This window comes from Streptomyces sp. LS-MS-L19, assembly GCF_058382285.1.
Window position 1 is genome coordinate 4,831,308 of the sequence record NZ_JBYCLL010000001.1, and the last position, 57,032, is coordinate 4,888,339.

Sequence of the window (57,032 nt, forward strand, 5' to 3'; positions counted from 1 at the left end):
TCGGAAGGGCCCTTCTGCCCGCTCGCTATGGCGTCATCTGTCATGCCCCCAGCGATTCCCATACTGGGGGCGTGACACACGTCACAACTTGGCTGAGAAGTGCCCCTCTAGAAGAGGCCCTTGTAGCCCTGCCAGCCGCTCGCGATCTTCGTACGGCCCCCGAACGACCCCTTGCCGTTGCCGTTGTTGCGGTACAGGTTGCCGGCGGTGTCCCGGGAGACGAGGTCGTTCCTGCCGTCACCGGTGATGTCCCCGACGCCGACGACCACGTTGTAGGAGGTCCCCCAGTTCGAGAAGACCTTCACGCGCTCCTTGACCTGCCCGGCGCCGGTGCCGTCGTAGCGCCACAGCGTCCCCGCCCGGTCCTGCACCAGAACGTCCCCGAAGCCGTCGCCGTTGAGGTCACCGGCGCCGACGATCTTCTTGTACGTCCCCCAGCTGCGGATCTTCACGCCCGGCTTGAGCCTGCTCGCACCGTCGTTGGCGAACAGGTAGACGTCACCGGTGGAGGCCTTGCGGGCCAGCAGGTCGACCCGGCCGTCGCCGGTCAGGTCACCGGGAGCGGTCAGCACGTTGTACGCGTTCCAGCCCGTGCCGAGCGAGGTGTGGCTGCTCGCCGGGGCGTACGACGCCTCCCCGCACTTGCCCGCGTAGCGGCGCAGCTCGCCGTTCGGCATCCGGACCAGCATCTCGGCGCAGCGGTCCTTGCCCATGTCGCCGAAGGGCACGGCGACGGTCCCGGCCGGCCAGCCCGAGCCGTTCTGCTTCCAGTCGAACTTGCCGCCGCCGTTGGTGTACTGGAGGCTCAGCGTGCCCGAGGAGTTGACGGTGACCAGCTCGCCGTAGGCGTACCCGCCCTGGTCGTGGTGGCCCTGACGGCCGCCGGTCAGCGCGAACTTGCCGCTGGTGGTGTACGTGCCCACGCCGTCCGCCGCCTTCGCGGTCAGCGTCCAGCTCTTCTGGCCGTTGTACGCGTAGGCCCCCGACTCCGTCCTGCCGTCCCACTCCAGGTCGATCGCCGTACCGCTGCCCTTGAGGGTGCGGTCGGTGCGGCCCTGGGCGTCCTTCACCGTGAAGGTCCAGTCCGCGGGCTTGTTGAGCTGCCAGGTGCTCATCCAGGCCATGTTGCCGCCGTTGCGGCCCGAGGCGTCGAAGTAGGGGTTGTCCAGGTCGGACTCGATCTTCCCGAGCGACTGGGCGGGCACCCCGCTCGGCACGGTCCGGATGGTGTGGTCGGCGTCGACGTAGGCGATACCGCCGCCGAACTTGTCCACCGACCAGGTCAGGCGCCGCTGGTCGGCGGTGTTCCCGGCCGGCAGGTCGGCGATCGCGCGCGCGGCGGCGGCCGTACCGGAGTGGTAGTCCGTCAGCATCAGCCTGCCGGCGCTCCGGTCGTGCCGGACGAGGTAGCCGTCGCCGACGAGCGCGGGGCCCGAGGGCACCGTGATGTTCTTCTTCGCCGTACGGTCGTACACGCCCGCCGCGCCCGTCGGCCCGCAGTTCCAGTAGATCCAGCGGCCGATGACCTGGAGCTCCTTGACCGTGCAGGGGGCTCCGGTGGAGACGGTCGCGACCGTCTTCTTCCCCTCCAGGTCGTACTGGGTGACGACGCCGTTGCCGGCGCCCGGCGTCCACAGCGCCGAGCCCCACACGGAGGCGGCGGTGACCGAGCGGGTCAGGCGGACGTCCTCGTCGCGGTACTCGTTCACGGCGTCGACGTACTGCTTGCCGGTGGAGGCCGCGTCGTAGACGAAGTAGCGGCCGGTGGCGTCCACGAACCGGCCGCCGGTGACGGCGGGTTCCGTTCCGTGGTAGCTGGTCGGAGTTCCCCAGATCTGGGCGCGCTCCTTCCCGTACTCGTCGACCTGGAAGTAGCCGACGCTCTGCGTACCGGTCGACCGCAGCGGCACGCAGTCACCCGCGTCGCACGCCACCCGCTGGAGGTGGGTGCCGTCCGCGAAGATGCCCGCGAACCCGCGGGTTTCCTGCGCCAGCACCGTGGAGCCGTCCGGCGAGAGCTGCCGGCCGACGACGTACTGCTCGCCGTTCGGCCGGTACTCGACGCTGGTCAGATAACCGGCCGCGTAGTCGATGCCCCACACGCCGTCCGTGGCGATCGGCGTCGGGGTGGTGTCCGCGGCGGCCGGGCCCGCGGTCGTCAGGGTGCCGGCGCTCAGAGCGGCCAGCGAGGCAAGAGTGAGTGCGATCCGGGCACGCCGGGTCAAGGGTCCCTCCCCAGGGAAGTGAGAAAAGGCGCGGTGGCAGGCCGTGTTTCCCCCTCGGCCACACTCCACAGCGCGATCTCCGGATGTTAACAACTGCCCCACAGACTCCGGTAGTCGATTGCGCATGCGAAAAGGGCCCGTACGACCGAAGTCGTACGGGCCCTTCTCAGTTCACGCGGTGTCAGCCGTTGCGCTTCCAGCGCGGCTTGTCGTCACGGCGGCCGAAGGAACCGGTGCCGGTGCCGCGGTGGTCGTCACGGCGGCCGTAGGGGCGTTCGTGGCTCGGGCGGTCGTGGCCGCCGGCGCGGAAGCCCGGGCGGTCGCCCTGACGGTCACGGTTGAACGGACGGTCGCTGCCACGGTGGCCGCCCCGCTCGTCCCGGCGCTCGAAGGAACGGCCGGCCGGACGGTCGTTGTCACGGCGGAAACCGCCACGGTCGTTGTCCCGACGGTCGTTGTCCCGGCGGAAGCCACCACGGTCGTCACGGCGCTCGAAGGAACGGCCACCGCGGTCGTCGCGACGGTCGTCACGGCGGAAGCCACCACGGTCGTTGTCCCGACGGTCGCGGTTGAAGCCGCCACGGTCGTCACGACGCTCGAAGGAACGCCCACCGCGGTCGTCGCGACGGAAGCCGCCGCGCTCGCCGTCCCGACGGTCGTCGCGACGGAAGCCACCACGGTCGTCACGGCGCTCGAACGAACGACCACCACGGTCGTCCCGACGCTCGTAGTTGCCCCGCTCGTCACGGCGCTGACGCGGCTGCTCGTACGCGGGACGCTCGGCGGGCTGCTCGTCGGCCACGGCCTCGGCGCGGGCCTCCGCCTCCTGGGTCACGACCGCCTCGGCGGCCGCGGCGACCGCGGTCTCCGGGTCCTCGCCCCGCTCACGGGCGGCGCGGGCGACCAGGCGGTCGGCCTCCTCGCGCAGCTCCGTCGCGCGGCGCTGCGCCCGCTCCAGCTCCTTGGTGAGCTGGGCGACCTCGCGCTCGGCCTGCTGAGCCGCGTTGGCCGCGGACTCGGACTGGACCTCGGTCATCGAACGGGCGCCGGTGATCTCGGCGACCTCGGGCTCGAAGGCCGTACCGGAGTTGATGATGTGACGCCCGGCGTCGACGCCCGCGTCCTCCATCAGCCGGAAGATCTGCCGGCGCTGGTGCGGGAGGGAGAGGGAGACGACCGTGCCGGTACGGCCCGCGCGAGCGGTACGGCCCGCACGGTGCAGGTAGTCCTTGTGGTCGCCGGCCGGGTCCACGTTCAGGACCAGGTCGATGCCGTCGACGTGGATACCGCGGGCGGCGACGTCGGTCGCGACGAGCGCGTTGACGTAGCCGTCCTTGAAGTCGGCCAGCGTGCGGGTGCGCGCGCCCTGGGTCATGCCGCCGTGCAGCGCGTCGGCCTTCACGCCCGCCTCGCGCAGCTGCTCCGCGATGCGGTCCGCGCCCAGCTGGGTGCGGACGAAGATGATGGTGCGGCCCTTGCGGGAGGCGATGGCCGCGGTAACCGGCGCCTTGTCCTTGGGCTTCACGATCAGAATGTGGTGCGACATGGTCGTGACGTTGCCCTGGGCGCTGTCGACCTCGTGCGTGACCGGGTTGCTCAGGTAGCGCTTGACCAGGGTGGAGATCTCGTTCTCCATCGTGGCCGAGAACAGCATCCGCTGGCCGCCGGCCGGGACCTGGTCGAGCAGCTCGGTGACCTCGGGCAGGAAGCCCAGGTCGGACATCTGGTCGGCCTCGTCGAGGACGGCGACCTCGACGTTCTCCAGGGAGCAGGCGCCGCGGTTGATGATGTCGCGCAGCCGGCCCGGGGTGGCGACGAGGATGTCGACGCCGCGCTCCAGGGCGTAGATCTGGTTGCCCATCGACGTACCGCCGCAGACGACCTTCATCTTGAGGCCGAGGACGTCGCCGTAGGGCTGGAGGGCGTCCGCGACCTGCATCGCGAGCTCACGGGTCGGGGTGAGGATGACGGCGCGCGGCTTGTGCTTCTCGGTGCGGCCGCCGGCGAGACGCGCCAGGGTCGGCAGACCGAAGGAGAGGGTCTTGCCGGAGCCGGTGCGGCCACGGCCGAGGATGTCCTTGCCGGCCAGGGCGTCCGGGATGGTCGCGGCCTGGATCGGGAAGGGGGTGGTCACGCCGTTCTGCGCGAGCTTGCGCACGACGCCCTCGGGGAGACCGAGGTCCGCGAAGGTGACCTCGGGAGCTTCCACGGCGCTTTCGGTGCCCTCGTTCTCGGGCACGACGACGTGATCAGTACTGGAAATGGACATGCGTATGCGAAACCTTCCGGAGTCTCGTCGGCACGCGCCCGTCAACTCCGTGATTCGCAATACGACCGCCTCTATGCGGTCAGCCACGGCAAGGGAGAGAACGCGCCACACGGCGCTCTTCTGTCTTGGCGCCGGGCAAATGATCAAACGATCTATAACCATACGCACCCGTCACCCCCCAAGGCAAACCGAACTCCTCGTATGTATCCGAGGTCACTCGGGCGCCTTCACCGTCACACCGGCGACCCGGCCGTCGGCGCCGGTTCGCGCTGGCTCAACTGCGGTCCCGTCTCCGGCTGCGCGGACGACGACGGCTCCGCGGGCGGCGGTGACGGCGTGGGGGAGGCGGGCGGCTCGCTCGACGCCGGCGGTTCCGGGTCGGAGGTGCGCGTGGGCACCGGGTCGGCCTTCGTCGCCGACGGCGCCGGCTTCACCGAGACCCCCGGCTTCGCCCCCGCGGAGGCGGACGCACTCGCCGAGGCGGACGCCGACGGGGACGCCGACTCCTCGCCGTGCTTGCCCTTGCGCTTCCCGTGCTTGCCGTCCGCGGCCGCCCCGCCGAGCCCCACGGACCCGCCGGAGTCCACCGAGCCCCCGCCGGACCCGGAGCCGCCCCGCTCACCGGCGGAGTGCGACGGCTTCGCGCTGCCGCCTCCGTCGTCCCCGCCCACGCTCATGCAGCCCGCTGCGGCGGCGACGGCCATGACCGTGGCGGCCAGACGGACGGGTACGTACAAGGGGCGCACGAGCAGCCACCTCCGAGGGCGGTCGTCAAGGAGTCAACCTGCCCAACTCCCGCCGCCCACAAGAGGACACGCGAACCGGCTATCCGTACCCGAGTGCATGCAGCCGCGCGTCGTCGATCCCGAAGTGGTGGGCGATCTCGTGCACCACCGTCACCTCGGTCTCCGCGACCACGTCGTCCCGCGACTCGCACATCCTGAGCGTGGGCCCCCGGTAGATCGTGATGCGGTCCGGCAGCACCCCGGCGTACCACTCGCCCCGGTCGGTCAGCGGAGTGCCCTCGTACAGCCCGAGCAGCTCGGGATCGTCCGCCGGCGGTTCGTCCTCGACGAACACCGCGACGTTGTCCATCAGCCGCGTCAACTCCGGCGGAATCCGGTCCAGCGCCTCGGCGACCAGTTCCTCGAACTCCTCGCGCGTCATCTCCAGCACAACCCCATTCTCCGGTACGACCCCGCCGTACGAGAGTCATGAGCACGCCCGCATATCCACGCGCGGACTTGGGCATACGGGACCAATGGCCCGCGTCCCCGCCGCCGCCCGGAAGATCCTGTCCGCCCTTCAGAAGTCACCGCACACCCTCACCCGGCACTACGCCGGGCGCCGCTCCCACCCGTCCGTCGAACTGGTCCATCCGGCTCATCCCTGGACCCGAGCCCTCGGTCTCGTCGCCGTCGTCCTCATGGGCGCCTGGCTCGGCCTGCTGATCGTCGGCAACGTACGGGTGCCCGTCGGGCCCATGAACACGACGATGACCCTGCGCCCGTCCCTGTCCGGCGGCACGAAGATCAACGTGTCCCCTCTCGGCGCCCTCCAGCTGAACAGCCACCACGCGCCGGTCCGCCTCGACGTCAACGTCGACCAGCTCGACCCGGAGCGCTCCCAGGCCCTCGTCGACCACCCCGAACGGCTCTCCGGCCTCCAGGACGAGGTCGCCTCGGACGTCGAGCACGGCACCCTCGACCTCGCGGTCCGCTCCTGCGTAGCCGTGGTGTCGGGGGCCACCGCCCTCGGCCTCGCCGTCTACCGCCGCCCCCGCCGCGCCCTCGCCGCCGGCGGCCTCGCCCTCACCCTCCTGGCGGCCTCGGGCGGCACCGCGTACGCCACCTGGAACCCGGAGTCCGTCCTGGAGCCCAAGTTCTCGGGGCTGCTCTCCTCCGCCCCGTCCCTGGTCGGCAACGCCCGCAACATCGTCACCGAATTCGACGTCTACCAGAAGGAGTTGGCCCGCCTGGTGACCAACGTGACGAAGCTCTACGACGTCACGTCCACGCTCCCCGCCTACCAGCCGGACCCCACCACCATCCGGGTCCTGCACGTCTCCGACATCCACCTCAACCCGGCGAGCTGGAAGATCATCGCCTCGCTGGTGGAGCAGTACAAGGTCAACGTGATCGTCGACTCCGGCGACACCATGGATCACGGTACGGCGGCGGAGAACGGCTTCCTCGACCCGATCCCGGACCTCGGGGCGCCGTACGTCTGGGTGCGCGGCAACCACGACTCCCTCACCACCCAGCGTTATATGGAGGGCCTCAAGCGGGTCCACGTCCTCGACAACGGCAAGGCGGAGACCATCGCCGGGCTGCGCTTCGCCGGCATGGGCGACCCCCAGTTCACCCCCGACCGCTCCACCAACCCGGGGGCCGACGAGTCCCAGGAGGCGGCGGGCGCCCGCCTGGCCGCGGCCCTGCGCGCGCAGCGGGCCGCCGGGACCCCGGTCGACATCGCGATCGCGCACGAGCCCTCGGCCGCCCGCGAGGTCGACGGCGAGGTCCCGATGATCCTGTCCGGCCACCTCCACCACCAGGAGATGGAGGTCATGAAGAAGGGCACCCGACTGCGCGTCGAGGGATCGACGGGCGGCAGCGGTCTGCGGGCCGTCGAGGGCAAGTACCCCGACCCCATCGAGGCCTCGATCCTCTACCTGGACCGCGACACCCGCCGCCTCCAGGCCTGGGACGAGATCAAGCTCGGCGGCCTCGGCCTCACGACGGCGGAGGTCAGCCGGCACCTCCCGGACACCAATCAGCCGGGGGCCACGCCCTCCCCCACGGGCTCGCCCACCGGCTCCCCCTCGGCATCGCCCAGCGGCAGCCCTTAAACCGTTTTGGCGATACCTCCCGGCATCCCATATGCTTCTCACGTCCCCGACGCGCTGAGAAGCGCCCAGGCGGGCCGATAGCCCTCATCGTCTAGCGGCCTAGGACGCCGCCCTTTCAAGGCGGTAGCACGGGTTCGAATCCCGTTGGGGGCACGCAATACCGTGTGCGACACTGTTCGTGCACAACGCTTGGTCCTGTGGAGCAGTTTGGAGTGCTCGCCACCCTGTCAAGGTGGAGGCCGCGGGTTCAAATCCCGTCAGGACCGCTGAGGTTTCGCGAGAAGCCTCTCGGCTGGGTAGCTCAGTTGGTACGAGCGACCGCCTGAAAAGCGGTAGGTCGCCGGTTCGACCCCGGCCCCAGCCACAGCACAGACCCCGATCTCCGGATCGGGGTCTTGTTGTATCTGCCGTGGCCGAGGGCGCAAGGGGCGGGGACGATGAAGCAGGACGACGGTCTGGAGCTGGCCCGGGCGCGGTACGGGCTGTTCGCCGTACTGGCCAGCAATCTCGCGATCGCCGGGGTGGCGGTCGTCGGGGTCTGGCGGCTCGACGGCGACAAGGCGGTGATCGTCGGCGTCCTCACCGCCGCCTTCACCGCGGTCAGCAGCATGACCACCGCCTATCTGGGCATCAAGGCCGTCTCCAACACCGCGCGGTCCATCGCCCTGGGCGAGAAGCGGGAGACCGCACCGGCCGCACCGGCCTCGGAGCCCGCCGCACCGGCCTCTCCTCCGGCCCCGCAGCTCCCCTGATCGCGGGTTCCGCCGCCCGGGACAAAACCGTTCGCCACCAATTTCCCGGGGATGAGATCCTGGATCGCGTATGTCTACGCACCCTGCCCCCGCCCCCGGCACCCCCGGCTTCGGGGATCTCGCCGCCCGCCTGACCGAGCTGACCCTGCGTGACGCGCAACGGCTCGGGCGCAGGCTCGAAGGCGCGCGCCGGATCCGCAAGCCGGAGGCGCGCACCGCCGTGCTGGCCGAGATCGAGGCCGAGGTCGGCAAGGGCGAGGAACGGGTGCACGCGCGCCGTGCCCGGGTGCCCGCCGTGACCTACCCCGAGCAGCTCCCGGTCAGCCAGAAGAAGGACGAGATCGCGGCCGCCATCCGTGATCACCAGGTCGTGATCGTGGCCGGTGAGACCGGGTCCGGCAAGACCACCCAGATCCCGAAGATCTGCCTGGAGCTCGGCCGGGGCGTCAAGGGCATGATCGGCCACACCCAGCCCCGCCGGATCGCCGCCCGCACGGTCGCCGAGCGGGTCGCCGAGGAGCTGGACACCCCGCTCGGCGAGGCCGTCGGCTGGAAGGTGCGGTTCACCGACCAGGTGAACCAGGACGCGACCTTCGTGAAGCTGATGACGGACGGCATCCTGCTCGCCGAGATCCAGACCGACCGCGAGCTGCGCGCCTACGACACGATCATCATCGACGAGGCCCACGAGCGGTCCCTCAACATCGACTTCCTGCTGGGGTACCTGGCCCAGCTGCTGCCGAGGCGTCCCGACCTGAAGGTCGTCATCACCTCGGCGACCATCGACCCCGAGCGGTTCTCCCGGCACTTCGGGGACGCCCCGATCGTCGAGGTCAGCGGCCGGACGTACCCGGTGGAGGTCCGCTACCGGCCCCTCCTCGAAGAGGACTCGGAGGACTCCGACCGCGACCAGATCACCGCGATCTGCGACGCCGTGGAGGAGCTCCAGGGCGAGGGCAAGGGCGACATCCTGGTCTTCCTGTCAGGTGAGCGGGAGATCAGGGACACGGCTGACGCCCTGGTGAAGAAGAACTACCGCTTCACGGAGGTGCTGCCGTTGTACGCCCGGCTCTCGCACGCCGAGCAGCACCGCGTCTTCCAGCCGCACACCGGGCGCAGGATCGTTCTGGCGACCAACGTGGCCGAGACCTCCCTCACCGTCCCGGGCATCAAGTACGTCATCGACCCCGGCTTCGCCCGCATCAGCCGCTACAGCCACCGCACCAAGGTCCAGCGGCTGCCGATCGAGGCGATCTCGCAGGCCAGCGCCAACCAGCGCAAGGGCCGCTGCGGCCGTACCTCGGACGGCATCTGCATCCGGCTGTACAGCGAGGAGGACTTCGAGGCCCGCCCGGAGTTCACGGACGCGGAGATCCTGCGGACCAACCTCGCCTCCGTCATCCTCCAGATGACCGCGGCCGGCCTCGGCGACATCGAGAAGTTCCCCTTCATCGACCCGCCGGACCACCGCAACATCCGCGACGGCGTCCAACTCCTCCAGGAACTGGGCGCGTTGGACCCCTCCGAGAAGGACGTACGCAAGCGGCTCACCCAGACCGGCCGCAAGCTCGCCCAGCTGCCGGTCGACCCGCGCCTGGCCCGCATGGTCCTGGAGGCCGACAAGAACGGCTGTGTCCGCGAGGTCATGGTCATAGCCGCCGCGCTGTCCATCCAGGACCCGCGCGAGCGCCCGGCCGACAAGCAGACCCAGGCCGACCAGCAGCACGCCCGCTTCAAGGACGAGACCAGCGACTTCCTCGCGTATCTGAACCTGTGGCGGTACGTCCGCGAGCAGCAGAAGGAGCGGGGTTCGTCGTCCTTCCGCCGGATGTGCAAGCAGGAGTACCTGAACTTCCTGCGCATCCGCGAGTGGCAGGACATCTACACCCAACTGCGCACGGTCGCCAAGCAGATGGGCATCCACCTCAACGAGGAGGACGCGGCCGACCAGTCCGTCCACGTCTCCCTCCTCGCCGGCCTCCTCTCCCACATCGGGATGAAGGACGTGAAGGACGGCAACAAGAACGAGTACCTGGGCGCCCGCAACGCCAAGTTCGCGATCTTCCCGGGCTCGTCCCTCTTCAAGAAGCAGCCGCGGTTCGTCATGTCGGCCGAGCTGGTGGAGACCTCGCGGCTGTGGGCCCGCGTCAACGCCAAGATCGAGCCCGAGTGGGTCGAGCCGCTGGCCGAGCACCTGCTGAAGCGGACGTACTCCGAACCGCACTGGGAGAAGGACCAGGCCGCGGTGATGGCGTACGAGAAGGTCACGCTGTACGGCGTGCCGATCGTCGCCCAGCGGAAGGTGAACTACGGCCGGATCGACCCGGAGTCGTCCCGCGAGCTTTTCATCCGCAACGCCCTGGTCGAGGGCGACTGGCGCACGCACCACAAGTTCTTCGCCGACAACCGCAAGCTGCTGAGCGAGGTCGAGGAGCTCGAACACCGGGCCCGGCGACGGGACATCGTGGTCGACGACGACACCCTCTTCGACTTCTACGACCAGCGGGTGCCCGAACACGTGGTCTCCGGCGCCCACTTCGACTCCTGGTGGAAGCGCAAGCGGCACGAGGAGCCCGAGTTCCTGGACTTCGAGCGGGAAATGCTCATCCGGGAGTCGGCGGAGGCGGTCACCAAGGCCGACTATCCGGACTCCTGGCGGCAAGGGCCCTTGAAGTTCCGGGTGACGTACCAGTTCGAGCCGGGCGCGGACGCGGACGGTGTGACGGTCCACATCCCGCTCCAGGTCCTGAACCAGGTGAAGGACGAGGGCTTCGACTGGCAGATCCCGGGCCTGCGCGAGGAGTTGGTGACGGAGCTGATCCGTTCCCTCCCCAAGCCGATCCGCCGCAACTACGTGCCGGCGCCGAACTTCGCGAAGCGTTTCCTGGACACGGCGGTGCCGCTCCAGGAACCTCTCACGGTCACGATGGCCCGCGAGCTGAAGCGCATGGTCGGAGTCCCCTTCGAGGCCGACGACTTCGACCAGTCGCGGATCCCGGACCACCTGCGCATCACGTTCCGGATCGTCGACGAACGGCGGCGGAAGCTGGCCGAGGACAAGGACCTGGAGTCCCTGCGCCTCAAGCTGAGGCCGAAGGCACGCCAGGCCCTCTCCCAGGCGGCGGCCGCGACCGCGTCCCGCGAGGGCGGCGAGTCGCTGGAGCGCAAGGGCCTGACGGACTGGACGATCGGCTCCCTCACCCGGGTCTTCGAGACTCGCCGCGCCGGGCAGCCGGTGAAGGCGTACCCGGCGCTGGTGGACGACGGCGACACCGTCTCCGTCCGCCTCTTCGACACCGAGGCCGAGCAGGCCGAGGCGATGTGGAAGGGCACGCGGCGGCTGATCGTGCGCAACATCCCGGTGAGCCCGGCGAAGTTCGCGTCCGAGAAGCTGACGAACCCCCAGAAGCTCGCCCTGTCCGCGAACCCGCACGGCTCCATCCAGGCCCTGTTCGACGACTGCGCGACCGCGGCGGCGGACAAGCTGATCGGGGACTTCGGGGGGCCGGCGTGGGACGAGGAGTCCTACCGGAAGCTCTACGACAAGGTGCGCGCGGAGATCGTCGACACCACGGTCCGTACGGTGGGCCAGGTGCAGCAGGTGCTCGCCGCCTGGCAGGCGTGTGAGCGGCGCCTGAAGGCCGTCCGGAGCCCGGCGCTGCTGGCGAACCTGGCGGACGTGCGGAAGCAGTTGGACGCGCTGGTGAAGCCGGGGTTCGTGACGGAGACGGGGCTGCGGCGCCTGCCCGACCTGATGCGCTACCTGGTCGCGGCGGACCGGCGCCTCCAGCAGATGCCGACGAACGTCCAGCGGGACACGACCCGTATGGAGAAGGTCCACGAGATGCAGGACGAGTACGCCTGGCTCCTGGAACAGCTCCCGCAGGGCCGGCCCGTGCCCCAGCAGGTCCGGGACGTCCGCTGGATGATCGAGGAGCTGAGGGTCAGCTACTTCGCCCACGCGCTGGGCACGGCGTACCCGATCTCCGACAAGCGGATCGTGAAGACGATCGACCAGTTGGCACCGTGATCACGCGGCCACTGTGAGTGAGTTCGACCAGGACCCGCCCGCTCCTGTACAGTCCTTCTCGCAGCGCAACGCACCAATAAGCGCCGCGAAACATGGTCCTGTGGAGCAGTTTGGAGTGCTCGCCACCCTGTCAAGGTGGAGGCCGCGGGTTCAAATCCCGTCAGGACCGCAGTAGGAAGTCAGGCCCGCATCCCGGGAACGGGGCGCGGGCCTTCTTCGTATCTGGATGCCGGTCCAGGCACCCCAGCCCGTCCGGCGTTTGAGGACGAGGCCCCTTCAGGGCCGAAGCGGGGGGCTGGGGGCGGCAGCCCCCAGGACGGCCACCGCGGCGCCGGGTGCGGCGCAGGCGGCGTTCAGGGCAAGCGCGGCGCCCCCGCGGAGCGCCACGCCATCTTGACGGCGCCCTCAGACCCCGGTACCCAGAAACCAGGCCCCCGTTCCCAACGGAGCCCGGAGGTGGCGTATGGCGGCATCGGTCAGGCACGAGACGCGGGCCCTGCTCCGCGCGCACCTGTCGGCCGCCTCGTCGTATCGACATCTGACCCGGCACTGCCCGATCTGCCACCGCCTCCTGCGCCTGGCGATGGACTCCCCACCCCGAGCCGGAGCCGTCGCACCCCCGGAGGCACCGGCGGAGGACGAGACCCCCTCCCCGGCATGACCTCCTCTAGCGCACAAGCCCCAACGGCAACAAGGACTCTGGCATGTGACGGGAGTCACCGCATGAGTTTTTGAAACCGTGGAACTTACCCCTCCCCTACAACAGGTCAATTTAATATGTGCAATTGCACTACTGATCCGACCTGTCCAGGCCCCCTCCGCACAGGAGATCCGACACCCCTCCCCAGACTCCGACAAGCCCACTCACAGGGCCGCCGACCCCCCACAGCGCGGGCACAAAAAAGATCGCGCTGGACTCGGCGGAGTCCAGCGCGATCGACGACGAGGTTGAGAATGGGCCCTGTTGGGGCAGGACCCGCGTCGCTTGGAGCTGAGGTTCGGACGCCGCAGCCAGCTGGGGGGCAGGCCGGTTTGTCCGGTTATTGAGTTGTTCAGGCCTCGCTGCGCTGCTGCGGAATGCCCGCGAGCAGAGCGCGGACCTCGGCCTCGCGGTAACGGCGGTGCCCGCCGAGCGTACGGATCGACGTGAGCTTGCCGGCCTTCGCCCACCGCGTGACCGTCTTCGGGTCCACGCGGAACATCGTGGCGACCTCAGCCGGGGTCAGCAGCGGCTCGGCATCAGGGGTGCGAGCGGTCATGAGCGGCCTCCTCGGGAGAACCGAACCTTCTCGGTTCTTTCCTCTAAATTCTGCACCTTGACCCGCGTTGCCCGAAATGGCGGACGCGAGTCGAGTCGGTTATAGGACGAACGGCTTGTCCTCGGCACTACAACTACACCATCTGTCCAGCCGCGTAGGCCAAACCTATGGATTTGCCCCCCAGACGTTCATCGGCGACGGAAGCCGATGGACCATGCCATAGCGGACAGTCACGCCACTGTGACGATCAGTCACAGAGCGATCAGGAGTCACCAGACCCCCCAAAGCGGAACCTCCCCCGGGCCCCTTGTCCTATTTTGGCATGAGGAGGGGCAAGAGGCGCAAGAGCCGGATACGTGCGGTCCGTCACGCTTGCCCCTTGTGATGGGACATCAGCGAAACCTCGTGACACCTTGAGCGAGGACGAAACCCCAAAACGGGCGTCACGTCAAACGTCAGTTCGCCGAGCGCCGGTCCCTGACGCCCCGCCAGCGCTCCACGAGCCGCCCGTAGGCCTCGCCCGCGGCGGCCCCGTCACCGTGCCGCAGCGCCTCGATGCCCTCGGCCACATCGGCCGCCGAGTGGTCGTCCTCCAGCTCGCCCGCCGGCAGCACGTGCACCAGCCCGCCGTAGTCGAGCTCGACCAGCGAGCGCGGGTGGAACTCCTCCAGCCAGCGCCCCACGTCGATCAGGCCGTCGATGAGCGGTCCCTCGTCGACGGCGTCCTTGAGCGCCCGCAACGCCCGCGCCACGCGCCGCCGGGCCTGCACCATGGGCGTGCGGTAGCGCAGCATGGGCGGGACCTCGCCGGACCCCTTGTCGAACCGCCGCTCCTCGTCCGAGACGAGCACGAACCAGTTCAGCGGCACCTGCCAGGTCGCCGTACGGATCCACGGCCGGGCGTCCGGGTTGCGGGCGAGCCAGCGCTCGTAGTCCTGGGCGGTCTGGTGCCGTACGACCTCGGGCAGCACCGCGTCCAGGACCGGCCCCGGCAGCTCCTCGCCGAGCTCCTCCAGGGCCAGCCAGCCGCGCAGCCGGGTGCGCCAGGGGCACACACAGACCACGCCGTCCACCTCGAGCACGAAGGCGTCGCTGCTCTCGTGCACCGGCACCGGGACCGGCGGGGTGGGCAGCAGGTCGGCCAGCGAGCGGCGCAGTTCGTCCTGGTACGACGGACGGTCCCGGCGGCGGGCGTAGCGGGTCCAGTGGGTGCGCTCGGGTTCGGGGAAGGCGGCCAGCGGTTCGTACACGCGCAGATAGGTCGCGTACGGGACGATCACCGAGGACACCTTGGGCACGCCTGCTCTCTCCCCCGCCGCCTGCCGGGAAAACCTGCGAAACCCGCACACAAACGTGCGGGAAAACTATGCAAATCGTCGCACGCCGGCAGGTCACGGGAAGGTGATCCTGAGCACTGCACGCTCTCGGGGCGTCACACGCTCTAATCTCGTGCTCACAGGCCCCGCCACCCGTACGGGAAGCCTGCGCCAGATCGCCGACCCTTACCCAGGAGTCACCACAGTGACCGACGTAACCGGCGCCGCTGCTGATGTGCTGCACACCCTGTTTCACTCGGACCAGGGCGGCCATGAGCAGGTCGTGCTCTGCCAGGACCGCAGGAGCGGCCTCAAGGCCGTCATCGCCCTCCACTCCACCGCGCTGGGCCCCGCACTCGGCGGGACCCGCTTCTACCCGTACGCCACCGAGGCGGAGGCCGTCGCCGACGCGCTGAACCTCGCGCGCGGGATGTCGTACAAGAACGCCATGGCCGGGCTCGACCACGGCGGCGGCAAGGCCGTGATCATCGGGGACCCGGAGCGCGACAAGAGCGAGGAACTACTCCTCGCCTACGGCCGCTTCGTCGCCTCCCTCGGCGGCCGGTACGTCACCGCCTGCGACGTCGGCACCTATGTCGCCGACATGGACGTCGTCGCCCGGGAATGCCGCTGGACGACCGGCCGCTCCCCCGAGAACGGCGGCGCCGGCGACTCCTCCGTCCTCACCGCCTTCGGCGTCTACCAGGGCATGCGGGCCAGCGCCGCGCACCTGTGGGGCGACCCGTCGCTGCGCGGCCGCAAGGTCGGCATCGCGGGCGTCGGCAAGGTCGGGCACCACCTCGTCGAGCACCTGCGCCGCGAGGGCGCCGAGGTCGTGATCACGGACGTGCGCGAGGAGGCCGTGGGGCGGATCCTCGCGGCGCACCCGAAGGGCGTGACCGCCGTCGCCGACACCGCGACCCTCATCCGCGCCGAGGGCCTCGACATCTACGCCCCCTGCGCGCTCGGGGGCGCCCTCAACGACGACACCGTGCCCGCGCTGACCGCGCGGATCGTCTGCGGCGCCGCCAACAACCAGCTCGAGCACCCGGGTGTCGAGAAGGACCTCGCCGACCGCGGGATCCTCTACGCGCCGGACTACGTGGTGAACGCCGGCGGGGTCATCCAGGTCGCCGACGAACTGCACGGGTTCGACTTCGAGCGCTGCAAGGCGAAGGCGGCGAAGATCTACGACACGACGCTGGCCATATTCGCACGTGCGAAGGAAGACGGGATTCCGCCGGCCGCGGCGGCCGACCGGATCGCCGAGCAGCGCATGCATGAGGCGGCCGTGAAGCGGTCGTGAACCGGGCGCACTGATGTTTGACCGGTACCCGTCGGCGCACACTTAGAGAGAACTCTCACGTTCGTCGGCGGGTCGGCCGCGAAGAAGTGGTTAAAATCGCGGTTGACCAGCGGGGACGGGGCTCCCCGCGGGTGCCGGTGCAGGGCCCGTGCTGCGGGCGACGTACCGTATGGGCGTGGGCTCAGGTACCGTGGAAGCCCTACGGACCGGTCTCTCTGTGGAGAGTCCGTTCCAGATCATGAACGCGTGTCAAGACTCTGGGGCCACCGAGCCCCGTATCCGAGGGGGTCGAGCCATGGGGCGCGGCCGGGCAAAGGCCAAGCAGACGAAGGTCGCCCGCCAGCTGAAGTACAGCAGCGGCGGGACTGACCTGTCGCGTCTGGCCAATGAGCTGGGCGCTTCGACTTCGAGCCAGCCGCCGAATGGCGAGCCGTTCGAGGACGACGACGAGGAAGACGACCCGTACGCCCAGTACGCGGATCTCTACAACGACGACGAGGACGAGGACGACGAGTCCGGTCCCACGTCCCAACACCGCCGCGGCGCTTGACGCTCTAGCTGTGCTTGACCCGGTCCGAGTGGTCCACACCACCGGACCGGGTTTTGCGCTGCCCGTCAGGCGCTGTAGTCACCCACCAGCTCCGCACCGGTCTCCTTGTCGCCCCGGTCCGTGATCTCACCCGCGATCCAGGACTCGACCCCGCGGTCGGCCAGGGTCGCCAGCGCCACGTCCGCCGACTCCTCGGGGACGATCGCGATCATGCCGACGCCCATGTTCAGGGTCTTCTCCAGCTCCGGGCGCTCGACCTGACCCGTCCTGCCGACCAGGTCGAAGATCGGGTCCGGGGTCCAGGTGGTGCGGTCCACGATCGCGTGCAGGTCGTCGGGGATCACGCGGGCCAGGTTGGCGGCGAGACCACCACCGGTGACGTGCGAGAAGGCGTGCACCTCGGCCGTGCGGATCAGGGCCAGGCAGTCCAGCGAGTAGATCTTGGTGGGCTCCAGGAGCTCCTCGCCGAGGGTGCGGCCCAGCTCGTCGATCCGGGCGTCCAGGGCGAGGCCCGCCTCGTTCAGCAGCACATGCCGGACAAGCGAGTACCCGTTCGAGTGAAGACCCGAGGCCGCCATGGCGATGACCGCGTCACCCTTACGGATGCGATCCGCGCCCAGCAGCCGGTCGGCCTCCACGACGCCCGTACCGGCCCCGGCGACGTCGAAGTCGTCCGGACCCAGCAGACCGGGGTGCTCGGCCGTCTCGCCGCCCACCAGGGCGCACCCGGCGAGCACACAGCCCTCCGCGATGCCCTTGACGATCGCGGCGACCCGCTCGGGGTGGACCTTGCCGACGCAGATGTAGTCGGTCATGAACAGCGGCTCGGCACCGCACACCACGATGTCGTCCATGACCATCGCGACCAGGTCGTGGCCGATGGTGTCGTAGACGCCCAGCTGGCGCGCGATGTCCACCTTGGTGCCGACGCCGTCGGTGGCGGAGGCGAGCAGGGGACGCTCGTAGCGCTTGAGGGCGGAGGCGTCGAAGAGGCCGGCGAAACCGCCGAGGCCGCCGAGGACCTCGGGGCGCTGGGTCTTCTTCACCCACTCCTTCATGAGCTCTACGGCGCGGTCGCCCGCCTCGATGTCGACGCCCGCGGCTGCGTAGCTGGCACCAGTTGTCTCAGACATGGCTATGAGAACTTTCGTGTCGTACGGCAGGTGTGACGGGCTGCCTACGGGCGACGGATCGCGTCGGCCGCGGCCGTGGCGGCGGGCCCCGCGGCCAGCTCGGTCTCCAGGAGCTGCTTGCCGAGCAGCTCGGGGTCCGGGAGCTCCATCGGGTACTCGCCGTCGAAGCAGGCGCGGCAGAGGTTCGGCTTGGCGATGGTGGTCGCCTCGATCATGCCGTCGATGGAGATGTAGGCGAGGGAGTCGGCGCCCAGGCTGGTGCCGATCTCGTCGATCGTCATGCCGTTGGCGATGAGCTCCGCGCGGGTGGCGAAGTCGATGCCGAAGAAGCAGGGCCACTTCACGGGCGGCGAGGAGATCCGGATGTGGACCTCGGCGGCGCCCGCCTCGCGGAGCATGCGGACCAGGGCGCGCTGGGTGTTGCCGCGCACGATCGAGTCGTCGACGACGACCAGCCGCTTGCCCTTGATGACTTCCTTCAGCGGGTTCAGCTTCAGGCGGATGCCGAGCTGGCGAATGGTCTGCGAGGGCTGGATGAACGTACGGCCCACATAGGCGTTCTTCACCAGGCCCGCGCCGAAGGGGATGCCGGACGCCTCCGCGTACCCGATCGCGGCCGGGGTGCCCGACTCCGGGGTCGCTATGACGAGGTCGGCCTCGACGGGCGCTTCCTTCGCGAGCTTGCGGCCCATCTCCACGCGGGAGAGGTACACGTTCCGGCCGGCGATGTCGGTGTCGGGGCGCGCCAGATAGACGTACTCGAAGACACAGCCCTTGGGCTTCGCTTCCGCGAATCGGGAGGTGCGCAGACCGTTCTCGTCGATGGCGACGAACTCGCCCGGCTCGATCTCGCGGACGTAGGACGCGCCGCAGATGTCGAGGGCGGCGGACTCGGAGGCGACGACCCAGCCGCGCTCCAGGCGGCCGAGGACCAGCGGGCGGATGCCCTGCGGGTCGCGGGCGGCGTAGAGGGTGTGCTCGTCCATGAAGACGAGCGAGAACGCGCCGCGCACCTTCGGGAGGACGGAGTGGGCCGCCTCCTCGATGGTCAGCGGCTTGCCGTCCTCGTCCTCCTGGGCGGCGAGCAGGGCCGTCAGGAGGTCGGTGTCGTTGGTGGCCGCGACGCGCGGGGTGCGGCCGCCCTCCTTCTTCGGGAGGTCGGCGACCATCTCGGCGAGCTGCGCCGTGTTGACCAGGTTGCCGTTGTGGCCGAGCGCGATGGAACCGTGCGCGGTGGCGCGGAACGTCGGCTGGGCGTTCTCCCACACGGAGGCCCCGGTGGTCGAGTAGCGGGCGTGACCGACCGCGATGTGACCCTGGAGCGAACCGAGAGAGGTCTCGTCGAAGACCTGGGAAACGAGGCCCATGTCCTTGAAGACGAGGATCTGGGAGCCGTTGCTGACCGCGATTCCCGCGGATTCCTGGCCCCGATGCTGGAGGGCGTAGAGCCCGAAGTAAGTGAGCTTGGCGACCTCTTCACCGGGAGCCCAGACCCCGAAGACGCCGCAGGCGTCCTGAGGACCTTTCTCGCCGGGGAGCAGATCATGACTGAGTCGACCGTCACCACGTGGCACGGCTCCGAGTGTAGGCGAGATCGACCACTGGTCCGAATTCGCGGAGAGTGGGCTTTCTTACTCCGCGCGGGCCGTGACGCTGCCGGCGGAGGGGTTCGTGATCTTCAGTGAATCCCGTTCCTGCTGGTAGGAGACCTTGCCGGAGAGGATTTCGGCGAGGTGGCGCTCGGTCTTCATCACCGGGCCCGAGCACATCATGCGCGTGGTCGAGAGGCGGCCGAAGGCGATGGTGCCGTCCTTGACGACGGCCTCGCCGTGGAAGGTGTTGCAGCCGAGGCTGCCGGTGACGGTGTCGTTCTTGGTGAGGGTGAGATGGGCGTTCTCGCCGAGGGACCAGCGGGTGCCCTTCACGGCGGGGGCCTTCTTCTCGCGGAAGGTGATGCTGTCGCCGCCGGGGGTGGTCAGGGTCAGGGTGCTGACGCCGTCCCGTTCCGAGACCTTGGCCTTGTGGGTGCCCTCGAAGACCTCGACGAACCGGGCCTCGAACTCGCCGAGCGGGTCGGGGCAGCCGATCAGCGTCTGGACCAGGTCGGTGATCCGCACGGTGTCGCCGCTGATCTCGGCGTCGGCACCGATGGTGTTGCAGCCGACCGAGCCGCCGGACTCGCCGCCGTCGTCGTCGTGGGAGGCGTCGGCGTCGGGCTTGAAGACGATGCGGGCCGTCTTGCGAGCGTCCTTCGTGGGGAGGACGTAGTCCTTGCCGTCGACGGTGACCTTCCGCGGCACCCAGGAGGTGTCGGCGATGGTCGAGACGTCCTCGGCCGGGCTCCCCACCGACTCGGTGCCGCAGGCGGCCAGGACGGTGCTCCCGGCCAGGGCTGCGGCGGCGTACTTGGTGTATGTCGTCCGCTTCATGACTCTTGGACGCAGGAGGCGGGAGAAGGGTTCAGCGCGGCACCTGGCGGCTGTCAGCCCATCAGCGGAAGCAGCCCGCCCAGGTCCGCCCGCTCCCCGCTCGCGCTGACCTTCGCCTCGTCGAGGGCGTCCTTCCAGGTCAGCCGCCCGGTGGCGAGCCGGAGCCAGGTCAGCGGGTCGGTCTCGACGACGTTCGGCGGGGTGCCCCGGGTGTGCTTGGGCCCCTCGACGCACTGCACGACGGCGTACGGCGGCACCCGCACTTCGGTCGAACCGCCGGGCGCCTTCGCGGCGAGGGCGTCGGCGAGGAGCCGGGTGCAGGCGGCGAGGGCCTGTCGGTCGTACGGGATCTCCAGGCCGGGGACGGCCGCGTTCAGGTCGTCGGTGTGGACGACGAGCTCGACGGTCCGGGTGACCAGGTAGTCGTCGAGGGGCAGCGCACCGGCGTTGGTCTCCAGGAGCCGGCTGCCGGGGTGCGCGTCCAGCCGCCCGGTCAGGGTCCGCTCGACGTCGGTGAGGTAGGCGTCGAGGTCGGGGTGCTGTGCGGCGAGGCCGCGGGTGAAGTCGTCGATGGCCGCGGAGCTGGCGGCGGTGGCGAAGGGCCAGTCGAGCAGCACGGCGTCCTGCCGCGGGGGCGCGGGCCGGTCCAGGGCCCGGTGCACGGCGGTCACCGCCATCCCGATGTGCGCGACCAACTCCCGCACGGTCCACTCGCCCAGCCGCGTGGGGAGCGCCAGTTGCTCGGCACTCAGGGTGCGGACGGCCTCCTGCACGTTACCGAGCTGGGCCTGCACGGCCTTGCGGATCTTGACGGAGTCGTACGCGCGTGCGCGCTTCCTGGCCGGGGGCATGACAGAGAGCCTAGACGGCCCCGGACACGGGCAGGCCCCGCTCGTCGGGTGACGGGCGGGGCCTGCTCAGTCGTACGACCGACTACTTCAGCAGCGCCGGGATCGTCTCCTCGTGCGCCGTGCGCAGTTCCTCCAGGGACAGCTCGAACTCGCCCTGGAGCTCGACGGAGTCGCCGTCCACGACGCCGATGCGGGTGACGGGCAGGCCGCGCGCACCGCACATGTCGTTGAAGCGGAGCTCCTCGGAGCGGGGGACCGCCACCACGGCACGGCCCGCCGACTCGGAGAAGAGGAGCGTGAACGCGTCCAGCCCGTCCGGTACGACCAGACGCGCGCCCTTGCCGCCGAGCAGCGCCGACTCCACGACCGCCTGGATGAGGCCGCCGTCGGAGAGGTCGTGCGCGGAGTCGATCATGCCGTCGCGGGAGGCCGAGATCAGGATCTCCGCCAACAGGCGCTCGCGCTCCAGGTCGACCTTCGGGGGCAGACCGCCGAGGTGGTCGTGGACGACCTGGGACCAGGCCGAGCCGCCGAACTCCTCGCGGGTGTCGCCGAGGAGGTAGAGCAGCTGGCCCTCCTCCTGGAAGGCGACCGGGGTGCGGCGGGCCACGTCGTCGATGACGCCGAGCACGGCCACGACCGGGGTCGGGTGGATCGCCGCCTCGCCCGTCTGGTTGTAGAGCGAGACGTTGCCGCCGGTCACCGGGGTGCCGAGCTGCTGGCAGGCGTCGGCGAGGCCGCGGATGGCCTCCGCGAACTGCCACATCACCGCCGGGTCCTCGGGCGAGCCGAAGTTCAGGCAGTCCGACACCGCGAGCGGCTTGGCACCCGTGGTGGCGACATTGCGGTACGCCTCCGAGAGCGCCAGCTGGGCGCCCGCGTACGGGTCCAGCTTGGCGTACCGGCCGTTGCCGTCGGTCGCGATGGCGACACCGAGGCCGGTCTCCTCGTCGATGCGGATCATGCCGGAGTCCTCGGGCTGGGCGAGGACCGTGTTGCCCTGCACGAAGTGGTCGTACTGCGAGGTGATCCACTTCTTGGAGGCCTGGTTGGGGGAGGAGACCAGCTTCAGGACCTGGTCCTTCAGCTCCTCGCCCGAGGAAGGCCGCGGCAGCTTGTTCGCGTCGTCCGCCTGGAGCTCGTCCTGCCAGGACGGGCGGGCGTAGGGGCGCTCGTAGACCGGGCCGTCGTGCGCGACCGTGCGCGGGTCGACGTCGACGATCTTGCCGCCGTGCCAGTAGATCTCCAGGCGGTCGCCGTCGGTGACCTCACCGATGACGGTCGCGATGACGTCCCACTTGTCGCAGATCTCCAGGAACCGGTCGACCTTCTCCGGCTCCACGACCGCGCACATGCGCTCCTGCGACTCGCTCATGAGGATTTCCTCGGGCGAGAGCGTCGAGTCGCGCAGCGGTACGTCGTCCAGCGTCACGCGCATGCCGCCGGAGCCGTTGGAGGCGAGCTCGGACGTGGCGCAGGACAGGCCGGCCGCGCCGAGGTCCTGGATGCCGACGACCAGCTTCTCCTTGAAGGCCTCCAGGGTGCACTCGATGAGGAGCTTCTCCTGGAAGGGGTCTCCGACCTGGACGGCCGGGCGCTTCGAGGGCTTGGCGTCGTCGAAGGTCTCGGAGGCCAGGATGGAGGCGCCGCCGATGCCGTCGCCGCCGGTCCGGGCCCCGTACAGGATGACCTTGTTGCCCGCGCCGGACGCCTTCGCGAGGTGGATGTCCTCGTGCCGCATCACACCGATGGCACCGGCGTTGACCAGCGGGTTGCCCTGGTAGCAGGCGTCGAAGACGACCTCGCCGCCGATGTTCGGCAGACCCAGGCAGTTGCCGTAGCCGCCGATGCCGGCGACGACACCCGGCAGCACGCGCTTGGTGTCGGGGTGGTCGGCCGCACCGAAGCGCAGCGGGTCGACCACGGCGACCGGGCGCGCGCCCATCGCGATGATGTCGCGCACGATGCCGCCGACGCCCGTGGCCGCGCCCTGGTAGGGCTCGACGTAGGAGGGGTGGTTGTGCGACTCGACCTTGAAGGTGACCGCGTAGCCCTGGCCGACGTCGACCACGCCCGCGTTCTCGCCGATGCCGACGAGGAGGGCGTCGGACTGCGGGGCCTTCTCGCCGAACTGGCGCAGGTGCACCTTCGACGACTTGTACGAGCAGTGCTCGGACCACATGACGGAGTACATGGCGAGCTCGGCCCCGGTGGGCCGGCGGCCGAGGATCTCCACGACCCGCTCGTACTCGTCCTTCTTCAGGCCGAGTTCGGCCCAGGGCAGCTCGACGTCGGGGGTCGCGGCCGCGTGCTCGACCGTGTCCAGAGGCGTCCGGCTCATGCGTTGACCAGCTTCTTGAGGATCGAGGTGAAGAAGGGGAGGCCGTCGGTGCGGCCCGTCCCGATCAGCGGCTCGGTGGCGTGCTCGGGGTGCGGCATGAGGCCTACGACGTTCCCGGCCTCGTTGGTGATGCCGGCGATGTCACGCAGGGAGCCGTTGGGGTTGAAGTCGACGTAACGGAACGCGACCCGGCCCTCCGCCTCCAGCTTGTCCAGCGTGTACTCGTCGGCGACGTACCGGCCGTCCATGTTCTTCAGCGGGATGTGGATCTCCTGGCCGGACTCGTAGTCGACGGTCCAGGCGGTGTCCGCGTTCTCCACCCGCAGCTTCTGGTCGCGGCAGATGAAGTGGAGGTGGTCGTTGCCGAGCATCCCGCCCGGGAGGAGGTGGGCCTCGGTGAGGATCTGGAAGCCGTTGCAGATGCCGAGGACCGGGAGACCCGCCCTGGCCTGCTCGATGACCGTCTCCATCACGGGCGAGAAGCGGGAGATGGCGCCGGCCCGCAGATAGTCGCCGTAGGAGAAACCACCCGGGAGCACGACCGCGTCGACCTGGTGGAGGTCCTTGTCCTTGTGCCAGAGGGCGACCGGTTCGGCACCCGCGAGACGGATCGCGCGCTGGGTGTCCCGGTCGTCGAGGCTGCCGGGGAAAGTGACGACGCCAATACGAGCGGTCACTTCACGGCCTCCGCGACTTCCTCGATCTTCACGGTGAAGTCCTCGATCACGGTGTTGGCGAGGAAGGATTCCGCAAGATCATGGATGCGGGCGAGCGCGGCCTCGTCGACCGGGCCGTCAACTTCCAGTTCGAATCGCTTTCCCTGACGTACGTCGGAGATGCCGTCGAAACCCAGTCGCGGCAGTGCGCGCTGGACCGCCTGGCCCTGGGGGTCGAGGATCTCCGGCTTGAGCATGACGTCGACTACGACGCGTGCCACTGGCACTCCCGGTGGTGTGGTGCTGAGCAGGTTCCTTCAGACTACCCGCACAAAATTTCTACGCGCGTTGAGTTGTAGGAATCTACGTGACGGCCATCACGGAGCAGCAGGGAGCCGGACGTCCGCGAAAATTTCCGGGAAAGATCTCAGATCGACACCCGATACCTATTGCGCTCGGACACGCGGAAGGATTTAGTCGAGCTTCACAATGCATTGTCGGGCACTGTACAAATGAATTGGCAACGTGCCGTACGAAGGGACCGATATTCGTGGCGCAGAAGGTCGTGGTCACTCTCTTTGACGACATCGACGGCTCGGAAGCGGCGGAAACGATCGCCTTCGGACTCGACGGCAAGTCGTACGAGATCGACCTGAATCAAACCAATGCCGAGAAACTGCGTAAGGCGCTCGAGCCCTACGTGGAGGCCGGCCGCAAGCGCTCCAGGTCGGGCAAGGCGTACAAGCAGACCGAGGTCGCCCCCGACCCGGCGGCGGTCCGGGCCTGGGCCCAGGCCAACAAGATGGACGTCCCTGCCCGCGGACGGATCCCCAAGAAGGTCTACGAGGCGTTCGCCGAGGCCCAGTAAGCCCTGTCGACGCCGGGTCACCCGCCCCTCGGGACAACCGACTTGCGTTGCACCCCACCCGGTCAGCTAGAGTCTGGAGCACGCCGAGGGGCGAGGCCGAAAGGCCCAGCTCACGGAGTACATGCGGGTGTAGTTCAGTAGTAGAACATCCTCCTTCCAGGAGGAAGGCGCAGTGTGCAATTCCTGTCACCCGCTCTGCACCGCCGGTCCCGGTCCCTTGAGGATCAGGTAGGCTGGTGCTCGCGCCGATCGGTGAGAGCCGGTCGGATGCAATGCGGACGTAGCTCAGTTGGTAGAGCGCAACCTTGCCAAGGTTGAGGTCGCGAGTTCGAGCCTCGTCGTCCGCTCTCGAGTGAAGACCCCGGTCCTCTGGACCGGGGTTTTTTCTTGCTCCCCACACCATCTGACATTTGTCACACGGAGTGGTGACAGCGCGCACTGCTGTCGCGTCCCGTCCGCCGGGACGCTGGGTTCATGAACACCGACGAACACGTGATTGAGGTCACCGACCTGCGGCGTGTGTACGGGGGCGGGTTCGAGGCCGTGCGCGGAATCAGCTTCTCCGTGGCACGGGGAGAGATCTTCGCCCTGCTCGGCACCAACGGCGCCGGCAAGACGTCCACGGTCGAGCTCCTGGAGGGGCTCGCCCGGCCGACCGAGGGGCGCATCCGCGTCCTCGGCCACGATCCCTACAGCGAGCGGGCCGTCGTACGCCCGCGTACCGGCGTGATGCTCCAGGAGGGCGGCTTCCCCTCCGAGCTGACCGTCGGCGAGACCGCGCGGATGTGGGCGGGCTGCGTGAGCGGGGCCCGGCCGCCGCTGGAGGTACTGGAACTCGTCGGGCTCGCCCGGCGGACCGACGTACGCGTCAAGCAGCTGTCCGGCGGGGAGCGGCGGCGGCTCGACCTGGCGCTCGCGCTGCTCGGCGACCCCGAGGTGCTGTTCCTCGACGAGCCGACGACCGGCCTGGACGCCGAAGGGCGCCGGGACACCTGGGAGTTGGTGCGGGCGCTGCGGGAGCGCGGCACGACCGTGCTGCTCACCACGCACTACCTGGAGGAGGCCGAGGATCTCGCCGACCGGCTGGCGATCCTGCACGAGGGGCGGGTCGCGGTCACCGGGACGCCGGACGAGGTGACCGCCGCGCAGCCCGCTCGGATCTCCTTCGAGCTGCCCGAGGGCTACTTCGTGGGGGACCTGCCGCCGCTCGGGGAGCTCGGGGTGTCCGGGCACGAGGTCGCCGGAAGGGTCGTACGGCTGCGGACGCACGAGTTGCAGCGGGCCGCCACCGGGCTGCTGACCTGGGCCCAGACGGCCGGGGTCGAGCTGCGGCGGCTCGATGTGCGGTCGGCCTCGCTGGAGGAGGCGTTCCTCGGGATCGCGGCCCGTGAGGAGGTCGTGGCATGAGCACCCTCACCGGGCGGCAAGGCGCCCTCACCACTCCCGCCGGGCGGCTGGGCGCGCTCGCCCGGGCCGAGTTGACCCTGCTCGGGCGGAGCAGGGCCACGCTCCTCACGGCCGTGCTGGTGCCGCTCGTGCTGCCGTTCAGCCTGCGGTCCGTCGTGGACGGCATGGACGTCGAGGACGTCGGGCTCGACGCCGGCCTGGTGCTGCTGCCCGCCGCCATCGGCTTCGCCCTGCTGTTCGGTGTGTACAGCGCCCTCGCTGCTGTCTACACCACCCGGCGTGAGGAACTGGTGCTGAAGCGGCTGCGCACCGGGGAGCTGCGGGACGTCGAGATCCTGTGCGGGACCGCGCTGCCGATCGGCGCGACCGGGGTCGTGCAGTCCCTGGTGCTGGTGGCGGGAAGCACGGTCCTGCTCGACCTGCCCGCGCCGCGCGCGCCCCATCTCGCCGTCCTGGGGCTGCTGGCGGGCCTGGTGATGTGCGCGGCCCTCGCGGCCGCGACGGCGACCGTGACCCGGACCGTGGAGAGCGCGCAGGTCACCACCTTGCCGTTCGTCCTGGTCTCGATGACCCTCTCGGGCGTCACCGTCCCCCTGGAGCTGCTGCCCGACCGGCTCGCGTCGGTGTGCGAGCTGCTGCCGCTGTCCCCCGTGATCACCCTGATCCGCGGCGGCTGGACGGGCACCCTGTCGGTGTACGAGGCACTGGGCGCCCTCGCGACCGCGCTGGCCTGGACCGTGCTCGCGGTGTTTGCTGTGGGACGGTGGTTCCGGTGGGAGCCGAGGCGCTGACGTACGGGGGGCTGGTGGGGGTGAGCGTGCGCGAGCCGGGGGGCTGGTGGCGGCGGAAGAGCACGCCGGCGAAGGTGGAGACGTACACGCGGTGGTCGTTCCACTTCTTCGCGGTGACCGAGGTGGCCGCGGTCGGGCTGCCGCTGTTCGGTGCGATGCCGGGCTGGCTGACCGCCCTGCTGCTGGTGCTGCTGGTCGGGCACGCGGTGACCTGTGCCGTGGTGGCGTCCCGGGCGCTGGACTGGACGCGCGGCAGCCGCGAGCAGCCCGTCCACATGCTGTGGACACTCGGCGCGATCACCGTCGCGGTCGCCACGACGGCCATCGCGATCACGGAACACGGGCCGGGCGGTGAGGACGTCGACACCGCGGCCGGGGGGATCTTCGCGGTCGTGCTGATCTTCGGCGCCGGGGCGATCGCGCTGGGGGTACGGGAGCGGAAACGGATCTTCGGCCTGGTCGTGGGGTTCGCGGCGGGCGCGGGAGTCATCGCCTTCCCACTGGGGATGCCCGGTCCGACGACCCTCGCGACGATGGTGGCCGTGCTGCTCGGAACCGGGTTCTTCGCCTTCACCTCGGTCTTCTCGGTGTGGCTGCTCAACGCCGTCTACGAACTCGACGAGGCCCGCGAGACCCGTGCCCGGCTCGCCGTCGCCGAGGAACGGCTGCGGTTCGGGCGGGACCTGCACGACGTGATGGGGCGCAACCTCGCGGTGATCGCGCTGAAGAGCGAGCTGGCCGTGCAGCTCGCTCGGCGCGGCCGGGAGGAGGCCGTGGACCAGATGACCGAGGTGCAGCGGATCGCCCAGGAGACACAGCGCGAGGTGCGGGATGTCGTACGGGGCTACCGGGAGGCCGACCTGGGGGCCGAACTGGCCGGAGCGCGAGGGGTGTTGACCGCCGCCGGGATCGACTGCGAGGTCACCGGGGAGCCGGCCGGGCTGCCCGCCGAGGTGCAGTCCGCGCTCGGCTGGGTGGTGCGGGAGGCCACCACGAACGTCCTGCGGCACGGGGACGCCAAGCGGTGCACGGTGGCCGTGCTGAGGGAGCCGGAGCGGGTGGTGCTGACCGTGGAGAACGACGGGGTGTCGAGATCCCCGGGCACCGGCGGTTCCGGCCTCGCCGGCCTGCGGGAACGCCTCGCGGCGGTGACCGGGACGCTGGAGGCGGGGCCCGCGCGGGACGGGGTGTTCCGGTTGGTGGCCCGGGTGCCGGTGGCGGTCGCGGAGGGGGTTTCGTGAGGGCGGTTCGTGACGGCGTGGGTGTCGGTGGAGGTCTGTCGGTGGAGGTCGGGGCGTGACATTGCGGGTGCTGCTCGCCGACGACGAGCATCTGATCCGGGGTGCGCTCGCCGCGCTGCTCTCCCTGGAGGACGACCTGGCGGTCGTCGCGGAGGCGGCCACCGGTCCCGAGGCGCTGGCGATGGCCCGGGCGCACGGGCCCGACGTCGCCGTACTCGATCTGCAGATGCCCGGGGCGGACGGTGTGAAGGTCGCCACATCGCTGCGCTCGGAACTGCCGTCGTGCAAGGTGCTGATCGTCACCAGTCACGGTCGGCCCGGGCATCTGAAGCGGGCTCTTGAGGCGGGTGTGCGCGGGTTCGTCCCGAAGACCGTGAGCGCGCAGCGGCTCGCGGAGATCATCCGCACGGTGCACGCCGGAAACCGTTACGTCGACCCCGAGTTGGCCGCCGACGCGATTTCCGCCGGGGACTCGCCGCTGACCGCGCGGGAGGCCGAGGTGCTGGAACTCGCCGCCGACGGGGCGCCCGTCGCGGAGATCGCCGAACGGGCCGCCCTGTCGCAGGGAACCGTACGGAACTATCTGTCCTCGGCCGTCTCCAAGCTCGGGGCGGAGAACCGTCATGCGGCCGTGCGGCTCGCACGCGAGCGAGGTTGGGTATAGTGGTTCCCGCGCCACGGCGCATGCGAACGTAGCTCAGTTGGTAGAGCGCAACCTTGCCAAGGTTGAGGTCGCGAGTTCGAACCTCGTCGTTCGCTCTGTATCGGCAAAGGCCCCCGGTTCTCACCGGGGGCCTTTCGCGTTACGACCAGCTCGTGCCCGTCAGTCGTTCGAACGCCTCGATGTACTTGGCGCGGGTGCGGTCCACGACCTCCTGCGGCAGCGCCGGCGGGGGCTGCTCGCTCTTCCTGTCCCAGCCGGACTCCGGCGAGGTCAGCCAGTCGCGCACGTACTGCTTGTCGTACGACGGCTGCGCGTGCCCCGGCTCCCACTGGTCGGCCGGCCAGAAGCGGGAGGAGTCCGGGGTGAGGACCTCGTCCGCGATGACGAGGGTGTCCCCGTCGAAGCCGAACTCGAACTTGGTGTCCGCGAGGATGATCCCCCGGTCCCGGGCGATGTCCCGGCCGCGGCTGTAGACGGCGAGGGTCGCCTGGCGCAGCTGGGCGGCGGTGTCCGCGCCGACCTGGCGGGCTACCTCCTCATAGGAGACGTTCTCGTCGTGCTCACCGACGGCGGCCTTGGTGGCCGGGGTGAAGATCGGGGCGGGGAGCTCGCTGCCGTCGACCAGGCCCTCGGGGAGGGCGAGGCCGCAGACCGTGCGGGAGTCGTTGTACTCCAGCAGTCCGGAGCCGGTGAGATAGCCGCGGGCGACGGCCTCCACGGGGACCATCTGAAGCGACTTGCAGACCAGGGTGCGGCCGGCCCACTCCGCGGGGGCGCCTTCGGGCAGGTCGGTGCTCAGCACGTGGTTCGGCATCAGATCGGCGATCTGGTCGAACCACCACAGCGACAGCTGGGTGAGGACGCGGCCCTTGTCGGGGATCTCCGTCGGCAGCACCCAGTCGAAGGCGGACAGGCGGTCACTGGCGACCATCACGAGGTCGCCCGCCTCGTTCTGGTACAGCTCGCGCACCTTGCCGGTGTGGAGGTGCACCAGGCCCGGAACCTGGAGCGGCTCGGGCTTTTCTACGAATCCGGACACGGTTCCTCCCCGTGGGTATGTCCAACGGGTCGATTGTCCCGTATGAGGCTCTGACCTTGGACCTGGGGTCAGGGCATGGGCTGGTACGCGAGCTCAGTCACGCTTGCAGATGCGGTCCAGGAGGTTGGCGGTGGCGCGCTGGACCCGGGGGTCGACATGGCCCGGGCGGTCCAGCGCCGGAGACCAGGCGAAGGTGCCGGCGGCGAAGACCAGGGCGCCGGAGGGGGCGCGGTACAGGGACGTCTCCTGGTGACGGAGGGCGCCCTCGCTGTCGGCGTACGGCGAGTGGGCGAGCAGGATGCGGTCGTCGTGCTCGGGGAGCGGGGTGCGTGGGAAGTAGCGGTCGGCCTCGCCCGCGACCAGGCCGGCGAGCTCGTCGCCCTCGTGGGCGCCGGTCGCGTCCCACAGCCAGTGGTCGGCGTTGCGGACGATCAGGGGGTGCGGCTCGGGCACCCGTCCCGCGTACTGGATGCCGACCAACTGCTGCTCGGGCCGGTCGATTTCGCGCCAGAGCACCGGCTTGCCCGGTCCCTTGCGCTTGCGGCAGGTGAGCAGGCGGTCGGGGACGCCCGAGGGCGAGGGGCCCAACTCGACCTGCCAGTACATGGTGTTGGCGGACAGGAAGACCAGCGAGGTGCCGCTGTCCCTCGCCCGCTCGACCGCGCGGCGCATGGCCGTCGACCAGTACTCGTCGTGGCCGGGGAAGACCAGGCCCCGGTAGCGGGTGAGGTCGAGGTGTCCTGCGTGCAGGTCGCGGGCGTCGGCGTAGGCGAGGTCGTAGCCGTAGCGCTCGGCGAAGCGGATGAAGTCGTAGGCGTGGCCGACGTGCATCGGCAGGCCCGCGCCCGCGTACGGCCGGTCGAAGGAGACCGTGGTCGCGGCGTCCTTCTCCCCCAGGAGCCGGCCCTGGTCGTCCCAGGCGTGGTAGAGGCTCGCGCCGGTGCGGCCGTCCTCCGGATAGAGGTTGTACGCCTGCCACGTCACGTCGGGCAGCAGGAGCAGCAGGTCAGCCGGGTGGTTGTCGCGGACGGTGAAGGGGATGTGGGAGCGGTAGCCGTCGGCGGTGGTGAGGACGGCCACATACGCCCCGATGCTCCAGTACGACGGGATCTGCAGGCGCCAGCTGAGCCACCAGTGGTGACAGGAGACCGTACGGTCCGCGGTCAGCGGCGGGGGCTGGACGATGCCGGAGAGACGGGGGCTGGTGGTGATCTTCGCCGCGCCGTCGCCGCCGTAGTGGCCGATGCGGTAGATGTCGACGCCGAACTCCTGCGGCGGGTCGACGGTGATGTGGAAGTCGACGGCCTCGCCGGGGGCGACCGCGCCGGTCGAGGTGAAGCCCTTGATCTGGCGGCGGACGTCGTCGGCGGAGCGGGGGCCGCCGCCGGTGGGGGCGGTGCGGGGGGCGGGGACGCGGGCGCCCTGCTTCGGGGTGTGGGCCGGGTCCGTCTCGACGTACCAGGGGACTACCTGGCCGGTGTCGTCGAAGTAGGTCTCGGTGCCGCGGAGCCAGGGGACGGGGCCCTGGCCGAACGGGTCCGTCACGGCATGCGCGAGTGCTCCCGACTCCCAACGGCGGATGTGCTCCGGTCCTGGGCCCATGGTGGCTCCCCCTCCCTCGTGCCCCCGTTGGTTCGTCGTGGCCGGTGCGGTGCGGTGCTGGTTGGTGCCGGTGCTGGTTGGTGCTGGTGCTCGTGCTGTGCCGGTGCTTTGTGCGCAGGTTGTGCGTCTGTCCTATGGCGCGCGCCCATGCCATGTGCGCGATCGGTCCCAGCACATCACATTCCGCACCCAGGCTGTCACTATTCGTTGCGAATTGGCCGAAAGTGGAAGCGGGGCTTCCGGGTCGGTCAGACGAGGCGGACGGGCTTCTCGGGACGTATCCCCGACTTGACCAGCCAGGCGCGCAGGGGCGCGGGGTCACCGTCCTCGACGAGGCTGAGGACCCGGGGTGTGAGATCGGCCGCGCGTTCGCCGTTGATGAGGAGGGACGGGCCGTCGAGCCAGTCCAGGCCGGGGGTGGCGCCCGCGGTGTCGATCGCGGCGCAGCAGACCATCGCGGTGACGTGGTCAGTGAGCAGTTCCCGGGCGCTGCGGGGTGGCTGGAGGGGGAAGAGGGGGAGAGCGGTGTCGTCCCAGGGGGTGGTGTCGAGGGCGGTGCTGCCGGAGTGGGGGGTGGCGGCTTCCTCCCGGGCGAGCTCAGCGGTGAGAGCGGCGGCGAGCGTCTCGGCTTCACCTACGACCAGTGAGGAGCGGCCGCTTGCGCTGTCCGCCGGGGCGTGTTCGGGGGTGGGGGCGGTGGGCGCTTGGGGGGTGGCCTGGGCGGGGGTGGTCGGGCCGGTCGGCTGTGGTGTGGTGAGGTCACCGGAGTCCGGGCCGGTCGACTGTGGGGCCGTCAGGTCACCGGCGTCCGAGCCGGTCGACTGCGGGGCCGTGGGGTCGGGCTCCGAGGTGGTCGCGGATGGAGCCGTGAAGCCGGTGTCCGGTTCGGTCGGGGATGGGGCCGTGAGGTCGGTGGCCGGTTCGGTCGGGGATGGGGACGTGAGGTCGGTGGCCGGTTCGGTTGGTGGAGGGGTTGGACGGTCGGTGACTGGGGCCGTCGGCGAGGGGGGTGTGGGGTGGGGGGTCGACAGGTGGGTCAGGACTCGGGCGAGGGTGGGGGCGTCGGAGTCCGGTGGGGTGGTGCCCGGGGTGTGGGTCACGCCCTGGGCGTCGAGGACCCGGTGGAGGCGGGCCGCGTCCAGGCGCCACTTCCGGTCCACGACCTCTTCCGGGTACTCCTGCCAGTCCACCGGGGCCCAGTCCGGACCGTTCTCCGCGGGACCGCCGTGGAAGAGGCGGGCGGCGAGAAGGGAGGCCGCCTCGTCGATCGCGCCGGGCTCCTCCAGCAGGTCGCACGCGGGACGCTCGCCCAGGCGGGAGGCGAAACCCTCGGCCAGGCGGTCACGGCGGGACAGCTCGGTGAGGGCGGCCACCACTCCCGCGTCCAGACGGGACGGCCAGCGGCCCATCCGCCAGGCGGGCAGCGCGACCCGGGTGAGGAGGCGGTCCCAGCCGGCGTACGCCAGGCCCACCTGTTCCTGCGCGACGATCCGCAGGCCGTAATCCACAGCCTGTGCACGCTCGGCGGCCGCCGCGGCCACCCCGCGCTCCATCAGGGCCGCGTGCTCCCGGCAGCTGCGCAGAAGAACGCGGGCCACCCAGGCGACGCTCGCGCAGAGCACGCGGGTGAGCGGGCAGCGGCCGGGGGTGGAGCCGACGGCCACCGCCGCGTCCAGACCCCGTACGAAACGGCGGGCCGCGGCTATGTCCGGGTGCGCCGAGGGCCCCGTACCGGCGACGACCGGAGCCAGCACCGCGCGCAGCTCCCCGACACGCATCCACCACAGGAACGGGGACCCGATGACCAGCACCGGCGCCGCCGGGACCCGGCGGTGGGAGCCGCGGACGCCCGCGATCTCGTCGTCCCGGCCCTCCTGCGGAGGCGGGCCGTGGGCGGGGTGGGTCCGGTCCTCCAGCCAGCTGTCGCAGTCCGGGGTGAGCGCTATCGCGGAGGGCGCGGGCACGTCCAGCCGGTCGGCGAGGTCACGCACCATCCGGTACAGGTCGGGCGCGGACTCCTCGGCGATGGCGACGGTCGGACTGACGGCCGGCCGGGCCCGGGCGACCACCAGGGCCACGGCCCCGGCAGCGAGCAGCACGAGCACGCCGAGCACGCTCATGGCCAGCCGGGCCGCGTCCCAGCCCCCGCCCACGAGATGCCCGGTGGAACCTCCGGCGAGCAGCACCACGGCGACCGCCGCGGGCAGCAGCGCCACGGCCAGCGCACGGCTGCGGATGCGCAGCACGGCGAGGGCCCGGGAGCGCGCGGCCTGCGCGCCTGCCTCCACACCGATTCCGGTCACGACCGGACCTCACCCCCTCCCTGCCGTCCTGAATGCCCAGCTGTCCTGGCGTTGCTCACTCCCCCACTGTGGCAGTCGCCACTGACATCGCAATGCCGGTGGGCCAAGTGCCGGACCGCTTCCGCCGCACCATAGTTGGGCCCTGGGCCCCCGTCAGCCGTATGGCGCCCCGGTCACTCGATGGAATGGCTTTGGGGAAAGGTGAATGACGTACGGCAAAGATCGGGCCCCGAATCCTTAGACGGATCCGGGGCCGATCGGGTTGTTCGGGCCGGGGTTTTCGCCCCGGTTTCGGGCCTTTCGGGCCGCTACGGCGCCTCAGGCCCCGGACGCCGCCTTCGCCGCGATGTCCGTGCGGTGCTGGGAGCCGTCGAGGCGGATACGGGCCACCGCCCGGTACGCGCGCTCACGGGCCTCCGTGAGGTCCTTGCCCGACGCCGTGACCGACAGGACGCGGCCCCCGGCGCTGACGACGGCGTCCCCGTCCCGCTTGGTGCCCGCGTGCAGGACGTAGGCGTGCGGGGCGTCCTGGGCGGCCACCTCGTCGAGGCCGGTGATCGGGTCGCCGGTGCGCGGGGTGCCGGGGTAGTTGTGCGAGGCGACGACCACCGTGACCGCGGCGTCCTCGCTCCAGCGCAGGGGCGGCAGGTCCTCGAGGTTGCCGCTCGCGGCGGCGAGCAGGACACCGGCCAGCGGCGTCTTGAGACGGGCCAGCACGACCTGGGTCTCGGGGTCGCCGAAGCGGGCGTTGAACTCGATCACCCTGACGCCCCGGGAGGTGATCGCGAGACCGGCGTAGAGGAGACCCGAGAAGGGGGTGCCGCGGCGGCGCATCTCGTCGACGGTCGGCTGGAGGACGGTCTGGAGGACCTCGTCGACCAGTTTGGGGTCGGCCCAGGGCAGCGGGGAGTACGCGCCCATGCCGCCGGTGTTCGGGCCCTCGTCGCCGTCGAGCGCGCGCTTGAAGTCCTGGGCGGGCTGGAGCGGCAGGACTGTGTCACCGTCGGTGATGGCGAACAGGGAGACCTCGGGGCCGTCGAGGAACTCCTCGATGACGACCCGCTCGCAGCCGGCCGCGTGCGCCTTGGCCTCGTCGAGGTCGCCGGTCACGACCACGCCCTTGCCGGCGGCGAGACCGTCGTCCTTGACGACGTACGGGGCGCCGAAGGCGTCCAGGGCCTCGGCGACCTCCTCGGCGGTCGTGCAGACGTAGGAGCGGGCGGTCGGGACCCCGGCCGCGGCCATGACGTCCTTGGCGAAGGCCTTCGAGCCCTCGAGCTGCGCGGCCTCCCCGGACGGGCCGAAGACCGGGATGCCCGCGGCGCGTACGGCGTCGGCGACTCCCGCGACGAGCGGGGCCTCCGGGCCTACGACGACGAGGTCGACCTCGAGTCGCTGCGCGAGCGCGGTCACGGCGTCGCCGTCGAGGGCGTCGACCGGGTGCAGCTCGGCGACCTCGGCGATGCCGGCGTTGCCGGGGGCGCAGTGCAGGGCGCTGACGTCGGGGTCGAGGGACAGGGAGCGGCACAGGGCGTGTTCGCGGGCGCCGGTACCGATGACGAGGACCTTCACGGGGGTCAGCCTAACGGGGTTTTTGTGGGGGGTTCCTAAGGGGTGGGGGGAGCGGAGTTGTGGGTTCCTCCAAGGGGAGGGGTTTGAAGAGGGGCGTGAGACCAGTCTCCGGTGGCCGCTCGCTCTACTCGTTCGTGAACTCCTCGACGACCGTCGCGCCCAGTTCCCGCACGATCAGTTCGTGGCCCGAGAGGGCGGACTCGTTGAGGTCGGGGTCGTCGTCCTCCGGGATGTCGTCCTCGATGGAGACCGGTGGGGGCTTCGGGGCGGAGGGGCGGGGAGCGGGCGCCGGCGTGGAGGTCGGGGGCGGGGTGGGCTGGGACGTGGAGGTGGGTGACGGCTGGGCGGACGGCGAGGGCTGGGGGGTGGGGGCGCCGTAGCCTCCGCCCGGGGTGCCTGTGCCGGTGCCGGTACCTGGGCCTGCGGTGTAGCCGCCGCTGCCGTAGCCACCAGGGGTGCCGGGGGCGCCGGGGTTTCCGCCTCCGCCGTAGCCACCGCCGCCGCTGTTGAAGCCGCCGGATGCGGGGGCCGACGCGCCGCCGCCCGACGGGTCGACCAGCGCCTCGACCTTCCACTGGACGCCGAACTGCTCGGTGAGGGCCTGGCGCAGCACCTCCTCGCTGCCGCTGCTCGCGAAGTTGTCACGGGCGCCGGCGTTGACGAAGCCGAGCTGGAGGGTGGTGCCGTCGAAGCCGGTCACCTGGGCGTTCTGGCTGAGCAGGATCCAGGTGAAGCGGCGGCGGTTCTTGACCGCTTCGAGGATGTTGGGCCAGAGCTGGCGGGGGTCGAGGCCACCGGCCGGGGGGGCGTAGGCGGCCGGGCCGGGGGCGGGGGCCGCGGGGGTGGGCTGGGCCGGTGCGTGCGCCTGTGCCGCTGGGGTGGCCGCGGGGCGATGAGCCGCGGGGGCCTGGGACTGACCGCCACTTCCGGCCGTGGCCGCGGTGGGCCAGCCACCGGGACGCCGTCCACCACCGGCGGGGGCGGCGGTGGGCCAGGCGCCGGGGGCGGGAGCGGAGGCCGAGGGTGCGGGGGTCGGGGGTGCGGGGGTCGGGGTCGGGGTGGGCTGGTTGGGCTGGTTGGGCTGGTGAGTCTGGGGGTGTGCGGCGGGGCCCTGGTCCGCGGGAGAGCCGTGCGCGGGTGCGGCGGAGGGGCCCGAGGGTGAGCCGGTGGTCGGGGACGGGCCGGCGGGCGGCGCCGAGTCGGCCGTAGCACCGGGGTGTCCACCCGTGACTCCTGCTCCGGTGGGGAGGCCGCCGGGCGGGGTGGCATCGCCTGGGCCACCCACGGGAGTGCCGGAGGCGGCGTTGGGGCCCGCACCCGAAGCCCGTACCGCCGCGCGGGCCGCGGCCGGGCCGCCTCCGGGCGGGACCGGAGCCATCGGGGCACCGGGGCTACCAGGCGCGCCGAGGGCCGCTCCCCCGTGCGCCTCGGGCCCCGGCACGTACCCCATGGCCATGCCCATGCCCCCGCCCGTCGCGGGCGTGCCGGCGCCGGCCGAGAAGTTCACGCCGCGCTCGATGCGGTCGAGGCGGGCCATCACGGAGCGCTCGTCGCCGTAGGCGGCGGGGAGCAGCACGCGCGCGCAGATGAGTTCCAGCTGGAGGCGGGGCGAGGTGGCGCCGCGCATCTCGGTCAGGCCTTCGTTGACGAGGTCGGCGGCGCGGCTGAGCTCGGCGGCGCCGAAGATGCCGGCCTGGGCCTGCATCCGCTCGATGACGTCGGCGGGGGCGTCGATGAGCCCCTTCTCGGCGGCGTCGGGCACGGCGGCGAGGATGACCAGATCGCGCAGCCGCTCCAGCAGGTCGGCGACGAAGCGGCGGGGGTCGTTGCCCCCCTCGATGACACGGTCGACGACCTCGAAGGCGGCAGCGCCGTCACCGGTGGCGAAGGCTTCGACGACCGAGTCGAGGAGGGAGCCGTCGGTGTAGCCGAGGAGGGAGGTGGCCATGGCATACGTCACACCCTCCTCGCGCGCTCCGGCGAGGAGCTGGTCCATGACGGACATGGAGTCACGCACGGAGCCCTGACCGGCCCGGACGACGAGCGGCAGCACCCCGTCCTCGACGGGGATGTTCTCCTTGCCGCACACCTCTCCGAGGTAGTCGCGCAGGGTGCCGGGCGGTACGAGCCGGAAGGGGTAGTGATGGGTCCGGGAGCGGATCGTCCCGATGACCTTCTCGGGCTCGGTGGTGGCGAAGATGAACTTGAGATGCTCCGGCGGCTCCTCGACGACCTTGAGCAGCGCGTTGAAGCCGGCCGACGTGACCATGTGGGCCTCGTCGATGATGTAGATCTTGTAGCGGCTGCCGGCAGGCCCGAAGAAGGCCTTCTCGCGCAGCTCACGGGCGTCGTCCACGCCACCGTGGGAAGCGGCGTCGATCTCGATGACGTCGATGGAACCCGGGCCGTTGCGAGCGAGGTCCTGGCAGGACTGGCACTGGCCGCAGGGGGTCGGCGTGGGCCCCTGCTCGCAGTTCAGACACCGGGCGAGGATGCGTGCGCTGGTGGTCTTCCCGCACCCACGCGGACCGCTGAACAGGTACGCGTGATTGACCCGGTTGTTCCGCAGCGCCTGCTGCAGCGGGTCGGTGACATGCTCCTGCCCGATGACCTCGGCGAACGACTCCGGGCGATAGCGGCGGTACAGCGCGAGAGACGACACGCATACGAGGTTATAGGCGCCCACTGACAACGAGGCCCCCGCGAGCCCTCCGCCCAGCCTCTGGGCGGCAACGCAGACGCCCCCCACGCACCCGCCAGAGCCAACCTACCCTTGCTGCCTTCCGGCCCTGGGGGAGTTCAGTCAGATAGCGCCGCGTGAGGGGCTGCCCAAACAGTACCCGATGGCGAGGGGTGGGAACGAGTTCGCGAGCACTCCTCAACGTCTTGTATTGTTTGCGGCGGAGGATTCGCCTAGAGGCCTAGGGCGCACGCTTGGAAAGCGTGTTGGGGGCAACCCCTCACGAGTTCGAATCTCGTATCCTCCGCCAGTGCCTCACCGGGCACGATGTCGAAGGGCCCCACCGTTCGCGGTGGGGCCCTTCGACGTTGTCCGTCTCAGTTTCCGTCTCAGTTGGGCTTCAGCTCGTCTTTGGTGGCTCCCAGAGAGCGTCGCCGACTTGTTGGGCGACCTTCCGCAGGAGCGTTCCGGTGACGTGCATGTAGCGAGCGCGCATGCGTGCCGCTCCCCCGGGCTCCCAGCCCACGATCGCGTCGACCACGACGTCGGGGACGCCGAGGATCAGGAGGACGGTCGCGGCGGTGTGGCGAGCGTCATGGAGACGGCCGTCTCGTACGCCCGCGTCTCGCAGGAGCTTCTTCCAGGTGTGGAAGTCGGTGTTGGGGCTGAGCGGGCCGCCGGTCGGGGAGGCGAAGACGTATCCCTTGTCCTCCCAGTCGGCTCCGGCCTCGATTCGCTCCTTCTCTTGCTGCTCCTGGTGCTGGCGGAGGAGCTTGATCAGCGGGTCGGGGAGACCGATGGTGCGACGTCCGGCACGGGACTTGGTGGACTTGTGCTCGCGACGGGTTTGCTGTTTCTGGGGGCAGTAGCCAGCCTTGCGGCCGCATGGGGTGTCGCCGCAACCGTGGGCGTACTTGGGGCGGAGACGGTTCTTGCGGATGCGGACGTATCCCGTACCGAGGTCGACGTCTTCCCAGTGGAGGCCGAGCGCTTCTCCTTGGCGGAGGCCGAGCGCCAGGGCGACGACCCACCTCGTACTGTTGCGGAGCTTGGCGGCCTCGACGAGGAGGCTCTGAACCTCCTCGATTGTGAACGGCTCGATGTCCTCTTCTTCGAGACGCGGAGCCTTGGCGATCTCGGCCACGTTGGTGGCGACGTGTCCACGCCGCTTGGCCTCACCGAGGGCGACGCGGATCGTGCGGTGAGCGTGGTGGGCAGTGCCGGCGGAGCTCCCGGACTCCTGCATCTTCCGGTAGAAGCGCTCCAGGTGCTCGGGCTCCAGCTTGTCGAGCTTGTGGGCGCCCAGGCCAGGGACGAGGTGTACGCGTACGTCGACCTCGTAGCCGTCGTACGTGTTCTCGGAGACGTACGGCTTGGCGATGTTCTCGACCCAGTGCTCTAGCCAGGCTTGCAGCGTCCAGCTCTGACCGGGCTTCCTGAGCTTCTTGTCGTCTCTCGCCCGCTCCATTTCGCGGACAGCCTTGGTCACCTCCGCCTTGGTCTTGCGCTCGATGTGGCGGCGGTCCGGCTTGCCGTCGTCGCGGACGCCGACTGTCACTCGGCCGTGCCACTTGCCGTTCTTGCCGAGGTAGATGGAGGAGGCGCCGTTGGGCTGTCGGGTGCGTGTCTTCTTCTCTGCCATGTCGCGCCCCCTCAGGCCGCTTGGGCGGGTCGGTGGCGGAGCTTGGTGACGTAGGCGGGCACGGCGTCGGCGGGGACTCGGCGGAGTCTTCCGACCGTGACCGACTCGATCTCTCCGGCGAGGACGAGGCGGAAGCATGTCGTACGGCCGATGCGGAGGCGCCGGGCGGCTTCCTCGACGGTCAGGAGGACGAGGGCGGGGTCAGGCTGCTCGGGCCTGCTGGCGGGGACTTGGGGCTCAGCCACGAGTTGGTTCTCCTTCCGTTCCGGGGGCGGGTTCGAGGGATGCGGACAGCCAGGCTTCGGTGTCGGAGAGGCCGGTTCGGCGAAGACCCAGTGGGCGACGACCAAGGTCGTGGTCACCTCCGGATTTCCGTAGGTGGTTGGGTCATCAGTAGCTGTTGTCGCCTGCGCGCGTCGCCATTCGGCGCGGGCGTCTCGGAGGGCGCCGAGGGTGGTGGAGTAGCGGCGGGACTTGGTGGAGAAGTGGCCGCGGAAGCCGAGCATGTGGGCCCAGGCGCGCAGGCGGAGGTGTTCGAGGCTCTTACGGGCGCCGAGGGTCCAGGCGGTTCGGATGAGCTGGCGGGCGTGGTCGCTGAGGTCGAGCTGGGCGAGTTCGGCGACGAACTTCAGCGGCCGGTCGAGGGCGCCGGTCGCTGTTTCGGCGCCCTTGGTGGCGTACTTGGCGATGTAGGCGGCGACGGCTCGTTCTGTCAGCTCCTGGCCGTCGTTGAAGTCGGCGGATCGGATGGTGCGGACGTCGAGTTGGCGGCCGAAGGTGAAGGTGTGGGGGCGGCCGTCGATGACCGGACCGTCGACACGGACCTTGGTCGTGGCGGTTTCGATGGCGTCGGTGAGGAGTTCGGCTGTGGCCCATGCGGGCGGCAGGGTGTTGCCACCTTCCGGACCGTCGATGCGGATGACCGCGTGAAAGTGGACGGCTCCGCGCTTTTGGTATTCGGCGACCTTGGCGAAGGACACGCGCGCGTAGTCGCGGAGACGCCGTTGTGAGAGGCCTGCGCGCTTGGCGACTTCCCGGCGGAGGTAGATCGAGAAGCGCCGCCAGAGGGCGCCCGCGTGGGCGTTCCAGAGGACTGCGGCTTCGTAGTCGTAGGTGTCGGGGTTGAGTGGGGTGCCGAGGGTGTCGTCGTCCTGGTCGTGGTGGGTTCCGCAGCGGCAGGGGCGGCCGTCGGTGCGGCGGTTGTGGACCGGGCCGAAGCCGGGGGCGGTGAAGGTGGCGAACACGCGGGGGTGGGTGCCGACCTGTTCGGGGGTGCCTTTGCCGCCGCGTAGTCCGGCGGTGATCAGGTGGAAGGTGTCGCGGCGGTAGACCTCGGCGCAGGCCGGGCAGCGGGTGGTGCGGCGGTTGTTGCAGCGGACGAGGAGTTGGCCGGCGGGGAGGCTGGTCGAGTCGAGGTGCTGGAGGATGCGGCGGATCTCGCCGGTGGTGGTGTCGAGGTCGTATTCGGTGCGGTGGCCGTCGAGGCGGATGGGGTGGGTGCAGCCGCCGAGGCCGGAGAGCTGGCGGAGGATACCGGGGAGGGTGCCCTGGGCGGCCAGGTTCGCGAGTTCCGGCATGGGGGCCGGGGTGGTGCGGGTGAAGATGGCGTTTCCCTTCTGACTGGCTCGGTCGGGAGGAAGGCCCCGGGGCGGCGTAATGCTTGGTCGTGTGCCGTCGCCCCGGAGGCCGGGCGGATTTAGCGGCGGTGCTGGTCGCGCAGCAGGGAGCGCAGGACCACGGCGGCCACGGCGACGGATATGGCCGTGACGGCGACGGCGGCCAGGAGCGCGGTGAGGACGACTCCGCCGACGACCAGGGCGAGGACCGTCTTCTGATCGATGGACACCGAGGGCAGCGAGCGGCGGGCGGGTGCCGGGGCGGTGGCTGCGGTGTGGGTGTGTGCGGGCGGCGGGGTCGGGTTGTCGGGGTACTTCGGCAGGAACACGACGGAGACTCCTTATCTACTCGTCTAGATGTGTCAGCCGTTTATGACGGTGACGCCGGAGCGTGTGCCGGATTCGATGGCGGGGGCGAGGAAGGTGTGGGAGAGCCAGAAGCCGAAGAGGGCGATCAGGACGACGATCCAGGTGCGGACGCCGAGGAACTTGATCGCTCCCCAGGCGAAGAAGCCGAGGACGACGACGAGGGGGAGGCTGACGGTCACGGGGTGGTGGGTCCTTTCATCGGACGGGGCAGCGGTGGGTGCGGGCGGCCAGTTCGGCGGCGGCTCGGCTGTCGTAGTCGGCGGAGAAGTTGCAGCGCGGGGCGGTGCAGGCGGCGGTGTGCTTCTCTCGGCCCCGGCCGTCGTACGAGGTGGCGACCTGGACAGGGCCGATGCGGGTGACGTTGCGGAAGCGGCGGTTGGCGGTCACGTGGGCTTCTCCCTTCAGAGTTGGGCGGCGATGGCTTCGGCGAGTGGCGCCGGGACACCGAGGCGGGCGCGAAGAGTTGGGGTGTCGATTGGTGTTCCGTTGCGGGTGCGGTGTTCGGCGGCGACCTTGCGGGCGTGGTTGACCAGGGCGGCCGGGACGTGGACGGGCGGGGTTGCTGGGGTCGACTCGATGGTGGGTTGGGCAGGCAGGTCGGGTGTGGCTTCGGGCTCGTCCTCCTGGTCCTCGATGAGTTCCGCGCCGTTCTCGTCGGTGGCTGCTTGGGGTGCCGAGTGCGCGAGGAGGGTTCCGCCGAGGAAGGCGACCGCGGGCCAGCCCGCGACGAGGATGCGCAGCCAGGCCGGGACGTCGGTCATGTCGAGGAGTCCGGCGGTGGCGACGTTGGCGCCGAGGGAGGCGGTGAGTGCGATGACGAACCAGCACCAGGCAGCCGTTTTGGCCGTACCGGAGCGGAGTCGACGCCATGCGGCGACGAGCAGCAGGTCAACGCTGATCGGGTAGGCCCACGCTTTCCATCCGTCCTGTCCGGCCGCCATGGCGATGTCGTGGATGTGGGCGAAGGACAGTGCGGCGGCGATGAGCGCCTGGACCAACACCGCGTCGACACGGGCCAGATGGGCGCGCACGGTCCGGCTCCTTTCGGTTTTGGGCATGGCAGGGGTAGGGACGTGGCGCGAGGCGGTCACGCGACCGGGTGAAGAGGGGGTGCGTCAGTCGATCACCGGGTGCGGCAGGACTGCCGGGACCGGGGTCTCGACGGGGCGTACGGGGACGTCGGGCCGGAAGGGCTTGAGTGCGGCCAGGTCGGGCACCAGGTGCGCCGATTCCCGGCAGATCTCGGCGGCGTCGCCGAGGGAGAGATACGGCGTGCGGATGCGGGACCAGCCGCCTGAGGTGTCGCCCGCGACGGCGAGGCCGGGCAGTTCGGGGGGGGATGGCGCAGGCGGCGGAGACCGCTTCCGGGGCGATGTCGCCGAGGGCCATCTTGGCGGAGGCTTCGTCGTTGACGCGGTGACAGACACGGCCGGTGAGCTGGGAGCGGAGCATTGTGGCGCCCTTGCCGAGTTCGGCGCCGAAGCGCTGGCCGCACACCTCCAGGTAGATGCCGGCCGCGCGGCCGAGCTGGGCCAGGCGGATGAGCTGGGTGACCATCTCGTCCCGGCGTTCCTCGTCCTTGCGGGTGGCGGTGAGGAAGAGTTCGGCCACCTCGTCGACGAACAGGACAACAGGGGTGGGCCGTTCACTCTCGGGCAGGCCCCAGATGTCGGAGGTGATCTCCTCGTCGGGGGTGTCTGGCGCGATGCCCTGCCTGGCCTTGATCAGGTCGTATCGATCCTCCATTTCCTTGACCAGCGCGGGCAGCAGTTCTGCGGCTTCGTCCGGGTCGGTGGCGAGGGCGGAGAGACGAGCGGCGAAGGGCGCCAGTTCGACGCCGCGCTTGCAGTCGATTCCCACGAGGGCGACGGGCTGACGGGCGAGTCCGGTGATGAGGTGGCGCAGGTACATGGACTTGCCGGACAGGGTGGCGCCGAGGGTGAGTTGGTGGGGAACGGTCCGGTAGTCCCGCACGAAGGGCATGGCGTCCTCCCGCAGGGCGACCGGCACCTTGAGGAACCCGGAGCCGGTCTTGCGGGGCATGCGCACCCGCCGCAGCACGTCGTAGCCGACGAGTCGCAGTTCGACGACACCGGGCTTGACGGTGGTGACGTAGACGGCGTGAACTCCCCAGGCGTGCCGCAGCCGTTCGGCCGAGGCAGCGACGTCGGCGGGTTCCTGGCCAGGGGCGAGCCGCAGCCGGATGCGCAGCCCGGTGGAGGTGGGCCGAATGAGTCCCCGGCGGGGCGGGACCGGCCGCACCTCCCTGCGAGTGGTGGCCTTCACGGCCAGGACTCTCAGCCGGGAAGGGGCGACGGTCAGGCCGCACGCTTCCATGACGGAGGTGTACGAGCTGAGCAGGCGGGCGGTGGATATCGGGCCGCCGACGGCGGACCAGTAGACGGCCGGGCACTTGGCCCGGGTGTAGGCAGTCCCGCCACCGAGCGCAGCGAGGGGACCACCCACCTCCAGGAGTGTCGTCAGGTCGGTCATCAGGCAGTGGCCCCCATGGAGGCCGGGAACGCGGCCGGGGTGACGGCCGCAGCGCGGAAGGCGATGCCGTGGCGCTGCTGGCCGTTGAACACGGACTCCCACGGCCGGGCGACGAGCCCCGGCAGCGAGACCGGAGCGCCCAGGTTCAGGCCCTCGGAGACACCGCCCTCGGGCACGGTGACCTTGATCAGGGACGACTCTCCGTCCTCGATGTAGACGACACCGATGGTCATCAGCGCCTCACCGCTGACGGCGTCCTTGGCGATCTCGCCGGTCTGGCGGTCGCGGACCTTGGGCTCAGGAGCCTCGGTGAGGAGGATCGTGGCGGCGGAGGTCTCAACACGGATGGTGCGCAAGACAGTTTCCCTATCTACTCGTCTATACATGTAGCGATCTGCGAACCCGATCTCCCGGGCTCGCGACGATCACCTTGCCACACAACTTGCCCACTCGTCTATACGAGTATGCATGATGAGGTGTACGAGTTCGGGAAAGTGTCCCCGCGCACCACCGCAAACCATGACGATCAGGTCGCCGGAAGCTGATACGACAGCACGTACGCGTCCGCCGCCATGACCGTGTCACAGACCTCGACCGCTCGCCCCTCGGTGTCGAATGCGGTGCGGATCAGGTGGATGACGGGCACGCCGGAGGCCAGCCGGAGCGTCTTGACCTCGTCCGGCGAGGGCATCCGGGCTCGGATCTCCTCCTCGAAGTGGTCGAGGCGGTGGCCGAGTTCTTCGAGTCGGGCGTAGATGCCGCCGGGGCCGGGGTTGGGTTCGGCGATCTGCGTACCGCGGGCGATGTCGAGGGGGAGGAAGGAGGTGGCGAACTCGACCGGCCGCCCGTCGAGGAGGTACCGCCGACGCCGGGCGAGCACCCGCCGCACCGAGCCGAGCCGGGTGGAGATGTCCTGACTGGCCTTCTCTTCCTTGACCTCAAGGCTGTCGACCTGGGGATGACTGCCGACCGTGTCGGCCTCGACGATGAACGCGGACTTGCCCTGCTCCCGGTGCCGGCGGGCGAACCGGTCCGAGGCGAGCCGCCGCACGGGCGGGCGGGGCCGGACGAAGACGCCCTTGCCGTGCTCGGCGTGGACGAGTCCTTCCCCCTGGAGGATGGAGAAGGAGTTGCGGACGGTCATCCGGGATACCCCGTAGTGGTCCACTAGCTCAGCCTCGGAGGGCAGTTTCTCGCCCTCTCGGAATCGCCCACGGTCGATGGCCTCGCGCAGTTGGTCGGCGATCTGCCGGAAGACCGCACGATCGCTCGTGGGGTCGAGATCACCGAGTTGGCCGGAGGGAAGGGCAGGGGTCACGAGAGCACTCCTTTAGGTATCTAGACGTGTGGGCGAGTGTTGTTGCTACGGTGGAGAGCCTAGCCATCCGAGAGGGCCGAGGAACGTGAGCATGGACCGCCCGCACTCCGTGAGCGTGGCCGGAGTCGTCGTCGACGACCACGGCCGAGCCCTCCTGATCCAGCGCCGGGACAACGGCAAGTGGGAGCCGCCGGGCGGTGTCCTCGAACGCGAGGAGATCATCCCCGAGGCCCTGCAACGCGAAGTCCTCGAAGAGACCGGCATCAAGATCGCGCTTCCGGCGACCCTGACCGGCGTCTACAAGAACATGACGGGCTTGATCGTCTCCCTGGTCTTCCGCTGCCAGGCCGCCGACGGCACTCCCACCACCGGTGACGAGACCCGCGCCCTGCGCTGGGCCACCCGCGAAGAAGTCTCCGAGCTTGCCGACGAGGCGTACGCCATCCGCGTCCTGGACGCGATGGACGCGGCGTCTCCACCTGCCATCCGCGCCCATGACGGCGTGAAACTCGTCTAGCCCGAACCCGCTGCACATGGCGGCCTACCAGCACGAAGGAACTTGTATGCACGAGTATACGAGTAGGGCCCGGGTCTGGGGGCTCACTTGCCCAGGTTTCCCGGAAGAGGTCAGCAGGGCGCGGCGCTGGACCCGCGACATCCTGAGCGGATCGCCGTGGGCGGAGGACGCCGAACTGATCGTGAGCGAGCTGAGCGCGAACGCGATCCTGCACACGGCCAGCGGCCAGGACTCGGGCAGCTTCCATCTGGCCCTGGCGGTATCAGCGCAGACCATCGCTTTGTCAGTCACGGACGACGGAGGCGCCGGCACCGCACCGAAGGTCGAGCGCCGGGACCAGGACGCCGAGCACGGCCGGGGCCTGGGCATGGTCAGCGTGATCGCTCACCGGGTCGTCGTCCATGAGAGCGACGGAGGCCACACGGTCACCGCGGAACTGTTCACGGCTCCGCCCGCGGGAGGCCACCCATGCTGATGGACAAGCCGCAGCGGGGCTACTGGTGCGAGTGCTGGACCCAAGACCTTGCCGCGGAGAGGCGGCCGGTCTTGCGAGCTTCCTTCGACGCATACTCGGCACCGCAAGCCGACAGATGGGTAGCGGTTGCACTGCGCACGATCTCACCGGCACTGGATCCCGACGCCTCCCAGGAAGCGTGGGAGTGGCTGTACGACGGCCGCGCCGAAACGAGACGAGCACTCCTACGGGCCGAGCCCTGCACGGTGAACCTCACCCAAGCCCACACTCGCATCACATGGACGATCCGACCCGTGATCTTCCTGCCCCTGGCAGACCGCCAAGCTGCCGAACCACCGTCCTGTACCGACCGCTTCCAACCGCACCGACACGACTGACGCTTGTGCCTGGTCCGGATACTCAAACCGGCGATCATCTGCCTGTCGGGCCAGGTCTCAGGCATTCTCGGCACTGTGAACACAGACAGCAGCGACCAGGCCGAAGCCAACAGAGGCTTGCTGGCACGCACCGACTGGGCCGCGCTGAGGCACGCTTACGGGTCTGCCGCTGAAGCGGCCAAAGAGCTGGCAGCGCTTCTCGACGCAGACCAGCGCGTCAGAACCAGGGCACTCAGCTACATACACAACACCTTGCACCACCAGAACACGCTCTACGAAGCGACAGTGCCCGCGGCGTTGTACGTCGCATCGATCCTTTCGGACCCGCGAACGACCTGCACCGTGGACAAGGAGCGTCACTCCTTCCCCGGCTGCATGCGCGCGGAGCTGCTCCGCTGGATCGCCTCAGTGGCGAACGAGGTCACCGACGAGGCCGCAGTCCGCAGCAAGCACCACGGATTCCCTCTCGACGACTACGCGCCAGCCGTCGGCATCCAGAAGATTCGACGGACCCTCTTCTCGGCGTCTCTCCCCTACACCGAGGAATTCGACCGCCACGTGCGCGAAGCAGCCCTGGCCGCCTGCATCCCACTCCTTGATGACCCCCGGTTGCTGCACCACCGGGGGCCTCTTGTGCCCTTGATCCGGGAGGCCTTGGGCACAAGCGAGCTGTGGCAGCACCGCGAACGGGCCATCGACACCCTCGAAGCGTGGGGCGAGGACTCCTCAGGCTTGGAAGGCCAGCGGAACCCGTTCCTCTTTTGCGATGCCGACCTGCCAGCCGATAGCTCATTGATCTGGCCGGCCGAGCGCAACTCCACCGAGGGACACAGCGAAGTGCCACCGTTCTGACCACCCTCGTCCAAGATCCACAAGGTCTTCGGCCAGTGAGTTACAACTTTCTCTACAGGTTCAAGGCGGCTCGCTCCGCTCCCCGCGCGCATGCAGCCGCCTGATGCCAGAGAAGGGGTACGTCGTGGCTGGGGCGGTCGGCTCCGCGGCTTTACGGAGCCACTTTGGCGCGAGCCTCGAAGATCATGGCCCCAACGTCGTGCTTTACCGGGCAGGTCCACAGACTGCCCGACGCGCCGGAAGCTTACAGGGCCATGATCACTCGCGCCAAAGCAGCGCCACCCCAAACCCGCTCCACCGACCTCCTGCATCCCCCGAGAGAGGGTATTTCACATGACAGGAGGTGGATATTTCACGTTGAGCGCTCCTTCGAATCCCGGAGGAGACTCCATAAGCGGCGATTTTCCGGTTAGCGAGAGAACCCTATTCAAGATGGTTAGCACGTACACCCTGATAGCCGCATCAAGAGTCTCGATATAGTTGAGGCTGAGAAGGATTCGCTGGCCCGGAACGAGTCGCAGGTTAGGGCATGCTTCACAGAGCCTTCGGTCCGCAATCCCGCTCCGATGAGCAAGAGCATTCCGGATCTGCTGGGCCTCGTAAAGGAGGTCTCTGACTCGTCGATCAACTTCTCCAGCAAGGCGGCTCTGCGGCTCCCCGCTGATCTCAATCGAGTTAAGCAAATCCTCGAAAACTGCTATACCGGACCGCAGGCCGACCTTCTTTTCCCTCTGTATCTCAGTCACCAGGTATCTCAACCTGTCAGACTCCGAAAGCCCCATGAAGTCAGAAAGGGAAATTTTGATCTTCTTTAGGCTTGCACTTCGAAGCGATTCCGGAAAGTTCTCCATGCAAAATACACAAAAATCTTCAACGAATGCTTCAAGTACCCCCCACATTCCCATCAACACCTGCCCGTGCAGCAGTGGAAAGCCTCGCTCTTTCTCACGCTTAGCGAACTGTGCTCGCTTTACGGCCTCAGCTTTCTGCTCGACCGTAGGCTTACTCGCCGTTGGCGCGAAATCATCCTGCAGCACCAGCTCCATGAGTTCAACGTGCTCTATCGAAAAGTGCGCCCCCCAGTGGGCAAGCGATACCACGCTAAGGGAGTCGTTGAGGTGCTCTGTAAACCGATCAAGGAGTTGAAACAGCTTGGTGCCATCGATTTCCACAACAGTGAGCCTACGGCATCTACGGTCTGGGAGGTACTTAGAAGTCATCTCATTTGGTGAGTCTGCGGTAGCAGATGAGGGTGCAGGCGATGCTGGTGAAGGCCAGGAAGTGCTCGGCTTTGCGCTCGTAGCGTCGGTGCAGTCTGCGGCATCCGGCGAGCCAGGACATGGTGCGTTCTATGGTCCAGCGGTGGCGGCCCAGCCGGGTCGAGGACTCGATGCCTTTGCGGGCGATGCGGTGCTTGATGCCGCGTCCGCGTAACCATCGGCGCAGGTGACCGTAGTCGTATCCCTTGTCGGCGTGGAGTTTGGACGGCCTGCGCCGTCGGCGTCCGCGCCGTGAGCGGATCGGCGGTATCCCTTGCACCAACGGGATCAGCGCCTGACTGTCGTGCAGGTTGGCCCCAGAGATTCCGGCGGACAGGGGCAGACCGGTCCGCTCGGTGATCAGGTGGATCTTCGAGCCGTACTTGCCCCGATCGACAGGATTCGGGCCTGTCAGGTCCCCCTTTTCAGCGCCCGCATGTTCACCGAGTCGATCGCGCACCGGGACCAGTCCAACTCGCCACGGGAGCCCAGCTCGTCGAGGACCAGGCGGTGGAGCTTGGCCCATACGCGGGCCCTCGTCCACTCGGCAAAGCGCCGGTGAGCCGTCGCCCCTGACGGGCCGAACGAGGCGGAAGGCAACTGCTGCCACGTGCAGCCCGACGTGGCCACGAACACGATCGCGGCCAGCACTTCGCGGTCGCCGTGCCGACGCCGGCCACCTCCCTGAGGTCGCGACGGCGCCTCCGGCACCACCCGCTGAAACAGCTCCCACAACTCATCCGGCACCAGCCGCTCAACGATCCCCACCACGACCGGGAGCTTACTCAGCCAAATGAGATGACGCCTTATTTTCAACGATGCAAGTCAGCCTTCCCGCGCACGAGTGTCCGCCGAGGCCCTCCTCGGGTCATGGAAGGGTACTCAATCGTGACCAATGTCGACAGGTAGTGACAGTTCGACAGCAGGCCACGACATGGCTCGATAAGACTGCCGCAGGTCAGGACCCCCGAGATCGGTTGTGGATGTTGCGATGGCAAGCGACCAGACCGGGGCGACGTCGGCCACACCGCTAGGAGGTCTAATATCTCCGACATGACGACCCCTTCCGAGACTGTATCCGGGGCAGCGAATGCTGTTCTTCCGAGCCTAACGATGAGGTTTCGCGGTACTGCGCAAACTGTAGCGGATCAGTACTTCTCGGAACGGGAATTGAATGACCGCATCGGACTCCAGTCAGCCGACCAACTATGGGATTGGCTGAATAATGGAGCCGCAGGCACAATCAAAGGGTCTACCGCGCCATTGCCATCATATAAGGATCGCGAGAAACTAATTTTCTATAGAGGCCAGCCGAATGCCAGCTATGCGCTCTCGTCAAGTCTCTACCGACTCTGTTATCAGGCACAGGGTCAGCGTGTCACTGAAGGAATGATGCATGCTGCGGAGCAAGCCATTCTTGACGAGATGAAAAAGCAAGGTCTTGGTCGACTGATGAAAGATGGCGAGCTCCTGTCAGTTCTACAACATCACGGTATCCCGACTCGACTCATCGACGTTTCTGAACGTCCTCATGAAGCCTTGTTCTTCGCGGTAGACCGCGATGACGACACGGACGGGCGGCTATTCCTTATTCACCTAAAGAACGATCCGGCAGATCAATACGTTATCGATCTGTCAGAGAAGGATAAACTTGCATGGGAAGATGCGAGGCGCGGGGAAACGCGAGCAAAGGGAGACTGGACCACACGAGTAGCCGTGGACAAGGGGCACGTCTTGGACCCCCGAATGCGCGCCCAGCGCGGAAGATTTCTACTCGGCGGGCTTATTGCTAGTTACCCAAAGATGACAATGAATCGCCCAGATGGAAAGACGCTCCCCGCAAGTGAGCGCACCAATGTGACCACCCTCAGCATTGACTTCCCACTACGCGCTACTAAACTTAGCAAGAACTGGCCTGCCACCGGATGGACCATTCGGATTCCGGCCCAATGGAAACGCGACTTGAGGAGTCTTCTAGCTGAAACAACTCCTCCTATTACTACCGATTCCATGTACCCGCCAGTCAGCGAAGTCAGGCGGCTCGCAGTCAGAATGGCGGAACAGGCCCTCCAACCCTCCAAGTCGAAGTAGCTGCGCCTTGGTAAGGACGTGAGCTGCTTCGGAGCCCGGCTGTCAAGGGGTTCCCTGAGCCATGTGTCTGGAGTGTCGACCAGGGCTCTGCCAACGTAGAGGTCAGCCCTCTCATAGCTCGGGCCTACTGGCGCTCCTCGGTATCAAGGACCGCCACGCCGATCTTGGCGGCAATCTCCGCGACGGCGTCATTTTCCGTGCTAAAACCGGCGAGGTCCGAGAGCATGGCGCTGAAATTAGCGACTTCCTCGAACGAGACTTGGTGGAGCACCGGAATTACTGTGGGCTTGTGCAGCAACACTCCGAGTTCGCGCTCCGGCCAGAGACGACCAGTCAGATAGACAGGGGTGACCAGGACGACGCCAGCACGAGCCTTCCGCAAGCCCTCGTCCATCTGGCGGGCTAGGCTCTTACCCGGACGGATCGTGACGTCGTCGAACCAGACGTCTACGCCCTGGTCATCTAGCTCCTCGCACAGCTCTTTCGCTACTTCATAACCGTCACGACGGGCGTAGCTAAGGAACACGTCGTGGTCGCGCTCCCCTTGAGCGGGGACGGCCTCCTGCAGGCGTTCGGCGAGTTCCTGTTCGCTCGCGGTCAAGTGAACAGTGCGGCGAGCGCTGCCCTGCTGGGCAGCTCGGTTGTGGCGCTGTACCTCACGGTTGTGGGCATCAACCTGGTTGTTGTACGCCGCCACCGCTTGCGCTGTGCGGCGATTGTGCTGCTGAGCCTCCCGGTTGTATTGATCGACGTCGCGCTTCAGCTTGTCCGCCGCTCGCTGAACATCTCGGGCGGCAGCCTGTGCCTTACGCATCTGCTGACGGAAGGCTGCGGGGTTGAACTTCTGTGCCATCGTTCTTCTCCTGTAGCTGCCGCGCCTAGATGGTTCGACTGCCAACTCACGTTAGACCAGGGGACTGACAGTCGATGCGACCGCTCTCAGAAGGACGCACCACAAGCGCACCAGAAGAGGCGGGGAACAACGGGGGATCACGGTGAAGCGAGAGCCACCAGCGCCGTCGCAACCCGCCTGTTCGCGCAGGTCAGCGACCGAGCCGGCCATGAGCGATCGCAGCTTCCCAAGCTGATGCCCCATTAGGACCCGCCTTCTGCGGTGACGCCGACTGAGGTCATGGACGATGACCGCATGCGCTACTTCAACGGCACAGGATGGCTCGCCATATTCACCGGTGCGGAGACGATGATCGGCCGGACCGTGAACGTAGACGACTGGGACGAGACGACCGGTGTTGCCCTCGTAGTCGACCCCAAGCGCGGTACCCGCCGCCCGGTCACGGACTACCCGGACTTCTCCCACCTTGAGCAAGCCGACCAGGTGGCCGCCGCCATCCCCGGGGGAGGATGGCGCGCGTACTGGAAGAACGAAGGCCCCGACAACGGGCCACTGACCGAACAGGTACTGGCATGGCTCATCACAGCCAAGGGACGAGCCACCCCTATCACCGTCGACGCCCACGGACACGTGGACGACGCCGAGAGCGCGGATCGCCTCATCCCACCCGGGGAAGAGTGAAGCTGCCACCGATGCCTGACCGTCTCAGTTTCCGTCTCATTCAGCTCCGTTCACGGTCGTTCATCGAGGACCGTTCACCGAGTTCGCCTCATGGGTCAGCCGTCCATGAACGCAGGTGAACGTCCTTGTATGAGTGCCGCCGCCGCGCCACCACAGTTGGAAAGCGTGTTGGGGGCAACCCCTCACGAGTTCGAATCTCGTATCCTCCGCCAGTGCCTCACCGGGCACGATGTCGAAGGGCCCCACCGTTCGCGGTGGGGCCCTTCGACGTTTTTCTTCTCAGTTTCCGTCTCGGTCGGCTCCTGCGGAGGACGTCTCGTTTCTCCGTGCGTCCGTCGACGATGTCGTAGAGCGCCCGCTCGTGATCCGAGTAGGGCGTCCCGCCTGCCCGCCGGCGCGATGATCTCGACAGGGTCCGTGCCCCCGGTGTTCAGATGGGCAGGTCGTGGTTGATGAGTGAGTGTGGGCAGCCGGAGCGTTTGCAGTTGCCCAGGGTGCCGCCGGGTACGAAGTCGGGGCACGAGCAGGACAGGCAGGGCTGGGTGTCGTTGGAGTCGGGTTCCCAGCCGTTGGTCCTCAGGCGTGCTCGGGCGGTTTCCCGGAGGTCGCGTAGTTCGTCGTCGAGTCTGCGGAAGTCGGCCTCGTTGTCCTCGAAGGCCTTCCTCTGGGGCGCTGTCAGGTCGTGCTGCTGCATGGTGTCCTCCTTGGGGTCCGTTCCCACCAAGCCTCCGCTGCCCTCTTCCGCCCTACGCCCACGATGACTCCGCGGGCGCCTGCCTGCACCTTGAGCGACCTGGCTCCGGCGCACGGCCTCAGTGCACCGACAATCCCCCGTCGACGAAGAGCGACTGCCCCGTCACGTACCCCGCCGCCCCGCTCGCCAGGAACACCGCCGCGCCCGCGAAGTCCTCGGGGAGGCCGTTGCGGCCGGTCATCGTGCGGGCGGCCAGGGACGCGACCTTCTCCGGGTCGTCGGCGAGGCGGGCGTTGAGGGGGGTCAGGACGAAGCCCGGGACGAGGGTGTTGCAGGTGACCCCGTGCGGGGACCAGGCCTCGGCCTGGGAGCGGGCCAGGGATTCCAGGGCACCCTTGGAGACGCCGTAGGCGCCGCTCTGGACGAACGCGCGGTGGGCCTGCTGGGAGCTGACGTGGATGATGCGGCCGAAGCCGCGCTCCGCCATGCCGGGGCCGAAGCGCTGACCCAGGAGGTAGGGGGCCTCCAGGTTGACGGCCATCGTGGTGTCCCACACCTCGTCCGTGAGGTCGTTCATCGGTGGACGCAGGTTCACTCCCGCCGAGTTGACCAGGATGTCCGGCTCCCCGAACACGGCCGCGGCCGCCTCCGCCGCCGTACGGACCCCGTCCCTCGTGCTCAAGTCGCCGCTCACCCACGCCGCTCGGCAGCCGTCCGCTCGCAACTCGTCCACCACCGCGGCCAGTTCGGGTTCCCTGCGGGCCACCACCACCACGCTCGCCCCCGCCCGCGCCAACGCCCCCGCGATCGCCCTGCCGATGCCCGAGCTACCGCCCGTCACCAGGGCCACGCGGCCACTTAGCGAGAACAGTTGGGAGAGATACGCCTCAGAAGTCGCCCCGGAAGCCGCCGCGGAAGTGGCCTCAGAAGGCGCATGGGATGTCGCATGGGGAGTCATGCCCGCACCCTAAGTCGGTACCCGGGACCCATGACCAACATCCTTGTCGGCACGTGCTCCTGGACCGACCCCGCGCTCGTCCGCAGCGGCTGGTACCCGCCGGGGTGGCGGGACGCGGAGCGGCGGCTGCGGTTCTACGCCGGGCGGTTCCCCGTCGTCGAGGTGGACGGCAGCTTCTACGCCCTGCCCAGTGAGCGCAACAGCCGGCTCTGGGTGGAACGGACGCCGGCGGAGTTCGTGTTCGACGTGAAGGCGTACGCCCCGCTCACCGGGCATCCGGCGAAGCAGGCCGCGCTCGCGGACGTCCCGTTGGACGAGGTCTGGACGCGGTTCGCCGCCGGGATCGAGCCGTTGCGGGAGGCCGGGCGGCTCGGCGGGGTGCTGTTCCAGTTCCCGCCGTGGCTGCGACCGGGGGCGCGGGCCGAGCGGTTCCTGGAGGAGACCGCCGAACGGACCGCCGGGTGGCCCGTCCAGGTGGAGTTCCGGCATCCGTCCTGGTGGGAGGAGCGGCAGCAGGACCTCACCTGCGCGCTGCTGCGCAAGTACGGCTTCGCCGCCGTCGCCGTCGACATGCGCCAGGGCCTGCCCGCCTCCCTGCCACCGGTCACCCCCGTCACCGCGAACCGGCTGGCCGTCGTCCGCTTCCACGGGCGCAGCTCCTCCTGGGGCCGCGGCAGCAAGGAGGACCGTTTCCGGTACGACTACTCGCGCGCCGAACTCGCCGAGTGGGTACCGCGGTTGCGGGCACTGGCCGAACGGGTCGACCAGGTCCACGTCCTGTTCAACAACTGCTGCGCGGCGGCCGCCGTACACGCCGCCGAGACCATGGACGACCTGCTCAGCCCACGATCCGCACCGACTTCGTCACGCTGACCTGGTCGATGTCGGACACCCTGATCGTGGCCTTCATCTGCCAGTCGCCGGCCAGGGGCAGGGTGAGGTCGTTCGTGCCCCAGTAGCCGCCCTTGTCCTTCAGCTGGGCGTCGATCGGGCCGATCTGCTTGGCCGGGAGGGTGAAGGACAGCCGGAGTTCGGGGACCGTGGCGAGGCCGCCGTCGACCGCGTAGACGATGGCCTGCACGGAGTTGTCGCCGGTGCGGCCCGGGTCGAGGGTGATCTGCACCTTGCCCGAGGCGCCGGCCACGGCGAACGGGATGTTGGTCACGGACGCGGCGGGCAGTCCGCCCGAGGCCGGGCCCGCCTCGGCCGCCTCGGCCTGCGCCCGGCCGGGCAGCGTGCCGCTCAGCACGGTGCTCAGCACCAGCACCACGACACCTACGGCCACTTCGGCGAGGACGGAACGGCGCAGGCGGTGCCGGTAGGCCGCTCCGGCCGGGCCGGCCGGGCCGGGGGTGGCGGACGCCGGGGTCGGGCGCGCGGGCGCTCCGCCCGGACGCGCGGGGTCTGTAGGCGCTCCGTCCGGACGCGCGGGGTCTGGGGGAGTCCCGTCCGCGGGCTTCGAACCAGCGGAAGTCCCGCCCAAGGACTCCGAACCCGCGGAAGTCCCGCCCGAGGACTCCGAACCGGCCGAAGTCCCGCCCAAAGACTTCGAGGCCGCAGCCGGTTCACTCAAAGACCTCGCGCCCGCAGCCGGTTCGCCGACAGACTCCGAGGCCGCACTCGGCCCATCCCCGGACCCCGAGGCCGTCGCCGGTGCTCCCACCCGCTCTGCGACCACCGCCGAGGCCCGCACCCGTTCCGCGACCACCGCCGCTTCCACCGCCACTCCTACCCGCTCCGGCACCTTCTCCTCGACGGGCGGCTTCGCCTTGGTGCCGGCCGTGGCCAGTCGTCCCGTCCACCGTCGCGACATCCTCGCCGCCGTCAGCAGCAGGGTCACCGCGATCAGTTTGAAGACCAGGAGATGGCCGTACGTCGTCCCGGTGATCTCGCTCCAGGAGCCGAGACCGCGCCAGGACTGGTAGACGCCGGTGGCGACGAGGACGGTCACCGAGGCGAAGGCCAGCTGGGAGAAGCGGGTGACGACGGGGGCCGGGAGCTGGGACGGGGCCCGGTACAGGAGCGTGAGCAGTGCCGCGAGGCCGCCCAGCCAGACCGACATCGCCAGCACGTGCAGCACCGCGGACGTCATCGCCACCGGCACCTGGATCCCGGCGGACGCGTGCTCGGCGGCGGCCCAGGTCAGCGCCAGGCCCACGGCGAGCACGGCCCCGGCCGCCTGCCACGGGCGGGACAGCCTCGACTCACCGAGCCGCAGCAGTCGTACGACGAAGAAGTACGCGACCAGGAGCAGGGCCACGCGGACCAGGAGGGCCTCGCCGGGGCGGGTGCTCAGCGTGCGTTCGAAGGCCTTCAGGGAGAACGCGGAGGCCGGGCCCGTCCCCGCCTCGTAGGGCGCGCGCAGCACCAGCAGGAACAGGGTCGAGCCGAGCAGGGTGCCCCAGCCCGCCCACAGCAGCCTGCGCAGGTGGGCCGGGTCCGGGGGACGGCAGGCGGTGAGGAAGACGGCGGTGCCGATGAGCAGGGCCGCGGCGAGGTAGGCCAGGTAACGGCCCATGTTGAAGAGGCTCTCCGTGGCCGGGTCCTCGGTCGGGCCGGTGTCCACGACGACGGTGGCCGGGGAGGGTTTGCCGACCGAGAAGGTGAAGGCGCCGGATACCGGGTGGCTGTCGGCCGAGACGACTCGCCAGGCCACGGTGTAGGTGCCCTGGGCGAGCTTGGCCGGCAGGGAGACGCTGGCCGTG

General features: G+C 69.5%; 51 protein-coding genes, 8 tRNA genes, 1 other RNA gene and 2 pseudogenes (2 of these 62 cut by a window edge). 26 read left to right on the forward strand and 36 right to left on the reverse strand.

Going from position 1 to position 57,032, the window contains the following annotated elements; all coding sequences use genetic code 11:
- The 5 genes from AC2XR2_RS21575 to AC2XR2_RS21595 all read right to left on the reverse strand — a co-directional run.
- A protein-coding gene (locus tag AC2XR2_RS21575) for an amino acid permease (protein ID WP_491516030.1) crosses the window boundary here: on the reverse strand, window positions 1-44 show its 5' portion. Its footprint begins 1,516 nt before the window's first position; 44 of the gene's 1,560 nt are visible here — the first part of the coding sequence; its start codon is at window positions 42-44; its stop codon lies beyond the left edge, outside the window.
- A 63-nt stretch (window positions 45-107) separates the two neighbouring features.
- Window positions 108-2,225 carry an FG-GAP repeat domain-containing protein gene (locus tag AC2XR2_RS21580; protein WP_449352631.1) on the reverse strand — a complete coding sequence of 706 codons (2,118 nt, stop codon included), beginning with the start codon at window positions 2,223-2,225 and terminating at the stop codon, window positions 108-110.
- A gap of 181 nt (window positions 2,226-2,406) precedes the next feature.
- Window positions 2,407-4,494 (reverse strand): DEAD/DEAH box helicase, encoded by a 2,088-nt coding sequence (locus AC2XR2_RS21585; protein WP_491516031.1) that lies wholly within the window; start codon window positions 4,492-4,494, stop codon window positions 2,407-2,409.
- Between the two features lie 233 nt (window positions 4,495-4,727).
- A complete protein-coding gene (locus tag AC2XR2_RS21590) occupies window positions 4,728-5,240 on the reverse strand; it encodes a hypothetical protein (RefSeq protein WP_491516032.1) in 513 nt (170 codons plus the stop codon).
- Between the two features lie 79 nt (window positions 5,241-5,319).
- Window positions 5,320-5,670 carry a metallopeptidase family protein gene (locus AC2XR2_RS21595; RefSeq protein WP_123761739.1) on the reverse strand — a complete coding sequence of 117 codons (351 nt, stop codon included), beginning with the start codon at window positions 5,668-5,670 and terminating at the stop codon, window positions 5,320-5,322.
- Between the two features lie 85 nt (window positions 5,671-5,755).
- Here AC2XR2_RS21595 and AC2XR2_RS21600 point away from each other — a divergent pair, with 85 nt between their 5' ends.
- The 8 genes from AC2XR2_RS21600 to AC2XR2_RS21635 all read left to right on the forward strand — a co-directional run bounded on the left by AC2XR2_RS21600 (window position 5,756) and on the right by AC2XR2_RS21635 (window position 12,785).
- Window positions 5,756-7,342, forward strand: a complete 1,587-nt coding sequence (locus AC2XR2_RS21600; RefSeq protein WP_491516033.1) for a metallophosphoesterase family protein — start codon at window positions 5,756-5,758, stop codon at window positions 7,340-7,342.
- 80 nt (window positions 7,343-7,422) lie between these two features.
- A tRNA-Glu gene (locus AC2XR2_RS21605) sits at window positions 7,423-7,495 on the forward strand.
- Window positions 7,496-7,533: 38 nt separating this feature from the next.
- Window positions 7,534-7,608, forward strand: a tRNA-Asp gene (locus AC2XR2_RS21610).
- Between the two features lie 24 nt (window positions 7,609-7,632).
- Window positions 7,633-7,706, forward strand: a tRNA-Phe gene (locus AC2XR2_RS21615).
- Window positions 7,707-7,779: 73 nt separating this feature from the next.
- Window positions 7,780-8,094 carry a hypothetical protein gene (locus AC2XR2_RS21620; RefSeq protein ID WP_449352634.1) on the forward strand — a complete coding sequence of 105 codons (315 nt, stop codon included), beginning with the start codon at window positions 7,780-7,782 and terminating at the stop codon, window positions 8,092-8,094.
- Between the two features lie 70 nt (window positions 8,095-8,164).
- Window positions 8,165-12,124, forward strand: coding sequence for an ATP-dependent RNA helicase HrpA (gene hrpA, locus AC2XR2_RS21625; protein ID WP_491516034.1), 3,960 nt, complete (start codon window positions 8,165-8,167; stop codon window positions 12,122-12,124).
- Between the two features lie 94 nt (window positions 12,125-12,218).
- Window positions 12,219-12,293, forward strand: a tRNA-Asp gene (locus AC2XR2_RS21630).
- A 294-nt stretch (window positions 12,294-12,587) separates the two neighbouring features.
- Window positions 12,588-12,785 (forward strand): DUF6274 family protein, encoded by a 198-nt coding sequence (locus tag AC2XR2_RS21635; protein WP_381302069.1) that lies wholly within the window; start codon window positions 12,588-12,590, stop codon window positions 12,783-12,785.
- A gap of 391 nt (window positions 12,786-13,176) precedes the next feature.
- Here AC2XR2_RS21635 and bldC read toward each other — a convergent pair whose 3' ends face one another.
- Together bldC and AC2XR2_RS21645 are read right to left on the reverse strand one after the other, a co-directional pair.
- The gene (gene bldC / locus AC2XR2_RS21640; protein ID WP_003949541.1) at window positions 13,177-13,383 is read right to left on the reverse strand and encodes a developmental transcriptional regulator BldC; all 207 of its coding nucleotides are present in this window, start codon (window positions 13,381-13,383) and stop codon (window positions 13,177-13,179) included.
- A gap of 455 nt (window positions 13,384-13,838) precedes the next feature.
- Window positions 13,839-14,681 (reverse strand): DUF8083 family protein, encoded by an 843-nt coding sequence (locus tag AC2XR2_RS21645; RefSeq protein WP_330265908.1) that lies wholly within the window; start codon window positions 14,679-14,681, stop codon window positions 13,839-13,841.
- Window positions 14,682-14,904: 223 nt separating this feature from the next.
- On the opposite strand from AC2XR2_RS21645, the gene AC2XR2_RS21650 reads away from it, so the two are divergent.
- Complete coding sequence (locus AC2XR2_RS21650; protein WP_491516035.1) at window positions 14,905-16,005, forward strand: Leu/Phe/Val dehydrogenase; 1,101 nt, start codon at window positions 14,905-14,907, stop codon at window positions 16,003-16,005.
- A 295-nt stretch (window positions 16,006-16,300) separates the two neighbouring features.
- The gene (locus AC2XR2_RS21655) at window positions 16,301-16,555 is read left to right on the forward strand and encodes a DUF3073 domain-containing protein (RefSeq protein ID WP_164434362.1); all 255 of its coding nucleotides are present in this window, start codon (window positions 16,301-16,303) and stop codon (window positions 16,553-16,555) included.
- Window positions 16,556-16,620: 65 nt separating this feature from the next.
- On the opposite strand, the gene purM is transcribed toward AC2XR2_RS21655, so the two are convergent.
- The 7 genes from purM to purS all read right to left on the reverse strand — a co-directional run bounded on the left by purM (window position 16,621) and on the right by purS (window position 24,246).
- Window positions 16,621-17,688 carry a phosphoribosylformylglycinamidine cyclo-ligase gene (gene purM, locus AC2XR2_RS21660; protein ID WP_491516036.1) on the reverse strand — a complete coding sequence of 356 codons (1,068 nt, stop codon included), beginning with the start codon at window positions 17,686-17,688 and terminating at the stop codon, window positions 16,621-16,623.
- A 44-nt stretch (window positions 17,689-17,732) separates the two neighbouring features.
- Complete coding sequence (purF, locus tag AC2XR2_RS21665) at window positions 17,733-19,262, reverse strand: amidophosphoribosyltransferase (protein WP_030319192.1); 1,530 nt, start codon at window positions 19,260-19,262, stop codon at window positions 17,733-17,735.
- Between the two features lie 57 nt (window positions 19,263-19,319).
- A complete protein-coding gene (locus AC2XR2_RS21670) occupies window positions 19,320-20,117 on the reverse strand; it encodes an META domain-containing protein (RefSeq protein ID WP_491516037.1) in 798 nt (265 codons plus the stop codon).
- Window positions 20,118-20,170: 53 nt separating this feature from the next.
- Window positions 20,171-20,968: a maleylpyruvate isomerase family mycothiol-dependent enzyme gene (locus AC2XR2_RS21675; protein WP_491516038.1), complete on the reverse strand. Its 798-nt coding sequence runs from the start codon at window positions 20,966-20,968 to the stop codon at window positions 20,171-20,173.
- 82 nt (window positions 20,969-21,050) lie between these two features.
- Window positions 21,051-23,309 (reverse strand): phosphoribosylformylglycinamidine synthase subunit PurL, encoded by a 2,259-nt coding sequence (purL, locus tag AC2XR2_RS21680; protein WP_491516039.1) that lies wholly within the window; start codon window positions 23,307-23,309, stop codon window positions 21,051-21,053.
- Complete coding sequence (gene purQ, locus AC2XR2_RS21685; protein WP_381302061.1) at window positions 23,306-23,986, reverse strand: phosphoribosylformylglycinamidine synthase subunit PurQ; 681 nt, start codon at window positions 23,984-23,986, stop codon at window positions 23,306-23,308. The genes purL and purQ overlap by 4 nt, the downstream gene beginning before the upstream one ends.
- Complete coding sequence (gene purS / locus AC2XR2_RS21690) at window positions 23,983-24,246, reverse strand: phosphoribosylformylglycinamidine synthase subunit PurS (protein ID WP_123761751.1); 264 nt, start codon at window positions 24,244-24,246, stop codon at window positions 23,983-23,985. Before purS ends, purQ begins: the two co-directional genes overlap by 4 nt.
- 269 nt (window positions 24,247-24,515) lie before the next feature.
- Here purS and AC2XR2_RS21695 point away from each other — a divergent pair, with 269 nt between their 5' ends.
- The 8 genes from AC2XR2_RS21695 (at window position 24,516) to AC2XR2_RS21730 (ending at window position 29,031) form a co-directional block, all read left to right on the forward strand.
- A complete protein-coding gene (locus AC2XR2_RS21695; protein ID WP_123761752.1) occupies window positions 24,516-24,833 on the forward strand; it encodes a histone-like nucleoid-structuring protein Lsr2 in 318 nt (105 codons plus the stop codon).
- 123 nt (window positions 24,834-24,956) lie between these two features.
- Window positions 24,957-25,028, forward strand: a tRNA-Gly gene (locus tag AC2XR2_RS21700).
- 79 nt (window positions 25,029-25,107) lie between these two features.
- Window positions 25,108-25,180, forward strand: a tRNA-Gly gene (locus AC2XR2_RS21705).
- Between the two features lie 127 nt (window positions 25,181-25,307).
- Window positions 25,308-26,240, forward strand: a complete 933-nt coding sequence (locus AC2XR2_RS21710) for an ABC transporter ATP-binding protein (protein ID WP_449352641.1) — start codon at window positions 25,308-25,310, stop codon at window positions 26,238-26,240.
- The gene (locus AC2XR2_RS21715; protein WP_381302056.1) at window positions 26,237-27,031 is read left to right on the forward strand and encodes an ABC transporter permease; all 795 of its coding nucleotides are present in this window, start codon (window positions 26,237-26,239) and stop codon (window positions 27,029-27,031) included. Before AC2XR2_RS21710 ends, AC2XR2_RS21715 begins: the two co-directional genes overlap by 4 nt.
- Complete coding sequence (locus AC2XR2_RS21720) at window positions 27,013-28,272, forward strand: sensor histidine kinase (RefSeq protein ID WP_491516040.1); 1,260 nt, start codon at window positions 27,013-27,015, stop codon at window positions 28,270-28,272. Before AC2XR2_RS21715 ends, AC2XR2_RS21720 begins: the two co-directional genes overlap by 19 nt.
- Before the next feature lie 55 nt (window positions 28,273-28,327).
- Window positions 28,328-28,936: a response regulator gene (locus tag AC2XR2_RS21725; protein ID WP_356457622.1), complete on the forward strand. Its 609-nt coding sequence runs from the start codon at window positions 28,328-28,330 to the stop codon at window positions 28,934-28,936.
- A 22-nt stretch (window positions 28,937-28,958) separates the two neighbouring features.
- Window positions 28,959-29,031: transfer RNA gene (locus AC2XR2_RS21730), tRNA-Gly, on the forward strand.
- A gap of 44 nt (window positions 29,032-29,075) precedes the next feature.
- On the opposite strand, the gene AC2XR2_RS21735 is transcribed toward AC2XR2_RS21730, so the two are convergent.
- From AC2XR2_RS21735 to ffs, 6 genes are all read right to left on the reverse strand, one after another.
- Window positions 29,076-29,975 carry a phosphoribosylaminoimidazolesuccinocarboxamide synthase gene (locus tag AC2XR2_RS21735; RefSeq protein ID WP_491516041.1) on the reverse strand — a complete coding sequence of 300 codons (900 nt, stop codon included), beginning with the start codon at window positions 29,973-29,975 and terminating at the stop codon, window positions 29,076-29,078.
- 93 nt (window positions 29,976-30,068) lie between these two features.
- The gene (locus AC2XR2_RS21740; RefSeq protein ID WP_381302049.1) at window positions 30,069-31,577 is read right to left on the reverse strand and encodes a N,N-dimethylformamidase beta subunit family domain-containing protein; all 1,509 of its coding nucleotides are present in this window, start codon (window positions 31,575-31,577) and stop codon (window positions 30,069-30,071) included.
- 248 nt (window positions 31,578-31,825) lie between these two features.
- Window positions 31,826-33,880 (reverse strand): M48 family metalloprotease, encoded by a 2,055-nt coding sequence (locus tag AC2XR2_RS21745; protein WP_491516042.1) that lies wholly within the window; start codon window positions 33,878-33,880, stop codon window positions 31,826-31,828.
- 318 nt (window positions 33,881-34,198) lie between these two features.
- Window positions 34,199-35,452: a phosphoribosylamine--glycine ligase gene (gene purD / locus AC2XR2_RS21750; protein ID WP_491516043.1), complete on the reverse strand. Its 1,254-nt coding sequence runs from the start codon at window positions 35,450-35,452 to the stop codon at window positions 34,199-34,201.
- 124 nt (window positions 35,453-35,576) lie between these two features.
- Window positions 35,577-38,114: a DNA polymerase III subunit gamma and tau gene (locus AC2XR2_RS21755; RefSeq protein ID WP_491516044.1), complete on the reverse strand. Its 2,538-nt coding sequence runs from the start codon at window positions 38,112-38,114 to the stop codon at window positions 35,577-35,579.
- 72 nt (window positions 38,115-38,186) lie between these two features.
- Window positions 38,187-38,281, reverse strand: an RNA gene (gene ffs, locus AC2XR2_RS21760) — signal recognition particle sRNA small type.
- Between the two features lie 73 nt (window positions 38,282-38,354).
- Here ffs and AC2XR2_RS21765 point away from each other — a divergent pair.
- A tRNA-Ser gene (locus AC2XR2_RS21765) sits at window positions 38,355-38,442 on the forward strand.
- Between the two features lie 90 nt (window positions 38,443-38,532).
- Here the strand turns inward: AC2XR2_RS21765 and AC2XR2_RS21770 are convergent.
- The 10 genes and pseudogenes from AC2XR2_RS21770 to AC2XR2_RS21815 form a co-directional block, all read right to left on the reverse strand.
- On the reverse strand, window positions 38,533-39,774 hold the full coding sequence (locus AC2XR2_RS21770; protein ID WP_491516045.1) for a tyrosine-type recombinase/integrase: 1,242 nt from the start codon (window positions 39,772-39,774) through the stop codon (window positions 38,533-38,535).
- 11 nt (window positions 39,775-39,785) lie between these two features.
- On the reverse strand, window positions 39,786-40,019 hold the full coding sequence (locus tag AC2XR2_RS21775; protein WP_491516046.1) for an excisionase family DNA-binding protein: 234 nt from the start codon (window positions 40,017-40,019) through the stop codon (window positions 39,786-39,788).
- Window positions 40,012-41,351, reverse strand: a pseudogene (locus AC2XR2_RS21780) (replication initiator). The gene AC2XR2_RS21775 and the pseudogene AC2XR2_RS21780 overlap by 8 nt, the downstream one beginning before the upstream one ends.
- 119 nt (window positions 41,352-41,470) lie before the next feature.
- Window positions 41,471-41,719 (reverse strand): SpdD protein, encoded by a 249-nt coding sequence (locus tag AC2XR2_RS21785; protein WP_491516047.1) that lies wholly within the window; start codon window positions 41,717-41,719, stop codon window positions 41,471-41,473.
- 33 nt (window positions 41,720-41,752) lie between these two features.
- On the reverse strand, window positions 41,753-41,938 hold the full coding sequence (locus AC2XR2_RS21790) for a hypothetical protein (RefSeq protein WP_062244616.1): 186 nt from the start codon (window positions 41,936-41,938) through the stop codon (window positions 41,753-41,755).
- A 16-nt stretch (window positions 41,939-41,954) separates the two neighbouring features.
- A complete protein-coding gene (locus tag AC2XR2_RS21795; RefSeq protein WP_062244619.1) occupies window positions 41,955-42,146 on the reverse strand; it encodes a mobile element transfer protein in 192 nt (63 codons plus the stop codon).
- Between the two features lie 14 nt (window positions 42,147-42,160).
- Window positions 42,161-42,790 (reverse strand): DUF2637 domain-containing protein, encoded by a 630-nt coding sequence (locus AC2XR2_RS21800; RefSeq protein WP_491516048.1) that lies wholly within the window; start codon window positions 42,788-42,790, stop codon window positions 42,161-42,163.
- Window positions 42,791-42,874: 84 nt separating this feature from the next.
- A pseudogene (locus AC2XR2_RS21805) lies at window positions 42,875-44,252 on the reverse strand (FtsK/SpoIIIE domain-containing protein).
- Entirely contained in the window at window positions 44,252-44,608 is a 357-nt protein-coding gene (locus AC2XR2_RS21810) for an SCO3933 family regulatory protein (protein WP_491516049.1), read from the reverse strand. Before AC2XR2_RS21810 ends, AC2XR2_RS21805 begins: the two are co-directional and overlap by 1 nt.
- Window positions 44,609-44,778: 170 nt before the next feature.
- Window positions 44,779-45,570 (reverse strand): GntR family transcriptional regulator, encoded by a 792-nt coding sequence (locus AC2XR2_RS21815; protein ID WP_390006569.1) that lies wholly within the window; start codon window positions 45,568-45,570, stop codon window positions 44,779-44,781.
- A gap of 109 nt (window positions 45,571-45,679) precedes the next feature.
- On the opposite strand from AC2XR2_RS21815, the gene AC2XR2_RS21820 reads away from it, so the two are divergent.
- The 4 genes from AC2XR2_RS21820 (at window position 45,680) to AC2XR2_RS21835 (ending at window position 47,791) form a co-directional block, all read left to right on the forward strand.
- A complete protein-coding gene (locus tag AC2XR2_RS21820; protein ID WP_491518474.1) occupies window positions 45,680-46,087 on the forward strand; it encodes an NUDIX hydrolase in 408 nt (135 codons plus the stop codon).
- 46 nt (window positions 46,088-46,133) lie between these two features.
- Window positions 46,134-46,562, forward strand: a complete 429-nt coding sequence (locus tag AC2XR2_RS21825; protein ID WP_491516050.1) for an ATP-binding protein — start codon at window positions 46,134-46,136, stop codon at window positions 46,560-46,562.
- Window positions 46,556-46,939, forward strand: a complete 384-nt coding sequence (locus AC2XR2_RS21830) for a hypothetical protein (RefSeq protein WP_491516051.1) — start codon at window positions 46,556-46,558, stop codon at window positions 46,937-46,939. Before AC2XR2_RS21825 ends, AC2XR2_RS21830 begins: the two co-directional genes overlap by 7 nt.
- 75 nt (window positions 46,940-47,014) lie before the next feature.
- Entirely contained in the window at window positions 47,015-47,791 is a 777-nt protein-coding gene (locus AC2XR2_RS21835) for a hypothetical protein (RefSeq protein WP_491516052.1), read from the forward strand.
- Between the two features lie 329 nt (window positions 47,792-48,120).
- Here AC2XR2_RS21835 and AC2XR2_RS21840 read toward each other — a convergent pair whose 3' ends face one another.
- Window positions 48,121-48,963: a hypothetical protein gene (locus AC2XR2_RS21840; RefSeq protein WP_491516053.1), complete on the reverse strand. Its 843-nt coding sequence runs from the start codon at window positions 48,961-48,963 to the stop codon at window positions 48,121-48,123.
- A gap of 49 nt (window positions 48,964-49,012) precedes the next feature.
- Window positions 49,013-49,812 (reverse strand): IS5 family transposase gene (locus AC2XR2_RS21845; protein ID WP_491518475.1). Its coding sequence is split into 2 segments (ribosomal slippage): window positions 49,013-49,474 and window positions 49,477-49,812, totalling 798 coding nucleotides; the frame shifts between segments, so codons are not numbered across the junction.
- Window positions 49,813-50,103: 291 nt separating this feature from the next.
- Here AC2XR2_RS21845 and AC2XR2_RS21850 point away from each other — a divergent pair.
- Complete coding sequence (locus tag AC2XR2_RS21850; protein WP_491516054.1) at window positions 50,104-51,141, forward strand: FRG domain-containing protein; 1,038 nt, start codon at window positions 50,104-50,106, stop codon at window positions 51,139-51,141.
- A 124-nt stretch (window positions 51,142-51,265) separates the two neighbouring features.
- On the opposite strand, the gene AC2XR2_RS21855 is transcribed toward AC2XR2_RS21850, so the two are convergent.
- On the reverse strand, window positions 51,266-51,994 hold the full coding sequence (locus AC2XR2_RS21855; RefSeq protein WP_491516055.1) for a toll/interleukin-1 receptor domain-containing protein: 729 nt from the start codon (window positions 51,992-51,994) through the stop codon (window positions 51,266-51,268).
- A 294-nt stretch (window positions 51,995-52,288) separates the two neighbouring features.
- On the opposite strand from AC2XR2_RS21855, the gene AC2XR2_RS21860 reads away from it, so the two are divergent.
- Window positions 52,289-52,675 (forward strand): hypothetical protein, encoded by a 387-nt coding sequence (locus AC2XR2_RS21860; RefSeq protein ID WP_491516056.1) that lies wholly within the window; start codon window positions 52,289-52,291, stop codon window positions 52,673-52,675.
- A gap of 430 nt (window positions 52,676-53,105) precedes the next feature.
- Here the strand turns inward: AC2XR2_RS21860 and AC2XR2_RS21865 are convergent, their stop codons facing one another.
- Complete coding sequence (locus AC2XR2_RS21865; RefSeq protein WP_491516057.1) at window positions 53,106-53,369, reverse strand: hypothetical protein; 264 nt, start codon at window positions 53,367-53,369, stop codon at window positions 53,106-53,108.
- Between the two features lie 118 nt (window positions 53,370-53,487).
- Window positions 53,488-54,240 (reverse strand): SDR family NAD(P)-dependent oxidoreductase, encoded by a 753-nt coding sequence (locus AC2XR2_RS21870; RefSeq protein ID WP_491518476.1) that lies wholly within the window; start codon window positions 54,238-54,240, stop codon window positions 53,488-53,490.
- Window positions 54,241-54,357: 117 nt separating this feature from the next.
- Here AC2XR2_RS21870 and AC2XR2_RS21875 point away from each other — a divergent pair, with 117 nt between their 5' ends.
- Window positions 54,358-55,200 carry a DUF72 domain-containing protein gene (locus tag AC2XR2_RS21875; RefSeq protein ID WP_381303124.1) on the forward strand — a complete coding sequence of 281 codons (843 nt, stop codon included), beginning with the start codon at window positions 54,358-54,360 and terminating at the stop codon, window positions 55,198-55,200.
- Here the strand turns inward: AC2XR2_RS21875 and AC2XR2_RS21880 are convergent.
- A protein-coding gene (locus AC2XR2_RS21880; protein WP_491516058.1) for a copper resistance CopC/CopD family protein crosses the window boundary here: on the reverse strand, window positions 55,166-57,032 show its 3' portion. The gene runs 236 nt beyond the window's last position; the window shows 1,867 of its 2,103 coding nt (coding positions 237-2,103); the start codon falls outside the window, past its right edge; the stop codon is at window positions 55,166-55,168. The two genes, AC2XR2_RS21875 and AC2XR2_RS21880, sit on opposite strands and share 35 nt — an antisense overlap.

Coding starts and splice junctions, on each gene's coding strand:
- AC2XR2_RS21585 (WP_491516031.1), bottom strand. CDS start 4,494: ATGTCCATTTCCAGTACTGATCACGTCGTCGTGCCCGAGAACGAGGGC.
- AC2XR2_RS21600 (WP_491516033.1), top strand. CDS start 5,756: ATGGCCCGCGTCCCCGCCGCCGCCCGGAAGATCCTGTCCGCCCTTCAG.
- AC2XR2_RS21620 (WP_449352634.1), top strand. CDS start 7,780: ATGAAGCAGGACGACGGTCTGGAGCTGGCCCGGGCGCGGTACGGGCTG.
- hrpA (WP_491516034.1), top strand. CDS start 8,165: ATGTCTACGCACCCTGCCCCCGCCCCCGGCACCCCCGGCTTCGGGGAT.
- AC2XR2_RS21635 (WP_381302069.1), top strand. CDS start 12,588: ATGGCGGCATCGGTCAGGCACGAGACGCGGGCCCTGCTCCGCGCGCAC.
- bldC (WP_003949541.1), bottom strand. CDS start 13,383: ATGACCGCTCGCACCCCTGATGCCGAGCCGCTGCTGACCCCGGCTGAG.
- AC2XR2_RS21655 (WP_164434362.1), top strand. CDS start 16,301: ATGGGGCGCGGCCGGGCAAAGGCCAAGCAGACGAAGGTCGCCCGCCAG.
- purM (WP_491516036.1), bottom strand. CDS start 17,688: ATGTCTGAGACAACTGGTGCCAGCTACGCAGCCGCGGGCGTCGACATC.
- AC2XR2_RS21670 (WP_491516037.1), bottom strand. CDS start 20,117: ATGAAGCGGACGACATACACCAAGTACGCCGCCGCAGCCCTGGCCGGG.
- AC2XR2_RS21675 (WP_491516038.1), bottom strand. CDS start 20,968: ATGCCCCCGGCCAGGAAGCGCGCACGCGCGTACGACTCCGTCAAGATC.
- purL (WP_491516039.1), bottom strand. CDS start 23,309: ATGAGCCGGACGCCTCTGGACACGGTCGAGCACGCGGCCGCGACCCCC.
- AC2XR2_RS21710 (WP_449352641.1), top strand. CDS start 25,308: ATGAACACCGACGAACACGTGATTGAGGTCACCGACCTGCGGCGTGTG.
- AC2XR2_RS21715 (WP_381302056.1), top strand. CDS start 26,237: ATGAGCACCCTCACCGGGCGGCAAGGCGCCCTCACCACTCCCGCCGGG.
- AC2XR2_RS21740 (WP_381302049.1), bottom strand. CDS start 31,577: ATGGGCCCAGGACCGGAGCACATCCGCCGTTGGGAGTCGGGAGCACTC.
- AC2XR2_RS21770 (WP_491516045.1), bottom strand. CDS start 39,774: ATGGCAGAGAAGAAGACACGCACCCGACAGCCCAACGGCGCCTCCTCC.
- AC2XR2_RS21825 (WP_491516050.1), top strand. CDS start 46,134: ATGCACGAGTATACGAGTAGGGCCCGGGTCTGGGGGCTCACTTGCCCA.
- AC2XR2_RS21830 (WP_491516051.1), top strand. CDS start 46,556: ATGCTGATGGACAAGCCGCAGCGGGGCTACTGGTGCGAGTGCTGGACC.
- AC2XR2_RS21850 (WP_491516054.1), top strand. CDS start 50,104: ATGACGACCCCTTCCGAGACTGTATCCGGGGCAGCGAATGCTGTTCTT.
- AC2XR2_RS21855 (WP_491516055.1), bottom strand. CDS start 51,994: ATGGCACAGAAGTTCAACCCCGCAGCCTTCCGTCAGCAGATGCGTAAG.
- AC2XR2_RS21860 (WP_491516056.1), top strand. CDS start 52,289: ATGCGCTACTTCAACGGCACAGGATGGCTCGCCATATTCACCGGTGCG.
- AC2XR2_RS21865 (WP_491516057.1), bottom strand. CDS start 53,369: ATGCAGCAGCACGACCTGACAGCGCCCCAGAGGAAGGCCTTCGAGGAC.
- AC2XR2_RS21875 (WP_381303124.1), top strand. CDS start 54,358: ATGACCAACATCCTTGTCGGCACGTGCTCCTGGACCGACCCCGCGCTC.